Consider the following 52,339-nt stretch of genomic DNA (forward strand, 5'->3'; position numbering starts at 1 on the left):
GTGCCGTTGGGTCCGAGCACGGCAATGAACTCACCGGGCTCAACATCAATGGACAGGTGGTGCCACAGCACCCTTTCGCCGAAGCGAAGCTGGCCGTCTGCAATCGACAGTGCGGGACTGTTAATGGGGGAACACGTCCTTTCGAGGGCTAGAGCTGATCAGCCTTTGAGGGCTTTGTCGACGTCGTCGATGTGCGATCCCATCCAGTCGACGTAGGTTTCGCCCTCGTTGAGAGTTTCGGGTAGTTCTACCACCGGCACTTCGGCGTCGTCAGCGGCCTTGCGCAGGCTTTCAGCCTGCTCGTTCACTGCCTGCGGGTTGAAGCCGAGGACTGCGACCTCCTTTTTCTTGATCTGGTCCTGGGCCTGCTTGAGAACCACGGGGGCCGCGTCCGATCCTGCTTCTACTGCCGACAGGAACTTCTGCGGTGTGGTGGTCTCCAGTCCGAGGTCTTCGAACAGCCACAGTGCAACGGGTTCAGTTGCAGCACTCTTCTTGCCTTTGCCTGCTTTCTTGACTTCGTCAGCCTTCTTCATCAGACCGTCGAGCTCACCCTGAAGCTTATCGGCGTTCTCTTCATAAGCCGCCTTGTTGTCAGGATCTTCTTCAGACAGGGTGTCTTCGATCGAGTCGACGACGTTCTTCATGGCACTAACGGAGTACCAGATGTGTTCGTTGAACGCACCGTGGTCGTGGTGGTCGTGGCCCTCTTCGCCGTGATCATGGTCGTGACCTTCTTCACCGTGGTCATGGTCATGGCCCTCGTCACCGTGGTCGTGGTCGTGACTTTCTTCGCCGTGGTCATGGTCGTGACCTTCTTCACCGTGGTCATGGTCATGGCCCTCGTCACCGTGGTCATGGTCGTGCGGCTCGTTGGCGAAGTTCTCTTCGGCACCGGGCAGCTCTGAGACTTCGACGCCGTTGACCACCTTCGGGTCCTTGTCTGCTGCTTCGAGCATGGTCGTCATGAACGCGTCGTAACCGCCGCCGTTGACGATCACGACATCGGCCTTCGACAGTTTGAGCTGGTCGTTCGACGTCGCTTCGTAGTCGTGGGGGTCTTTCGACGCGTCCGAAATGATGGGTTCGACATCCGCCGCGTCACCGGCTACCTGAGCCGCGAGGTCCGCGTAGACATTCGTCGAGGTGACAACATTGAGCTTGTCGCCGGAGCCTTCCGATTGGGCTTCGCCTGCCCCGCAGCCGGCCAGAACCAGGCCAGCAGCTGCGGTGAAAGCTGCAATCCGTGCAGACTTCATAAGGGTGCAACTCCTTCACATAGGTGCAAACCACCCCAATGTAGGTTTCGCTCACCAGCATCTACCAATAGACATATGCCTACGCGGACATGCAAAAGCGGGTGGCGGCGGTCCAGATGACCGCTCACCACCCGCAGAACATTCAGGCGGCTGGATGCGTCAGCGATCCAGCAGGGCTGCCAGCTGCACCGTGTTCAGCGCAGCGCCCTTGCGCAGGTTGTCGTTCGACACGAACAGCACCAGCCCCTTGCCCGCAGGTGCCGACTGGTCGGCACGGATGCGGCCGACAAGCGACGGGTTGCGGCCTGCGGCTTTCAGCGGGGTGGGAATGTCTGCCAGATCAACACCGGCGGCTTCCGAGAGGACTTCCTCAGCTCGCTGCGGGGTTATGTCGTTTTCGAACTCCGCGTGGATTGCAAGCGAGTGGCCGGAGAAAACAGGAACGCGCACGCATGTGCCCGCAACAAGAAGTTCGGGCAGACCCAGAATCTTGCGGGATTCATTGCGCAGCTTCTGCTCTTCATCGGTTTCGCCCGAACCGTCGTCCACGAGCGAACCGGCCATCGGCAGAACGTTGAACGCGATCGGGTCGGTGTACACGTTCGGCTTCGGGAAGCGCACGGCCGTGCCGTCGCGCACAAGCTGCTTGGAGTCGGGAAGAACGTCTTCAGCCTGACCGTAGAGTTCGTTCACTCCCGCCAGGCCGGAACCTGAGACCGCCTGGTAGGTGGCGACTTTCAGCCGCAGGAGCCCCGCCTCGTCATGGAGGGGTTTGAGGACCGGCATTGCGGCCATCGTCGTGCAGTTGGGGTTCGCAACGATCCCCTTGGGGATCGAGTCGAGCGCTTCCGGGTTGACCTCAGACACCACGAGCGGCACCTGGTCGTCACCGCGGAATGCCGATGAATTGTCGATCACGGTCACACCGGCGGCAGCGAAGCGGGCGGCCTGCGCCCGCGAAGTCGCACCGCCAGCAGAGAAGAGCGCCACGTCCAGCCCCGTGGGGTCTGCTTCGGCGGCGTCTTCGACAACGATCTGCTCGCCGCGAAACGGCAGGGTCTTTCCTGCCGAGCGGGCCGAGGCGAAGAAGCGAACGCTGGCGATTTCAAAGCCGGGTTCGGCTTCGAGAATGTCGCGGATGACTTCGCCGACCTGGCCGGTGGCCCCGACAATGCCGATATTGAGGCTCATCGTCCTGTACCTCCGTAGACAATTGCTTCGCTTTCAGATCCGTCCAGACCGTACGCGGTGTGTGCGGCGCGGACGGCGTCATCAAGGACGTCCGCGCGGGTGACGACGCTGATGCGGATTTCGGACGTCGAAATCATTTCGATGTTGATTTTGGCTTCTTTGAGCGCTTCGAACAGCGAGGCTGTGACTCCGGGGTGCGAGCGCATGCCGGCCCCGACCACGGAGAGTTTGCCGATCTGGTCGTCATACCGCAGCTCTTCAAAGCCCACGTTGTCGCGCTGAGCCTCCAGGGCTCTCATGGCCTTGGCACCGTCAGACATGGGCAGCGTGAAGGAAATATCGGTCCGGTTGTTCTTCGCTGTCGAAATGTTCTGCACGATCATGTCGATGTTGATCTCTTCGCCTGCCACGATCCGGAAGATCTCCGCGGCCTTGCCCGGAACGTCCGGGACGCCGACCACGGTCAGCTTGGCTTCGGAGCGATCGTGCGCAACACCGGAGATGATGGCCTGTTCCATGGCTTCCTTCTTTACGTCGTTTGCGAATTCGCGGGGTACGGGTTCGTCGGTCACCCAGGTGCCCGGGTGGGGGCTGAAGCTGGAGCGCACGTGAATGGGCACTCCGTAGCGGCGCGCGTATTCAACGGCGCGCAGGTGGAGGATTTTGGCTCCGCTGGCGGCCAGTTCGAGCATTTCAGCGTAGGAGATGGTCCCGATCTGGCTGGCGGTGGGAACGATCCGCGGGTCAGCGGTGAACACGCCGTCGACGTCGGAGAAGATTTCGCACACGTCGGCGCCCAGGGCGGCCGCGAGTGCGACTGCCGTGGTGTCGGATCCGCCGCGGCCGAGTGTGGTGATGTTCTTGGTGTTCTGGGAAACGCCCTGGAAACCGGCGACAATCGCTATGCTGCCCTTGGCTACGGCTTCCTGGATGCGGCCTGGGGTGACGTCGATGATGCGGGCGTGGCCGAAGGCTTCGTCTGTGATGACGCCTGCCTGGGAGCCTGTGAACGACTGGGCGGAGTAGCCCAGGTTGGCAATCGCCATGGCGAGCACGGCCATGGAGATGCGCTCTCCCGCTGTCAGCAGCATGTCGAGTTCGCGGGCCGGAGGCAACGGTGAGACTTCCTGAGCGAGGTCGATGAGGTCGTCTGTCGAATCGCCCATTGCGGAAACGACGACAACGACGTCGTGACCGGCCTTTCGGTATTCGACAATCCGTTTGGCAACGCGCTTGACCCCGTCGGCGTCGGCTACGGAGGATCCGCCGAATTTTTGGACGACTAGGCTCACTTCTCACACTTTCTTCCGGCAGCGCTGTTTACCGTTGATCAGTTTAGAGGACGGCGCTCAGCTGACCTTGGTGCGGCCCTGGAACGCTCTTCCCAATGTGACTTCGTCAGCGTATTCGAGATCACCGCCGACTGGCAGACCAGACGCCAGTTTTGAGACGGTGACGCCGATTGAGGACAGCAGGCGGATGAGGTAGGTGGCTGTTGCTTCGCCTTCGAGGTTGGGGTCGGTGGCGAGAATGCATTCCTGGATGTCGTCGCTTTGGAGTCGGGGCAGGAGTTCGCGGATCCGCAGGTCGTCGGGGCCTACGCCTGACATGGGGTCGATGGCGCCGCCGAGCACGTGGTAGAGCCCGCGGTATTCGCGCGTCCGTTCGAGTGCGACGACGTCTTTGGGCTCTTCGACAACGCAGATGAGGCTGCTGTCGCGGCGCGGGTCGGAGCAGATGGAGCACAGCTGCCCCTCTGCTACGTTTCCGCACTGGTCGCAGAAGCGCACGTGGGTTTTGACGCTGGTCAGGGCGCTGATGAGCGAATCGACGTCTTCGCGCGGCGATTGCATGATGTAGAACGCAAGTCGCTGTGCGGATTTGGGGCCGATGCCGGGAAGTTTGCCGAACTCTTCGACAAGGTCGGCAAGCGCGCCTTCGTAAACACTCATTCGGTGATCTCTTCGAGGACGACTCCGCCCAGCAGCCGCTGGACGACGGGAATGCCGACTTCGGGGGATTCGGACACGTCGAGGTCTTCGTCGACGTTGAAGTCGGGGTAGTCGGATTCGGCGGCTGCACCCCATTCGGCAGCTGTTGGGGTGTGCCCGGTTTCCTGCCAGGCTTCCGCGGTTTCGGGTTGGGCGGACTGAGCGCGGCTGCCGGCCTGCCCCATATTGCCAACATAGGCGTAAGGGTTTTCTCGGTGCTGCGGGGTTGGCTCCTGAACCGCCGAGGTGGGTGGTCCGGCAAAGATGTCTTCGTCGGCATACGCGCCTATGAAGTCGTATTCATCATCTGCCGGGCTTTGCTCATGCGCTGAGTTGTCCGGGCCAGCTGTCTGGTTCTTTTCGCCGGGGACGGGCTGTTCTTCCGGGGCGTCGTCGATGTCCGCTGGCGGCGGCACTACGAGCGCCGGGGCTTCAACGGCTCCCTGCCCCCAGGATGTCCCGGTGTCTTCCGACGGGGCTTCCCAGTTGTCTGCCGAGGCGGAGGCGGGTTCCGGTTGAGCCTCACGTTCGGCGGCGGGGGCTGGCTGCGCTTCTTGTTCCCTGTTGTGGGTTGAGGCAGGTTCGGGTTCGGCCCGGTGTTCGTCATGTTCGACGGCCGGCTGGTCACCCTCCTGGTCGTCGTCTTCGGGGGTTTGCTGCCAGTACTGTTCGCGGTCGGAGACTTCTTGGTCCATGGCCTGTTGGCCGACGACTGCCTGAATCTGTGCTTCTGTTGGTCGGCCGCCGGGGCGGGCTGCGCGGTTTTCATTTCCCCGAGGCGCCTGCGGCTGATGCTGTCGGCTGGGGTTTTCGTGAGTCGCGGGTGCTTGGTAGCCCGAGGCGGGTGTGTCCATGCGCAGGTTGACGTGTTCGCCCACCTGGCCTATGTCGACTTTCACTGTCATTCCGAGGACTTCGCTGACGGCGGCTTCGAGGGCCTGTGTGTTTGATCCGCGCGTGAATGCCCCGACGGCACCCTGGTTGTTGAAGGCCAGCAGCAGGCGGCCGTCCTGCAGGTCCTGGGGCACGGCGTTGCCGGCAAGCACCGCGCGGGCGAGCTTGGCGCTGCGTCCGACCACGTCGAGGATCGCCTGCCAGGAGCGGCGGACGGCATCGATGTCGTGTCCGGCGGGACTTGGCTTCGTTTGGGCTTCGCCGGACTGCGGCTGGCTGGGCTGGTTCCGCTGCGGTTGCGGCTGGCTGGGCTCGCTCGGCCGTGGCTCATTCGCCTTCGTCGATTCCCGCTGGGGTTCAGTGCGCTGTTCAACGTGTGACTGTTCAGCGTGCGGCTGCTCAGCCGCCGGTGGGGCAGGCTGTGGGGCGCTGTTTTCTGCGTTGGCGGTCTTCTGACCTTCCTGCCGCGGTTCGCTCTGCCCCGAGGCGAGTGCCTCTGCTTGCGATGCAACATCGGCAAGATCGTCAAGGTCGTCCCAGGAATCGCTCGAATCGGACTGCGGGCTATGCACTGGCTGCGCGGAGTCTTCTCGCCGCGAAGCAGCGCTGCCCGGCTCAGGCACGCCTGCCTGGGCCCCAGAGCGTACGGCGCTGGCCGCAGGCCCTTCAGTGGCCGACTGTTCTTCCGGCGACTGCGGGGCAGCCTGGCCTGCCGGTGTGGTCGGCATCCCAGCAGCGGCCCCGGAAGCCTGCATGCCGACCCGCCGTTCCATGCGCTCGACGCGCGACAGCACGGAGCTGCGGGTGCCGTCCATTGCGGGCAGCAGGATGCGGGCGCAGATGAGTTCAAGCTGCAGACGCGGCGATGTCGCTCCGGTCATTTCTGACAGACCGGCGTTGAGGAGATCGCCCGCGCGGGACAGTTCCGCAGGCCCGAGTGTCTGCGATTGCTGTACGAGCCGTTCCAAGAGGTCTTCGGGAGCCTGCGGAAGGAACGCCCGAGCGTTCTGCGGGGAGGTGCTGATGACAAGCAGGTCGCGAATGCGCTCCAAGAGGTCTTCGACGAAGCGACGGGGGTCCTGACCGGATTCGATGACCCGATCGACTACGCGATAGACAGCCGCGCCATCGCCCGCCGAGAAAGCATCGACGATGTCTCCCAGCAGAGAATCCGGCGTGTAGCCCAGAAGGGCCGTGGCCTTTCCGTAGTCGATTCCCTCCGGCCCCGATCCGGCGATCAGCTGATCGAGAACAGACAGGGAATCGCGCACAGAACCGCCCCCGGCGCGGACCACCAGCGGCAGAACGCCCTTGCCCACCGGCACGCCTTCCTGCTGGCACAGGTGGTCGAGGTACGAGGTCATGGTGTCCGGCGGGACCAGGCGGAACGGGTAGTGGTGAGTGCGGGAGCGAATGGTCCCGATGACCTTTTCCGGTTCGGTCGTCGCAAAGATGAATTTGACGTGCTCCGGTGGTTCTTCCACCAGTTTGAGCAGCGCGTTGAAGCCCTGGGGTGTGACCATGTGGGCTTCGTCGAGTATGAACACCTTGTAGCGGTCGCGGGCCGGAGCGTAGACAGCACGTTCGCGCAGGTCGCGCGCGTCATCAACACCGGAGTTCGATGCGGCGTCGATTTCCACAACGTCGAGGGAACCCGGACCGCCCGTGGCAAGGTCCCGGCAGCTGGCGCACTCACCGCACGGAGTGGGCGTGGGGCCTTCTGAGCAGTTGAGGCAGCGGGCAAGAATGCGCGCGCTGGTGGTTTTGCCGCAGCCGCGGGGACCGGAGAACAGGTAGGCGTGATTGACGCGCCCGCCGGCCAAAGCGGCTTTGAGCGGGTCGGTCACGTGTTCCTGCCCGATCACCTGGTCGAAGGTGTCGGGGCGATAGCGACGGTACAGAGCTGTTGACACGTCTACAGCCTACTGGGAGGCACTGACAGGAAACCTTGACCAGGCCCCATTCAGATTTTCTCCGACCGCACCTCGACCTGCGCCTGTTCCTGTCGGCCAAGCGCGTAGAGCACGATTTCAGACGGCTTGCCGGAGACGACTTTCGACTTCACGTCGGTTCTGCCGAACGAGAACTCCCCAATACCCGGAGCAATGAACTTCACGGCTGTTTCGGGTCGCCACGGCGGAATGCGCACCATGGTCGGCAGCGCCGACCACAGCTGCTGTTCGAGTTCGGGCAGGATGTTGCGCCTCGACCATCCGGGGCGGGCCCGCCGAACGTCTTCTACGTGCACGAAGAACTCGACGGTGTTGGCGAGGATCTCACCTGGACCCCAGCCGACCGGCGACAGCATTCCGGGGCCTTCTGCGACCATTCCGACGAGCTGCTTCCAGTCGAGTTCGCCGAGTTCGCGACGGCGCTGTTCAGCCCGCTTGTGCAGAAACGGAATCTTGGCTGTCATCTCGGTCGCCTCACCGGCCATGGCGGACGGATAGCGGTCGCGAATGACGATGTGGACGGCAAGATCGCGTGTGCTCCAGCCATCACAGAGAGTAGGGGCATCTGGGCCGACTTCGCGGAGAAGAGCCGCGAGCGCGAGCCTCTCGGAACGAGCGAAATTCGTCATACCTCCCAGCCTAGTCATACTGGGCGGATTTGGATACGCCCCAAGCGCTTAGAGTCCCCGCCCAGAAGCTGATCATCGTCCGGAGACTCGGTCTTTCCACGCGCGGAAGAAATCGGCCACGCGGCTGAGCGACCTGTAGTCCGCAAGTTCATCGGCTCGCGTCGGGCCATCGGTGACGATGACCACCGTTCGCCCCTCTTTGGCTGCCTGGCGCACAAGGCGCAGACCGGACATCACAGCCAAAGACGTCCCCGCCGCTATCAGTCCTGGCGCCGCAGCGGCCGCGGCGGCAGCATCCAAAGACCGTTCCCTGGGCACTGTTTCGCCGAAGAACACCACATCGGGCTTGAGCAGACTGCCGCAGGCAGGGCAGTCGATCATCCGAAAGTCCGCTGTGTCCCGCAGAGGGACATCGCCGTCGGGTGCCATTTCGATCATGTCGAGGGCTTCCCTGTGATTCTGCCGAAAGCTCGTGTTGTTTTCATCGAGTCTGCGTTGCACCCATTCGCGGTCGTAGAGTGCTCGACAGTCCAGGCAGATGACACGGTCAAGACGTCCGTGGAGGTCCAGAACCCCGCGCGAACCGGCCTTTTGATGCAGACCGTCGACGTTCTGTGTGATGAGGGACGCCGGATGCAGTTCTGCCAGCGCCCGGTGCGCTTCGTTGGGCTGGGCATCGCGCATGACGGGCCAGCCCATCCAGGAGCGCGCCCAGTAGTGGGTGTGGTTCTCCCGGGATGTTGTCAGCTGTTGGTATGTCATCGGCTGGCGGTTGACCGACGATGGGCCACGGTAGTCCGGCAGCCCTGAATCCGTGCTGAACCCGGCTCCGGTGAGAACGGCCCAGTCGCGGACAGGCCGGGAGCACACTACGTCGAGGATCTGCTCGTCCGTGTGGCTGGGGTTCGGGCGGGTGATCCCGCGCAGCGGATCGCGAATAACGCTCATGGGGCTCCTTGCGGGCGATACAGTTGCCGTATGGCTACCGTACTCTTGGTTCACCACTCCCCCACCGACACGGTCACACCGCTTGCCGAGGCGGCGCGGGCGGGCATATGCATGCCGGAGTTGGACGGCGTTGAACTCATTGAGCGCCAGGCTCTCGAAGCAACCGTCGAGGATGTTCTTGCGGCTGACGCCTACGTGTTGGGCACCACCGCGAACTTCGGCTATATCTCTGGTGCTCTGAAGCACTTCTTCGACACCGTGTACGACGATGTGCGCGAACCCACGCAGGGCCGCCCGTTCACGTATTGGATTCGCGGCGGCTTCGACACAACCGGTGCTGAAAGGGCAATGGAGCAGATCACGACCGGTTTGGGGTGGAGGCTTGCAGCCCCCGCTGTTGTCTTCACCGGTGATGTCACGGACGAACGCAGGGAGCAGCTGACCGAGGCTGCGGCGACCGTCGCGGCGTCAGTCATGGGCTGAGCATGAGCAGGCAGCGGACTCAGCAAACAAAGCGAAGGGCGGCCGCTTAGGAAGCGGCCGCCCAGCTTATCCGGACATGTCCGGACGAAATCACAAGGTCACTTGTTGAACTTGTCCTTGACTTCGTTCACCTTGTCCTTGGCGTTGTTGATGTCGTCCTGGTGTTCGTCCACCTTGTCCTTGGCGTCATTGAACTTGTCTTTAGCGTCGTTGAACTTATCTCCGAGTCCCATGTGTGGGCTCCTTTCGAATCGACTGCACTTCCAGACTTACGCATTCAACCCCCGTCTGTAAAGCTCAGCGAGTGAACTCCCGCTGGGAAAACCCGGATAAACTGTTCTGCAATGCCGCCCCGAAGAAAGGCTTCTGTGTCCACGAATCCCGCGGAGCGTCCGCAGCTGCGCCAGGAGGATCAGCTGTGGATCACCTCTGAAATCAATCAGCCCAGCTGGAATTTCATCAGCGGCTTCGCTTTTTTCTTCTTCTCGGCAGGTCTTGTCTACACGGTTCTGACTTCACCGCTGTCCGTCCCGGCTAAGACTGTGGCAACCCTGGCTTCGCTGCTGATCGTGGTGCCCGGCATTTACTTCATCAGAATCGGGCTGGCGCGCATCGTTCCGCTGCGCCGACTGCGCAAGGCTGTGGCACCTATTGACCATCTGACTGTTGAGGCCGTCTACGGGCACTCCCCGGATGTTCTCATCGTCGAACTGTCCAACGGACATTCGTATCTCGTCACGGGCCCAGCTGTGAATTTTTTGGCGCACACGAATGTGCTGCACGGATCTCAGCGGCCTGACGATCTGTCTTTTGACTTCTTTGGCACACCTCCCACTGCCGAGGATGTTGCCGCCGCCCCTGTTCGCATGCACATTGCCAACCGTGGTGCCGCTGTCGGCAACGCTGAGTGGTACGGGGCTGCCTGACCCCGGCCCACCCCAAATGACGAGGTGCCGCTCACCTTTGCAGGTGAGCGGCACCTCGTTATCTATGCGGTGATGAACACCGCGGCTGCGTCCAGCCGGTCAGTTCTTGAAGTTGTCGGCGACGTCCTTGATGTCGCCCTTAACCTGGTCGAGCTTGGCCTTGCCCTGGTCGCCCTTGCCTTCGGTTTTGAGTTCGCTGTCATCAGATGCAGCGCCGACAGCCTCCTTGGCACGGCCCTTGAGTTCTTCAGCCTTGCTCTTGATGTCGTCTCCGAGACCCATAGTCTTCTCCTTGTGCTGTCAGCGGCGCCGAGGATACGGCACCTGGTGCTTTCCACCCTTTCGCACAAGCGGTTGGCTTTCAAGCGATGTCGCTGGATGCGGCGGTATGCCAAGGCTTTTCCCAGGCTGTGAACGCAGACCTCACGACGGAGCGATGACCCGGGTCACCCGGCGGTGAGCCGGAAGGTGCGAGTCCACCACCGCTTCGGGCACGAAATATTCGCTTGGGCTGCGTCGTTCACCCAAATGTGGACAACACATCTGATGGAAGGAGCACCATGGCTCTGGCCGATAAGAAGGTTGCATTCCTGCTCACGCGCGGCGTCGAGCAGGTCGAACTCACCAGCCCGCGTGCGGCGCTTGACAAGGCCGGCGCCCAGACATTCATCGTGTCCCCCAGCGAGGGCACTCTGCAGGCTATGGAGGGCGACTGGGAACACGCCGATGTTTTCGATGTCGACGTCCCGGTTGCCGATGCTGATGCCGATGACTACGACATGCTCGTGCTGCCCGGTGGCACGCTCAATGCCGACTCGCTGCGCCTTGATGCCGATGCCAGCGCACTCGTCGAGGCATTCTTCGCAGTCGGCAAGCCCGTCGCTGCGATCTGCCACGCCCCTTGGATCCTCGCCCAGACCGGTCTGGCCAAGGGACGCAGACTGACCTCGTACGAATCGATCAAAGTCGATATGCAGAACGCCGGGGCCACCTGGGAGGACTCCGAACTCGTCATCGACGGCAACCTCATCACCTCTCGCAACCCCGGTGATCTGGAGGTCTTCAACAACGCACTCATCGAGACCCTCTCGAAGTGACGTTCAGCTGCTGACCAGCCTGGCCGGCTGCGGCAGTGACTCCGGTGCCCGGGGCAGCGCCTCTGCTTCCCCGGGCACCGTCGTGTGCTGTACACCGGCGCTTGGCGCCTATCCGGGCACAGTGAGTCAGACAGGCAGACAGAAGTGTGCACCCCGATTCTCTGCCGGTGCTCCGGTGGGCGTATGATACCCCGTATCACCGGCGCTGCGGAACGAAACAGCTGATGATTTCTTGACCTACCTACCGCGCAGGCAGTGCCACCCTCTTCTCATTCACATCTCTTCCAAGGATCTGCAATGCCCGCTGTTGTTTCCCGCCGTTCTGCCGCCGCCTCGACTCGCCGCTCACTGGCTGCCGGGCTTGCCGCGCTCGCTCTCATCTCTGGCTCCGTCTTCGCCGATGTCGCACCCGCTTCGGCTGCAACGAAGTCCTGCTCGGCGAAGATGTCGATCAGCAAACCGCGCCAGTACTCGAACACCTGGGTCAAGGTCTCGAAAGTCGGTTCAAAGGCCAAGGTCGAGACCGTCGCGCACTACAAGACGACGAAGACGAAGAAGCGGGCGACCGCTTCGACTCAAGGCAAGGCGAGCCTGAAGTACTACATCTCGGGCGCGTCTCCGAACCGTGCAGTCAAGATCACCGTTACTGCCAAGAAGGGCAAGAAGACGTGGACGTGCTCCACGTCGTTCAAGCCGCGCCGGAAGTGACCATTGTCGCATGGCGGCAAAAACGTGATCACCTCCTACCCAACGAAGAAGTGCTGATGGGAAAACCGATCAAAGACTCAGACCTGCTGCTTGCGGGGCAGCTCGCAGAGCTCCTCGGCGCCGTCGGCGACATCAGAATCGCCGGGCCGATCATGACGGTGCCGATGCGCGATGCCGAGGGGTCTTTGGTGTTCTTCGAGTTCGATGTCCGCGGCTTGGCGGATGCGGTCGAGGCAAAGTCGTCGTCCGCTGTAGCTGCGATGGGCAACAAGCGCGGAGCGCAACACGCCGCACTGGCGCTTATCGCCAACGGGATCCACGAGGACCATGCCGATGAGTGGGACCTGTCGGAATCCGGTGACGTGGTGTACGAGGCTGACGACGATTATCAGCCGGTGGTCATTGACATGGAGAACTTCCCTCCCCGCAGGTGAGGTTTAGACCGCCCCGTTACCATGTCCGCACAAAAATCTCGGGGCACCGAAAGAACGATGCCTCGAGATTTCTCGAGCGGAGGATAGAGGAATCTCAGCTATAACGCCCTGCCCAGGATAAACGTTTCTAATATTTGTTCTCGCTTTGTCCTACTGGCGTCCTAAAAACGGGTACACCCAGGAGCCGGGCAACGGCACAAGAACTAAGTGAAATCTATGGATACTCACTGGCGAGCCGCCGACGTGCACAGCATGAGATCTTCACGTAAGACTCGAGCCTGGCGAGCGCACTCACTTACTGACGAGAGACCAGTCAGTCGGCGGTGCGGTCTGCCTTTCGTGCCAACTCGCGCAGGAACGCCAGCTCTTCTTCACGCTGCGCGCTCTTCCTACGGGTTGCCTGGACGATCGCACGGACTGCCCACAGAATCCCGGCAATGATCGCCACGATAATAGCGAGAATTACCAGCAAACCGATCAGTTGTCCTAATCCTGGTCGCATTTTCTGACTCCTGTCACCCAAAGCCTTTCAACCCATCCTACGAGAAGCGCACGCCATGGCCTCTGCCACCTTCGGGCCGAACTAGACGGCCCTGTGTTAAATCATTGGCTGCCGGCACTCGCCCTTTTGGGCCCTTTTCACATTCCGCGGAAGTCTCACTGTGAGGCGCTGAGGGCGGGCTGTGCCAGCGGGAGACCTCTCCCCTAACACTTTGGACCCCACCCCTTGCGATACGAGAGGACGGGGGCTTGAGAATTATTGTTACTCGCCAGAGTTTTCCGGATCTTGTGCTGACCGATTAATCGCTTGGGCGAACTGGTCGGCTTTGCGAATGTCCTTGGGTTTGACATCGATCATGCCGAGGAGCTGTTCGTCTTTGGTGACAGTGACATCAACCCGATTAGGGTTCTTCTTTGCGAGCACTCCGGCAACTAGACCGATAGGGCCAAACAGTAACGTCCCTCCGACAACGCGGCCCGCACTTATGTATTTGTCGGCCTTTCGGACGTTGTTACTTCGGCGTGAAGATTCTTCGTGTTGGTGGAGAAGCTGTTTGCCTGATCGCCTCCAATGACTGTGAGTTCGTAGCCTTGGAGGATGTTTCCCATACCGAGCATGGCATTGTGTTTCTTCACTGCCGGGTCAACCTTGAACCAGTCTTTATAGCCCATTGTCGCGCCCTTCGTCCAGGTTGCGGATGATGACACAACATCACTATTTGGGGCTCCCCGTGCGGTTGCGCGGAGTTGGGATGTTTTCTGGGGAGAGCTCGCTGAGGCCGCAGAGACGTTATGAGGTCGGACGGGGGGTGTACCCCTATACCCGGTGGAGTGAATAGCCCCGGTCGGCAGACCCCGTCGTCGTGCCCCGTAACGGCCCCAACGATCTAGGTCGAGGGCAAGTTCGGCGTGGCAGGCGCTATCGGCGATCATAAAGTGCTCCCAGGATGTCGGCTGCCGTTTGGGGATTTTCGGTTGAGCATGCTGACCAGCGCTTTACGGCGGTGGCGCCGGCCTGGCGTAGACTGCCGCCATGCGCCCTGTTGCCCTGACTGCCCGGCTCGTCATCCCTGCGATCTGGCTGGGCCTCATCATCGCCATCGACCTCATCGAGGCGCCGCTGAAGTTCCAGGCTCCCGGAATCACGATCCCGCTGGGGCTGGGGATCGGACGGCTTGTGTTCACTGCGATGAACATCGTCGAAGGCGTGCTCGCACTCATCCTCATCGCAGCCGTCGTCACGACCCGGCAGATCCGCCCGGCCTGGACGCTGCTGGCGACGATCGCCGGGCTGCTGATCGTCAAGGTCACAGTCGTGCGCCCGCTGCTGAATGCGCGCACCGGCGCCGTACTCGCCGGCACTGCAGAGGCGGGCAGTTCGGTACATATCATCTACATCGCCCTCGACGCGGCACTGTTCTGTGTGCTCGCCGCCTTCACCTGGGTGCAGGCCCGGGCGCTCGTCGCACCGACTGCCGCAGCCAGTGCGACGAACACCGTTACCGGGTCAAGGCGGAGATGACGACCGAGACGATCATCGCAAGCACGAGCGAGTTGAATCCGAAGGCAACGACGACATTGGTGCGCACCTGCCTCCAGGCAGCCTTCGTGTTGATCTGCGCCGAGATGGCGGCGGCCATCGTCGAGGCAAGCACTGCCAGGGTGAGGTAGTCGTCAAACTCCTCGGGTGGTTCGCTGTGGAAGCGGATGTGGCGCTTCTCGACGCCGAGCACGTTGAGGTGCATATAGGCGGCGGCGAAGGCGAAGACCATGAACACCCAGGAGGCGGCAACGGCGACGACGCCGAGTGCGAGGTAGAGCAGCGACTGGCGCACCACCTCAGTCTGGGCGAGCACGACGGTCAGGAAGATGGCGAAGGCGGCAGCGGTGACGGCGAAGTTCGTCGCACCACTGAACCCTAAAGCCCGCGCCCACCAGCGACTCTGTAACCGGACTTCTCGACGCACCTGGACGATGAGTGCCGGTCCGCGTAGGGGCTTGTAGCTGCGAATCGTCCACGTGACGTAGATGAGGACGAATAGGTTCCAGAACAGCAGGTAGAAGAGAACGAGGAGCTCAGTCTGCAGCGACCCACCCGTCGAGTCGGGGCGCAGCAGGAGGACCCAGGCCGTTTCAATCAGCAGGGCCAGGAGGAACGCCGCAGCGGTCGAAACGGAATAGCGGACGACATCGGTCGCAGTCTTCAACGGCTTGCCCTCACTCGCATCGCAGGTTGGGTGCTGAGGACAGTGTAGCCAGGCAGGAGGGGTGCACGTCGGGGCTCGGCTGTGAGTTTTTGCCTCCGTATGTGCCCTAATCTGCACATGTTCCAGCTTGGGGATGCAGGACCTACAGCCGGGGAATGATGACCCGACACACCACCAGCCCCACACACAAGAAGTCCCGGGACATCGAGTGAACGATGTCCCGGGACTTCACAACGCGGAGGATAGGGGATTTGAACCCCTGAGGGCTATTAACCCAACACGCGTTCCAGGCGTGCGCACTAGGCCGCTATGCGAATCCTCCGCAAGACAGCATACAGAAGAATGTGCCGAAGGACGAATTGGCCGTAAACCGCAGATGAATACGGCTTTCGCTCCTAACGCTGTCGCGCTCCAAGAACGGCGACCCATCATCGACTCCGCCCCAACAACCGCATGAGGCCCCAGCCGCTCCCGCACACAGACTGCGCCCAGATCCGCTCAAAGCCCGCGCCAGCTCAGCCGCAGGGCCCGGCGTTCGCTTTGTCGACCGGTCATGGCCTATACTCGTTTCGGCCCTTCGCGTGGCAGCATCTTGTGAACTCCCCCAGGACCGGAAGGTAGCAAGGGTAAGCAAGCTCTACTGGGTGCGCGGAGGGCCCTTAACGTTTCCCGCTGCGGTCCATCACTTTTCTATAACTTCACCGCACCGCCCCGATCAGCACTTATAGCGAACGCGCGGCGCTTGTAACCCTTTTGCAATCAAGTTGCAATACCCCAACCAAAGCCGAACGGTACAATCGCGGGAGCCCAAAACCGTGCCTCTGGCAGCAGAGAAACACGGCCCGAACACTGCTTGAACAGCGCTCTAAAACCAGCCTTTCCGAAGGGATACCGCGTGAGATTTCACATTCTGCCCGCGGCCGCAGCGGCAACGTCAGCTCTTCTGCTCATCAGCGGATGCGCGGTTGCTGACGGATCGAGCCCAATCGCCAAAAAAGACGTTCCCGAGCCCACCGTGGAAGTCACCGCAGACGCCCCTGGGAAAAAGCTCGCCCTCAAAGTCACGGACGGTTCGTTCGAAGATGTTCGCCTCGTCGACAACGATGCCGAAGGCGCCCTCGTTGACCTCGGCGAGATCAAGAACGACTCCGCCGATTCAACCGAAAAACCCACCGACGGTTCAACGGAAGAATCAGAATCCGCCGCGGAAAGCCCCACACCGTCGACTGAGTCGACAGCCGATGCACCTGGCGATGCTTCGGAATCCGCCGGTGCAGAAGACGACTCCGACACCCAGAAGACCGAATGGGAATCGTCGTACCTGCTGGCAGGCAATTCGACTTACACGTGGACGGCCTCGGCCATTGACGCCAACGGCGAAGAGCACACGCTGACCGGCACTGTCGACACCGACAAACTCAAGCGCGCAGATATCAACGCCCGCACCGTCATCAGCGACAACCAGAAGGTCGGCGTCGGCGCGCCCATCATTGTGAACTTCGGAAGCATCGTGCCAGAGAAGTTCCGCGCAACTGTGGAAAGCCGTCTGGGTCTGACGTTCAAGGACTCTGACGGCAACGACCGCGACGTGGAGGGCTCCTGGGCGTGGCTTCCTGATGTCGACGGGCTTTCGCGCATCCACTACCGCCCGCGTGAATACTGGCCCGAACACACTGACGTCGACCTGCGGATGAACTTGAAGGACGTTCCCATGGGCGACAATCAGAAAGGCGCCAAAGACGTCGAACTGAAGTTCACCGTCGACCGCAATCAGGTGGTTGAGGGCAACACCAAGACTCACCGCATGGTCGTCAAACGCGGCGGAAAGACCAAGTGGGATTTTCCCGCGTCCTTCGGCCGGTCGGGCGCACGCACTGAAACCCACAACGGCACGCACATTGTGATGTCCAAGCACGACTACTACGTCATGCGCAGCCAGCAGTGGGACTACGAAACTCCCACCAGGCACGCGGTGCGCATCCACAACAACGGCGAATTCATCCACGGTGCGCCCTGGTCGGTCGGTTCGCAGGGATCGGCAAATGTATCGCACGGCTGCGTCAACCTCGCACCGGGCAGCGCTCAGAAGTACTTCAACTCCGCACTCTACGGCGACCCGGTTGAAATCAAGGGTTCGAGCGTTTCGCTGAGCCCCTCCTCGGGCGATGTTGCAGACTGGACCTACAAATGGGACGACTGGACGGCACTCGCTGCCATTCCCGCTGACCAGCGGGAAGCCGCGGAAGAAGCCATGAAGGAAGACGCCACAGCGGACTCACAGTCGGCTGATGCGACCGACTCCCCCGATGAGGAAGCCTCTGCTCCCAGCGAATCAGCTGGCGAAGAGAGCACCGACTGACCTTTTCTGTTCCACCACGCACGAGGCGGGGCCCACCATTTCAGGTGAGCCCCGCCTCGTGCGTGTGGTTCAGGACTGATCCATGAGCCGCGATCTGATGAGGAACCGCAGACCCGTGGGGCTTTCAATGCTGAAGCCGCCGCCCCTGCCGGGCACTGCATCAACCAGCAGGTAGGTGTGTTTCCAGTACTCGAACTGCTCCTTTGACATCCAGAAGCCGATCTCCGCAGACTCTGCGGACACATCGGGCAGAGTGAACGTACCCAGCAGCACGTCCGAGTCACCGGTGAGGAACTCACCTTCCGGATAGCACATGGGAGCAGACCCATCACAGCATCCGCCGGACTGGTGGAACATCAGCTGACCGTGCTGCTGTGTCAGCTTCTGCAGCAGCTCCACCGCCGCCGGGCTCAGCCCCACGCGCGAGCGCTGTTCACCTTCGATCTCAGGCCGCGCTTCCACTTGCGCGGTCACCGAGGTGCTTTCCAGGCCTCCGCTGTTGTCGTCAGCCATTGTCAGAAGAATCCCATGGGGTTTTCGTCGTAGCTGACCAGCAGGTTCTTGGTCTGCTGGTAGTGGTCGAGCATCATGAGGTGGTTCTCCCGGCCGATGCCGGACGACTTGTAGCCGCCGAACGCAGCGTGTGCCGGGTAGTTGTGGTAGTTGTTCACCCACACGCGGCCGGCCTGAATGTCACGACCCGCACGGTAGGCGATGCCGCCGTTGCGCGACCACACGCCAGCCCCCAGGCCGTAGAGCGTGTTGTTGGCCTCCTTGATGACCGAGTCGTAGTCGGTGAACGACGTCAGAGCGAGAACGGGTCCGAAGATCTCCTCCTGGAAGATGCGCATGCTGTTGTCGCCCTTGAAGACGGTCGGCTGGACGTAGAAGCCGTCGGCGAGGTCGCCGTCGAGGTGGTTCTGCTCACCGCCGATGAGCACTTCGGCACCTTCGTCCTTGCCGATCTGCAGGTACGACTTGATCTTTTCAAGCTGATCGTTCGAAGCCTGAGCTCCGATCTGCGTGTCCGTGTCCAGCGGGTTGCCCTGCTTGGTGTTGCGGACGCGCTCAAGACCGAGTTCGACGAAGTCATCGAAGATGCTCTCCTGCACGAATGCTCGCGACGGGCAGGTGCAGACTTCACCCTGGTTGAGGCTGAACATCGCGAAGCCCTCAGCGGCCTTCTGCCGGAAAGCGTCGTCAGTGTCCATGATGTCTTCGAAGAACACGTTGGGGCTCTTGCCGCCCAGTTCCAGGGTGATGGGAATGAGGTTCTGCGATGCGTACTGCATGATGAGCCGACCGGTGGTCGTTTCACCGGTGAACGCGATCTTTGCAATGCGCGGGTTCGACGCCAGCGGCTTGCCCGCTTCTACGCCGAAGCCGTTGACGATGTTGACTACGCCGTCGGGCAGCAGATCGCCGATCAGCTCAATGAGAACCATGATCGAGGCCGGGGTCTGTTCGGCTGGTTTGAGGACCACCGCGTTGCCGGCTGCGAGCGCGGGAGCGAGCTTCCATACCGCCATGAGCAGCGGGAAGTTCCACGGAATGATCTGTCCGACCACACCGAGTGGTTCGTGGAAGTGGTAGGCGACGGTGTTGTCGTCAATCTGCGACAGGCGACCTTCCTGAGCGCGGATTACGCTGGCAAAGTAGCGGAAGTGGTCGATGGCCAGGGGGATGTCCGCGGTCAGCGGTTCGCGGATCGCCTTGCCGTTGTCCCATGTTTCGGCAACGGCGAGCATTTCGAGGTTTTCTTCCATCCGGTCGGCAATCCGCTGGAGGATGAGAGCGCGTTCAGCGGGGCTTGTTTTGCCCCATGCGGGTGCGGCCTTATGCGCGGCGTCGAGTGCCGCCTCGATGTCATCAGCGTCTGACTGCGCGACTTCGCAGAAGACTTTTCCGGTGACTGGGCTGGGGTTTTCGAAGTAGCGTCCGGCTTTCGGCGGCGTCCACTGCCCGCCGATCCAGTTGTCGTAGCGGGGCTTGAAGGTCACCTTGCTGTCAGGTGTGTTGGGGGCTGCGTAAACCGTCACGATTCTCTCCTTTGAGACTTCAGGTGCAGTGCTGCAGGACGTCGGTGTCCTGCACCTAAACTACGCACCCACCGGTGAACAGGCAAGCTGTTTCTGCACCCGGTTCTAACGCACGAGGTGGGGCTCACCAATGCAGGTGAGCCCCACCTCGTGCGTGTGGTTCAGCCGTTGAGCTGCTGGTAGATGTCTTTCGGCACCCGGCCAAGGGTGTAGAACTCTTGATTGGGGCGCATGCCCGAAACCGTGGCCATGCGGTTGGACAAGCCGAAGAACCCGGTGATTGCGGCGATGTCCCACACGTCTTCGGCATCGAAACCGTGTTCGGCCAGGCGCGTGAAGTCGTCGTCGCTGATGTCTGCGGGGTTCGTGCAGACCTTCATGGCGAAGTCGAGCATTGCCGTTTCGCGGGGTTCGAGGTCAGCGTGCTTGTAGTTGACGGCTACTTTGTCTGCAATGTCCGGGCTTTTCTTGAACAGACGCAGGAGTGCCCCGTGGGCAACCACGCAGTACAGGCACCCGTTGGCTGAGGATGTGGCCGTGACGATCATTTCGCGGTCGGCTTTGCTGAGGCTGCCGGTGTCTTTGTCCATGAGCGCGTCGTAGTAGGCGAAGAACGCTCGGAACTCAGCAGGTCGGCGGGCCAGCTTGATGAAGACATTGGGAATGAAGCCGGATTTTTCAGCTTCGTCTTCGATTCGCTGTCGGATGTCGTCGGGAAGGTCTGTCAGAACTGCATCTGGAAATCGCTCAGTCATGTGAGACAGGTTACTTCTTTGCGTCTTGGTGCGGAATGACCACTTTCCTGTAGATGATGAGCAGCGACGCAGCAACAGGGACTGAAGCGACCGCCCCGAGCACTCCGCCGAGGGTTGCACCGGCAATCGCGGCAATGATGACGATCGGCCCCGGAACATCGGTAACGGCCTTCATGATGCGCGGATTGAAGACATAGGCCTCAATCTGCATATACACCAGATAGTAGATCGCGGCGATAAGGGCCAGAGTCGGTGAGCTCATCAGGCACGACAGCACGATGACAATCGATGCCGAAATTGTGCCGACCAGTGGGATGAGCGAACCGAGAAAAGCGATGAACGCCAAAAGAGCGGGCAGCGGGGCGCCGATGATCGTAAGGAAAATCGCCGACAGCACGCCGTTCGTGACGGCGAGCGCCCCCTGACCCAGAATGTAGCGGCCGACAGAGCCGGTGATCTCCTCTGTGACGTCTTTGACGTCCTCGCGCTTGCGCGCGGGCATGAGCCGGTAGAAAGCAGATTTGATGCTGGGCAGCCCTGCCGCGAAGTAGAGGGTGAGGATGATGACGATGATGAGAGTCGTGGTGAACGTCAGCACTCCCGCACCGATCGTCAGAACACCGCCGCCGACATTGGCCAGGTTGGCTGGGTCTGAGAACCAGACGCCGGCACTTTCAAGCCCCTCGTTGAGGTCGATGCCGAAAGGCAGGTTCTCTTCTAGCTTTCCAAACCAGGGCCTGCGAATGATGTCGTCGATGATGTGCGGAACATTGCCGATGAACTGCTGTACCTGCCGCACCACGGGCGGCACGACGATGAGCACAACACCGGCAACGGCTATGACCACGGCCAGCGATGTGATGGTGACAGCCCACCCGCGTTTGATCCCCCGTTTGGTCATAAAGCGGATGACCGGTTCAAGCCCCAGAGCTAGGAACAGTGCGCAGGCAATGCAGACTATGACTCCGGCGAGGTCGTCCACCAGGTGAAAGAGACCGTATGCCAGGCCCGCGCCGAGCATGCCGAGGAACCCTATGACAAAAGGATTCGCGTTCCGATCGTTGATCTTGATTGCGCTCACCCGTTCAGTCTAGAGCCCGGGCGGGCTGAGCTCAGGCCTTCTCGACCGCCAGGCCGAGGGCGATCAGCAGGCTTGAACTGATGAGTTTCGTAAACGGGACGGATAGTTTAGGGGTTTGAAGATAAAGCCGCCCACCAGCAAGGCGAAGAATAACCAGGACGGTGACACCCTGTGGACACGGCACGCCCGCTCTACGTCTACGTAGACGAATCTGGGGACATGGAATTCAGCGCCAAGGGATCTGACTATTTCGTCATGTCGGCGGTGATCACACGCAATCCCGTAGATACTGCCGCGAAAGTGCTCGCTCTGAAATACGAACTCATGCAATACGACATGGAGCGGCCATACTTCCACGCGACAGAAGATTCACCCGGCGTGCGGAAACGAATGTTCGACACGATCGAGTCTCTGCCGCAGTTCACCATCCACTCAATCTGGGCAAACAAACATTACGCCTCACCCCGCGTTCACGATCACGGCAAGTTCTACAGCATCTTTGCAGGTGCTCTCGCAAGGTACATCAGAAAAGCGGCGGATGGCAGGGCCTCATCTGTCGTCATGGTCTACGACGCCGCCATCACAAAGAAGAACCAGAAGGCCTTCCATGCGAAGATGAAGCCGGAACTCAAAGCCGACGGCACGAAGATGCGAATCCATTTCGATTCGATCAAACACGACCCGGTGGGTCAGGTCGCCGACTATGTCGCCTGGTCACATTTTCGCAGCCTAGAACGAGCCGACGACCAATACTGGAAGCGCATTAAAGAACTTCAGAGCGCCGATGTCAGCGACCACAACATTTTCCTCGAACGACACACAAGGTACTGGTGAAAAATGACCCCCCCGGCTATCTATAAAGAAGAACCCGGGGGTCCTTGTCGCCAGGGGGGAACCTTTGCACCCATTATCCACCACAAATACGCGGCCTCGCAACCGCATCGCCTTTGACAGGGTTCGCAGTGCGGCCGTTGATCTTGATTGAAGTCATTCGCCCAGTCTAGAGCCCGGGCGGGCTGAGCTCAGGCCTTTTTCGACCTCGCCAAACCGAGGGCAATGAGCAGGCTTGCGCCCATGAAAGCGCCGGTCATCGCCGCCGGTCCGCATGTTCTTGGCATGAACACCCACGATCCTGGGATCGCAAGCATCGAAATCGTTGGCACCACGGCTAAGCTTGATCTTCAAACAGCCCCGCAACGATGGGTATAGAAGCTGTGAACGACTAGGTTCCTGAGCATTTCCGCAAAGTGCTGAAAGACTGACGGTTCGTCAGCATGAAGGTTTGGACGCGCCTACCTGGTCACTCGCAGATAGCCACAGTAAACCCACCCTCCATATCCACAGCGAAGGCGGCTAGAGTGGATACAACGCGACATCCTGAAGGAGACGGATATGACGAACACAGCACAGGCAACAGCCCGTGGAATCCGTCGCGGAATCTATCTGAGCGCAACAGCAGACACCACACGTCTGAGGCAACTTCGCAAGCAGATCGCGCAGACGAACCACATCGCCACAGCATGGGCGCAGACGGGCCAGACAATGCGCTGGAGCATGGACCAGATCCGCAAAGCCCCCTCTACGAAGTAGCCCACTACCGCTCGGGCCCGTAGTCCGCCAGCACAAGAACTAGCGGACTACGGGCAGGTAGATCCAACCTACCCTGACCGGATTCTGGGTATGTCAGAAATGGCTATGCGGGCGAGCATCAGCCACGAAACACGGCTGGTACACGCCGAGTCCACCTCGACGCTCATCTCATCGATCGCGGCACCCCTGGTTGCTCTTGCGAGTTTGGGCGTGACTCTGTGGTTGGGCATTTCAGGCAAAACAACCGCGGCATTGGCGACAAGCGTCCCGTTTCTTGGGCTGACTATTTCCCAGGTGGTCGTCACCTTTAGTTCACGACGATCGCAAGACTAACGCTGTCAACCACTTTGTTCCTGCCAAAAGCTTGCTTCCGCTTCTGTGATACCGCCAACGACCAACCGGCCGTCGCACACGACACCCAGCTCAGGCCTTTTTCGACCTCGCCAGACCGACGGCGATCAGCACGCTCGCACCCATGAAGGCGCCGGTCATCGCCGTGACGCCCCACCAGCCGAAATCCTGCCAAGCAACTGGCGTGAGGTTGCCTGCAGCTGAAGACCCCATGTAGTAGAACAGCATGTACATGCTGGCGGCCTGAGCGGGAAGACCGAGGCGGGCGGCACCTCGGGAGGGGACCCACGCAGATGCGATCGAGTGGGTGATGAAGAACCCCGAGGCGAGCACCAGCAGTCCGAACACGATGACCGGCAGAGGCGAAGCTGCGAGAATCCCCACCCCCACAAGGGCGGTCAGGGGGCCGAACACGATGACCGCGCGGATCGAATAGCTGTTGGCCAGCCGGGCTGCGCGGGCACCGACAAAACCAGCCACCGGATAGGCCAAGTAGAGCAGTCCGACAACGGCAACCGACAGGCCGTAGGGTGCAGCTTCAAGACGGAAGCCCAGAACATTGAAGGTGCCGACAAAAGCGCCCATGCCGAAGAACGCGAGCACGTACAGGCCCACGAGAACCGGATCCGTGAACACTCGGGCGAAGTCCCGCAGAAGCTGCCGCGGCTGCACCGGGTGGGGCGCAAAACCGCGCGACTGCGGCAACAGCAGCCACGCACCCACAGCACAGGCGGTTGCCGCAAGTGCCGACACGAGCAGAGCGAAATGCGCCGCATCGAGCCCCAGCGGCGCGCCCAGACTCAGCCGTTCGTGCAGGCTGACCACACCAGACGTGACGAGGCGGGCACTCAGACCGCCCAGGGTTGTGCCGAAGATGTAGATCCCCGTGGCGGCCGTTGCGTAGTCAGGGTGGATTTCCTCTTTCAGATACACCGCGGCCGTGGCGGGCAGACCTGCCAGCAGAACTCCCATGACAAAGCGCAGAACAAGGAACGTCGGCCAGTCTGTGACAAATGCGCTCATCAGGCCCAGCGCACTGGAAGACAGCAGCGAGAAGCGAATCAGCGCAACCCTGCCGATCCTTTCGGAAACGGGTGCTGCCGCAATGAGGCCTACAGCCAGCCCCGCTGTTGCCACAGAGACCGAAAGGGCCGAATGTGACGGGGAGATCCGCAGGTCTCGGGTGAAGTAGGGCAAAATAGCTTGCGTGTTGTAAAGCAGCACGAAGGTTGCAAGGCCCGCGACGAGCAGACCGATTTCGATCTTCTTCGTCTGGCGGTGCCCGCGCGGATATCCGTCGAAGCTGCTCACGAAGTTCACGATACTCAGCGCTTGGCTGACATCGGCGGCAGGTAGAGTTCGATGCCCGAGCCTGTTAGAGGAGAAGCACGTGCCCACCACCCCAGAACACACCGACGGCGGGGCTTCCGCTGATTCGCTGCTTGACTGGATCACCCGCCCGGCCTCGCTGACGCTGCCGGACTTCCACCTGTCAGCTGAAGAGCTGCACCGCACGCTGGCGGCTGTTCTGGCCGACTTTCAGCAGGATCTCGAAGCAATTGCGGCCGATGAATCTCCGGCCGACTTCTACAACACGGTCGTCGCTTTGGAAAAGGCCACAGAACCGCTGCGCCGCCTGTCTGCTGTTGCCGGGGTTCTCCAAGGCTCGGCGCACACGGAGGACAACAGCGACGCTTTGGCGGAAATCAATGCGGAGCTGTCGTCGGCTTTTCTCGGCATTCGGCTCAATTCCGTCCTGTTCGACAGGCTTGAAGCGATTGGCGACAGTGCCCTTCTGCCGGAGGATCGTCGTCACCTGCAGCTTCTCCTGTCTGATTTCATTCGGGCGGGTGCCCGTTTGGACGATGACGGCAAGCAGCGCGTCGAAGCGGTCTCTGCTGAGCTGACGCGCTTGGAGAATCGCTTTGCCAATACCGTCCTGGCGGAGACCAACGCTTCGGCTTTTGTGATTGAACGCGGCGGCCCGTACTCACCTGATGGGCTGACTGAGGCTCAGCTGGCCGCCGCCGCTTCTCAGGCCCGGGAGCGCGGTGTTGACGGCTGGGTTCTGCCGTTGGAGTCGACAACCGTGCAGCCGCCGGCTGAAGCGCTTACCCACCCGGAGACCCGTTCGGCGCTGTTTGCCGCATCTGCTGATCGCTGCAGTCGCGGCGGTGAGGGTGATACTCGCGGCCTTGTTGCCGACATCACGGCACTGCGTGCCGCTTTGGCCGGTGTGCTGGGCTACAGTTCGTTCAGCGAGTACGCGATTGAGCAGCAGCAGGCGGGCAGCCCGGAACAGGCGTCGAGTCTGCTCATTTCGCTTCTGGAGCCTGCTGATCAGCAGCTGCGGCGTGAACTGGAAACCATTGAACAGACTGCGCAGCCGCAGAGGCTTGCGGCTGAGGACATTCCTTTCTGGCTGCGTCGCGTGGGCTCTCAGCTGTACGGCATCGACCACAGCGAAATCAGCAAGTACTTTGAGTTCAGCCGGGTTCTGCACGACGGTGTTTTCTATGCCGCGAGCGTGTTGTACGGGCTGAGCTTTGAGAATGTCACCGACCGGTTCGCCGGTCGGCTGTGGGACGAAGCCGTCACGGTGTGGGAGATCTCCGAGGGCGGCAAGATCCTGGGGCTGGTCTGCATTGACCCCTACACGCGTCCCAGCAAGCGCGGCGGGGCATGGATGGCGGAGCTTGTGACAGGTGCGCGTCTGACGGGAGAACAGCCCATCATCACCATGACCATGAACGTGCCCCGCCCCGCTCCGGACGAACCTGCCCTGCTGAGCTTGGATGACGTCAACACCCTGTTTCACGAGTTCGGCCACGTGTGGCACGGACTGTTTGCCGATTCCACCTATCCCAGCCGGGCTGGCACCTCGGTCCCTCGGGACTATGTTGAGTTCCCGTCGCAGCTGAACGAAATGTGGATGCTCCACCCGGATGTTCTGCCGAACTACGCCCGTCACATCACAACGGGCGAGCCGATGCCGGAAGGCCTGGTCGAACAGATCAAGCAGGCGCAGAAGTTCGGGCAGGGCTTCGGCACGGTCGAATACCTGGCGGCGGCTCTGCTTGACCTGTCGTGGCACGGCCTGGAACCGGGCGAACAGGTTGAAGCTGTTCTCGAATTCGAGTCGGAGGTGCTCTCGGCCGCTGGGTTTTCGCCCTCTGTGCAGCCGCGCTACCGTTCGCCGTACTTCATGCACGCGTTCAGCTTCGGCTATGCGGCCGGCTACTACTCCTACCTGTGGTCGGAGCAGCTGGCCGCCTACGCTTCTGAATGGTTTGACCGGCAGGGCGGTCTGACGGCCGCTTCGGGGCAGGCTTTCCGCCGCGCGGTGCTGGCTCCGGGCTTCTCTGTCGACCCGGAGCAGGCCATCACCCAGTTCTTCGGGGAACAGCCCACCGTCGATCCTCTGCTGCGCCGCCGCGGCCTGCCAACACGGGCCAAGACCCAGGCCGAGGCGCCAACTGACTCCCCTGCCCACGTTCCTGCGCCCGCGGGCTCCCCTACCGAGGCTCCACCTCCGACCGACGTCCGCCCAGAAGCACCTCGGGAGGTCTGAAGAGTGCACGAACGCAATCAGCGAGTCCAGGCGGACCTCGACAAAGCCGGGATCACCGGTGAGATCACAATCTTCACCGAGCACCTGCCAACGGCCGCCGATGCGGCTGCTCACCTGGGCATTGAGACAGGTGCGATTGCCAACAGCCTCATCTTCCGGCTTGACGGTGAACCGGTGCTCATCATGACGTCCGGTGCGCACCGGGTGGACACGGGCTTTGTCGAAGAGCAGACCGGCGGGAAGATCAGCCGGGCCAACGCGGACGTGGTGAAGGAGGCCACCGGCCAGGTGATCGGCGGGGTTGCCCCAGCTGGGCACACCAAGCCGATTCGCACCTTTATCGACCGCGCACTCGGGGCGTACCCGACGCTGTGGGCTGCCGCGGGCACCGCGGATTCGATGTTCCCGCTGACCTATCCGGAGCTGCTGCGCCTGACCGGCGGAGAGGAAATCGACGTTGAACGCTGAAACCACCCCGGAGTCCCGCGAACCCCGCCTGGCTTCCACACCGTCCGACCAGACGGCGGGTGCCCGACTGGTTGCCTTTGCGTCCTCCCGGGGGCGCTACTATGCCGTTGTTCTGGCGTTCTTCTGCGTGGCGCTGCTCGTGTCGAACATTTCGGCCACGAAGGTCATCGCGTTCTTCCCCATGGGCGACAGCCCGGACAGCTACTGGATTGTGGCTGACGGCGGAGCTTTTCTGTTCCCGTTCGTGTACATCATGGGCGACGTCATTTCCGAGGTGTATGGATTCGCGGCCGCCCGCAAAGCCGTCATCATGGGCTTCATTACCCAGCTGGGGGCTTCGCTTGTCTTTCTGCTGGTCATCGTCGCCCCGCCGGGGCCCGGCTATGACGGCCAGGAGGCTTTTGAAGCCGTTCTGGGCTTCTATCCGCGGATTGTTGCCGCGTCTCTGGCCGGCTACTGCGTGGGCCAGATGCTCAACGCCTTTGTGCTTGTGCGCATTAAGCGCCGCATGGGCGAGCGCGCCCTGTGGGTGCGCCTGCTGGGTTCGACGGGTGTGGGCGAAGCGGCTGACACCGTCATCTTCTGCACTGTTGCCTTTGCCGGGGTGATTCCCGGTGGTGAGTTCTTCAAGTACGTTCTGTTCGGCTTTGCCTACAAGGTCGCTGTTGAAGTGCTGTTCCTGCCTGTCACGCAGGTGGTCATCCGCTGGTTCAAGAAGCGCGAGGGCACATATTCTGTTGAAACCGATGCCGAGCGCATGGCCGAAGGCGCCCGAGTGTGACCGCTTCATTCCGCCTGGATTCGCCGGGCTCACCGAAATCGCCGAGCCTGTCGCCGTGGGGTCGGGCGCTCGGGGCCGCTGCTGGCTTTGCCGCTGGAGCGGCTGCCGGTTGGCTGTCCAGCTCCGCCTGGATGAACGGGGTGCAGGCCCGCACCCGCCGCAGGTGGTGGCAGCACTTTCACGAGGCGGAGCTCGCTTTCTTCCCCGACGGCTCAATTGGTCCGGTGTCAGGCTGGGGTGGTGAGGTTCGTCCCCTCAGAGTCAATGTTCTGGGTGATTCCGCTGCTGCGGGAGTGGGTGCTTCGAGCGCGGACCGAGGCTATGTGGGCATTGTTCTCAGGCGTTTGGCCGCTGACGCCGGCGTCCCCGTTGTGGTGTGCAATGTCGCCCAGCCCGGTGACTCCTCGTGGCTTCTGATGGAGCAGCAGCTGCCGGAACTCAAGGCGGGGCGCATGTTTGCTCATGCGGATGTCACGATGTGCGTCATCGGCGGCAATGACATCGCCGACCGCACGTTTACAGCTGAGGGCTTCGCCTGGACTGCTGAGCGTCTGTATCCGGCTCTGCCTGGAGGGACTGTCGTATCAACCGTGCCGAGTTTCGGTTTGAGCTTCTATGAGCGCAAGTGCCGGGCAGCCAATGAGCTCATTCGCCGTCTGGCGGCCGAAAACGATCTTGAGCTTGCCGAACTGCACGCCGCAACTGCTTCGCTGTGGTCGCGCAGCACCCTTGGGATTCCGCGTCAGTTCTTCACAATGGAATCTGATGTGTTTCATCCCAACGACCACGGGTACACCGTGTGGGCAGAAGCCGTGTGGCCAGCCGTCAGGCGCGCCTGGCTGCGGGACTATTTGCCGTAGAAGCGGCCCAGGGTTTCTTCTTCGTATTCGTCGAAGGTGCCCTCAGCGATTGCTTCGCGCATTTTCTCCACCAGCCGCACCGTGTAGTGCTCATTGTGGATGGTGCACAGGGTGGAGAACAGCATCTCCTTGGCCTTGAACAGGTGGCGAAGGTATGCGCGCGAATAGTTTTGGCACGTGTAGCACTCGCAGCCGGGCTCAATGGGGTCCCAGTTGCGCTGTGAGGCGGCGTTGTTGACGTTGTACCGGCCGTAGGCGGTGTAGACGGCCCCGTTGCGGGCGACACGCGAAGGCTGAACGCAGTCGAACGTATCTGCTCCGGCACGCACGGCGGTGAACATGTCGTTCGGTTCGGAGATTCCCAGCAGGTGGCGGGGGCGGCCTTCGGGAAGTTCGTCATTGCACCAGCCGACGATCGTGCCGAGGTTCTCCTTTTCCAGCGCCCCGCCGATTCCGTAGCCGTCGAAGTCCATAGCACCCAAGTCGCGGCAGGCTTTGCGCCGCAGATCTTCGTACTGCGCACCCTGAATGACGCCGAAGAGCGCCTGGTAGGGCTTGCCGCCCGGCAGTCCCGCAAAGCCGGGGGTGCTGCGCTGTACGGTGAGCTTCTTGTGCTCTTCAATGCAGCGGATTGCCCACAGGCGTGTCCGCTCTAGGGACTCTTCCTGGTAGGCGCGTGAGTTCATGAGGGTGGTCAGCTCGTCAAAGGCGAACATGATGTCCGCCCCCAGCTGGTGTTGGACCCGCATCGAGATTTCGGGAGTGAAGCGGTGCAGGGAACCGTCCAGGTGAGATTTGAAGTTCACCCCGTCGTCGTCGACAAAGCTCAGCCGCTCTTTGCCTTCGGCTATCGCTCCGTCGTCGAGCCCGGCGTTGTCAGCAGCCGCCTCCATCGAGATGACCTTTTTGAATCCCGAGCCCAGACTCATCACCTGAAAACCGCCGGAGTCGGTGAAGGTCGGCCCGTGCCAGTTCATGAACGCGGCCAGTCCCCCGGCTTCGTCCACCAGGTCCGCCCCCGGCTGCAGGTACAGGTGGTAGGCATTGGCCAGCAGGGCCTGTGCCCCGAGGTCCCGCATTTCCTCGGGCCGCACGGCCTTTACGGTGGCTTTTGTGCCCACCGGGATGAAGGCGGGCGTCTGGATGTTCCCGTGCGGGGTGCGGATCACTCCGGTGCGGCCGTGCACGCTCCCCTGCCCCAGAGAATAGGGACTGCGGGTGCGCGATCCGGGGTCGAGGCGGGACTCGATTGTGAAACCGAAGCCCGCTTCGGGGCGGTCAGGGCTCACTGCGGGTTCTGGGGGAGCAGGTTCTTCAGGGTGCGTGGGCATGGTTCAGGTTTCGCCGAGGAACTCCAGCATCTTGCCCGGGTTCATGATGTTCTGCGGGTCAAGGGCCTTTTTGATTGCCATGTGCATTGCCCGGCTGCCCTCATCGAGTTCGCGGCGCAGCCAGGGGGCCTTGAGTGAGCCCACTCCGTGTTCGCCCGTGATGGTTCCTCCGCAGTCAATGCCTGCCTGCATGATTTCGCCGAAAGCCTCTTCGGCCAGGCGAACCTGCTGGTCATCAAGGGCGTTGAACGTGACGGTCGGGTGCAGATTGCCGTCACCGGCGTGAGCACAGCAGGAGAAGATGAGCTGCGGGTACTTTTCGGCAATAGCATCGAGCCTGGCGAAGATGTCGGGCAGCCGCCCGCGCGGAACGCAGACATCGTCAACCAATTCACCGCCGCCGAGTTCGTGCGCAACCTTCTGCGTGGCGGGCGAAACCGCACGCCGGGCGGCAACCAGCAGTTCGGAATCAGCCGGGTCGTCTGAATAGAAGACGTCATCTGCGCCGACGGCTTTTGCCACCGCCGTGAACCGTTCGAGTTCGGCGGCTGCCGCTTCGGTCGAACCGTCGCCATCAGCCTGGACCAGCAGGATCGCACCGGCGCCATCCGGCAGACCGAAATCGCCGTAGGCGTTGACGAACTCGATGACCTGCCTGTCCATGTACTCCATGAACGAAGGCCGACCTCCGGCGCCCATATAGTCCGTGACAGCGCCTGCCGCAGTGACAGAGCTTGGGAAAATCGCCACCGCGGTCAGCGGAGCCGGAAGTTTCGGCACCAGTTCGAGCGTCACCTCGACAACCACCCCGAGAGTGCCTTCGGCGCCGATGATGAGCGAGTGCAGGTTGTAGCCGGCCACGCCCTTCCGTGTGGGTCGGCCGACAGTGGTGAGTGTTCCGTCGGGCAGCACCACTTTGAGGCTGCGCACGTAGTCGGCGGTCACGCCGTACTTCACACAGCACATACCGCCGGCGTTGGTCGACACATTGCCGCCGATCGACGAGATCGCCACCGAGCCCGGGTCGGGTGGGTAGGACATGTCAAAGCTGTCGAGGTGCCTCTTGAGGTCGCCGTTGATGATGCCGGGCTCAACGGTGCAGGTCTGTTCGACAGTATTGACGTCCAGCACGCGGTTCATCCGCTCAAGGCTGAGCAGAATGCAGCCGTCGACGGCGTTTGCGGCTCCTGCCAGGCCGGTTCGCGCTCCCTGCGGCACGATCGGCACGCCGTGTTCGTGGGCGAAGCGGACCGTGGTCTGCACGTCTTCAACTGTCTGGGCGCGCACGAGCGCCAAGGGCTTGCCCGCATCGCTGAACTGCGCATGATCGCAGCTGTAGGTCTGCAGGACGTCAGGGTCGTCCGTGAAAGCGCGGCCCAGTGTTTCTTTCAGACCGGCGAGATCGGCGGTGCTCATAGCAGGCGGCTTCACTTGCCCAGAAATTCGCGAGTGACGGCGATGAAGCGCTCCATGGCTTCGTCCGGGCCGATGCTCACGCGGATGCCGGTGTGCAGATTGCGCACTGCCAGTCCGTTGGCCATGCACACCTTTTCGAAGTCTGCGGAACGTTCGCCCAGCGGCAGCCACACGTAGTTGGCGTCCGAAGTCGGCACCTCGATGCCCAGTGCCCGCAGCTCTTCTGTCAGTTTGTCGCGCGCGGCGGCGATTTCCTTGGCCCGCACATCGACTTCGGACGATGCGCGCAGGGATGCGAGCGCTGCTGCCTGGCCTATGCTCTGCACCGAAAACGGGGCAATCGACTTGCGCATTTCGAGGATGACGTCCGGGTGGGCGATTCCGTAGCCCACGCGCAGACCGGCAAGACCGTGGGCCTTGGAGAATGTGCGCATGATGATGAGGTTGGGGTAGTCGCCAAGTGCGGCGACGGCGTCGACGGTGTCTTCTGAGGTGATGAACTCCAGGTACGCCTGGTCGAGAACCACCAGCAGGTCCGCTGGTACGCGGTCCATGAACGCACGGAATTCGGCTTCCCCGATTGCCGGTCCGGTGGGGTTGTTCGGACTGCACAGCACGACCAGCGTCGTGTCGTCGTCAATTGCGTCCAGCAGCGCATCGAAGTCGTGGCGACCGTCTGCCGTCAGCGGGATCTGGCGGTTCTCCGCCCCGCTCATAACGCCCACCTGGCGGTACATTTCAAACGACGGCCACGGGTAGACGATGTTCGCACCGGGGCCGGCCGTAATGGCAAAGGCGGCCGACAGGATTTCCGAACCACCTGCCCCGAACACAATGTTCTCGGGTGCAACACCCAGGAAGTCGGCCATGGCGTCGGTCAGTTCGAAAACGCCCGGGTCAGGGTAGATATTGGGATTTTCAGATGCTTTCGCAATGGCTTCGCGCACCTGCGGCAGCGGCTCCATGTGGTGCTCGTTGGCTGACAGTTTGTACGCTGTCATGCCTTCGATCGGGGCGGCGGGTTTGCCGGGAACATATGCCGCGGCATCGCGCACGGCAGGGCGCAGGCGGTACTGAAAAGTCATGGGCTCATCGTACCGCCGCCCCAGGCTCACCCGGGCGGCACCTCGGGCCACAGCCCGGTGCCAAAGACAGCCGAGCCGAACCCGAGAACCAGCGCGGCACCTCGGCCTTTCACTGTGGGGTTAAGTAAAGAAAAGTGTGTCCGCATGCCACCATAACCCCAGACCACACACCACAAATCACCAAAGAATAGCTCCCCGAAAGCTATTACCCACACCATCCCGCACCTCCGGCCACATTTGTGCTAACCGCACACCGGTTGGATTAAAGGATGACCACCAACCGCCCCAGCTGCCCACTATGCGGCAACAACACAAAGAAAAACGGCACCACCAGCAAATCAACCACCCGTTGGCGCTGCACCCACTGCGGACACTCCTTTACCCGCAACACCCAAACCCACAACAAAAATACCGCCACCATGGCTTTGTTCATCCAATGGGCCACCGGCACCCAATCTCTAACCACCTTCGCCGCACACCATGGCGTAACCAGGCAAACCATGCACCACCGATTCCGATGGTGCTGGTGGATCATCCCCACACCCACCATCGACTCATTCCGCATCCATGACCAAATCTTCCTCGACGCGACCTATCTAAAGTCCGGATGCCTCCTGATCGCAGCCAGTAAAACCCACGTCATCAACTGGACCTGGGCCAGACACGAAACCACCGCCGCCTACACCGAACTCCTACGCCCCATTGCCGCACCACTAATCGCAGTCACAGACGGCGGACAAGGTGCCCAATCAGCCATCCACCACTGCTGGCCAACAACACGCATCCAACGCTGCCTCGTCCACGCCCAACGAACAGTCCGCCGCCACACCACCAGCAACCCCCGCACCGATGCCGGCAAAACCCTCTACCGCCTAGCCCTGAAACTCACTCGCATCACCGACCTTGACCAAGCATCCACATGGGTCGCCCACCTGCACGAATTCGACCACACCTACCGGGAATGGATGAACGAGAAAACCACCATCAAAGACCCTGCTACCGGCGCCTACACCAAGGTCTACACCCACCAACGCGTCCGAGCGGCCTATCAATCATTGCTATCTCTGCACCGCAGAGACCTGCTGTTTACCTACCTGCAACCCCCACCAACAACCATCGACCCCGACAACCTTGCAGCAACAACAAACAGCCTCGAAGGTGGCATCAACGCCCCCATAAAAGAACTAGCCCGCAGACACCGCGGACTATCACTACCGCATCAACGCACAGTGATGGATTGGTGGCTGTATCTACATACAGAAGTCCCTGACGATCCGGTCAAGATCGCCAGGGACCAACGATGGGGTCAAGACGCACTTTCCACAGCAACAGACCTGATCACCCACAACACCACAGCCACTACCAATGACATCGGTGCACCAGCAGAATACGACACCGCCATCGACACCAGCTACCAACACAACCTCGGCATCCAAAAAGGCTGGATCAAATAACCGCAACACGCCCGGAAAAGACACACTTTTCTTTACTTAACCCCCGCTGTGCCTCGGGAACATGCCTGCGTCCTCAGAACATGAAAAAGCTCCGAGGCAAGAACCCCGGAGCTTCATCTGGCGGTAGCGGTGGGATTTGAACCCACGGTAGGGGGTTGCCCTACACAACATTTCGAGTGTTGCACCTTCGGCCGCTCGGACACGCTACCGCGGATAACTCTACGGCCTCAGCCGCCACGGCACAAACCGAAGTACTGTCATTCTGGTCACTCCGGTCTGTCGCGCAGCCGCAGATCAGCGAAAAAATCATCCAGCACAGCCCGACATTCATCGGCCCGCACACCAGGATACACCTGGGGAATCGGGTGAGCCGCGCGGTCCCGCGGGAGGTCCCACACGGATCCCACCGCGCCGGTTTTGGGTTCGTGCACACCGAAGACGATCGTGCCTACGCGGGCGTTCATTGCCGCTCCGGCGCACATGGCACACGGTTCAACCGTGACGACGAGGACCGCCCCGTCCAGCCGCCACGTGCCCAGAGTCTGCCCGGCTTGGCGCAGAGCGAGGATTTCGGCGTGGGCGGTCGGATCGGCATCGGCTTCGCGCCGGTTGCAGGCAGCTCCGACCACTTTCCCGTCGACAATGACAACAGCGCCGATCGGCACATCGGATTCGGGGCACTGGTGCGCCTGCTCAAGCGCTACACCCATCCATTCCGCGTGCTGTTCGCGGACTGCCAGCACCATGTCAGCCCACTGCTTTTCCGCCGGCGGCGCCAATGGCTGCACTACCGCAGTCAGGCCCGCGCTCAGGAGCACTACCACCGCCCCCGTGGGCTTTGGGCGCACACATTGAAGTCATGCGTCTATTGTCTCTGCCCGCACCGCGCACACAAAGCAGGACTGCAGCCGCGGTCGGCGCTAGGCTTAAACCATGAAGCTCCACGTGGCGGACCACCCGCTCATTGCCCACAAGCTCACCGTTCTGCGTGACGAGCGCACTGACTCAGCTCGCTTCCGCCAGCTGACCGACGAACTCGTCACACTGCTTGCCTACGAGGCCACGCGCAATGTTCGCGTGCAGCTCAAGCAGATCAACACCCCGGTGTGTGCAACCACCGGCATCCAGATCGCCCAGCCGCGCCCGCTGGTAGTGCCTATCCTGCGCGCCGGCCTCGGCATGCTCGAAGGCATGACCCGCATGCTGCCGACCGCCGAAGTCGGCTTCCTCGGCATGGTCCGCGATGACGACACCCTCGAAGTCGAGGCCTACGCTCAGCGCCTGCCGGTCGACCTCGAAGACCGCCAGGTGTTCGTCATCGACCCCATGTTGGCCACCGGCCACACTCTGGAAATGGCCATTGATTTCCTGCTGGAGCGCGGTGTTTCGCACATCTCTGCCGTCTGCCTTGTGGCCGCCCCGGAGGGCGTCGACTACATCACGCAGCGCTTCGGAACACGGGCTGACATCGATGTGTTCACTGCGGCTCTCGATGAAGGGCTCGACGAAAACAACTACATCGTTCCCGGCCTTGGCGATGCCGGCGACCGCATGTACGGAACAGCCTGACCACTCACCTGAGTCCCGCGGGACTGCAGCTCAACAGCACGAGGCGCCTGGCACCTCGTGCTGTTCTTCTTCTGTCATCTTGACTCCCCTGAATACGGGCAAAACCGCTTATCGAGTCACAAAAACACCTTTTGTTGCGTCATATGTCGTCACAAACGTCCCAAAAGCTGATTTCGGCTTGGTTTTCAGTCAAGCCGTGACAAATAATGACGTCATGTTCTTCCTGCAGCGAATGCCGATGCTCTGCGTTCGCGACCTCACGTGCTGACACGGTCGCGAACGAGTTCTTCAGCAGCATCCACACAGTCCCATCGCTAAGAGAAGAGAAAACCATGGCGCAGCCCGCATCTGCACCCCAGAACATCCACCCCCGCAGCGCAGCAGCAACCCGCAGGCGAGGAGCCCGATTGACCCCGGTAGACCCGCAGTCCGCCCCTCGCACATACGGCCCCGCCGGAGTGCAGGCTCAGCCTGGTTCAGCCCGCGGAATCATCCTCTACATAGGTCTGAGCGAAGAAGAGGCTGCCGCCTCCGGCACCAACCTCACGGAAATCGCCGAGTCGCTGCGGGACTACACGCAGGAACTCGCCCCGTCGTCAGAAACCCAGGCGATCATCGCACTGGCGCCTTCCGGCCCCGAACGCGACCTCGAAGCAGTGCGCGCAGTTGCGACCGGGTCCCCCGCCGCCCGCGGTGCTGCCGCCCGCACGCACGGTCCCGTCCGCTCCCGCATTCCCAGCCGAATTCAGCCGCCCCAGCCCGCCGAAGTCCAGAAGCCCACACCTGGCCTCAAGGTCGACCTTCCGCGGCGCGAAGTGCACATCGACGGCAGGCTGGAAACCGTGACGGTCAAAGAGTTCGACCTTCTGGCAACGCTCGTCAGCAGCGAAGGCCGCACCCTGTCGCGCACCGAGCTTGTGGACAAAGTGTGGGGCGATGACGCTGACCGCCCTGACGAACGCACTGTCGATGTCCACGTGCGCAGGCTCCGCAAGCGCTTGGGTGCCTACTCTTCTGTTGTGCGCACCATCCGCGGCCAGGGATACCGCTTCGATACGCACCCTGATGTCGAAGTCTGGAGAGCATCAGCTCTGCGCTGATCCGCTGGCGCTGCGCTGACGCAATCGGTGTGGGCCCGCGATCCGGTGGATAGAGGAGCAGCCCCGTCCAGCGGATATAGGCGTGCGCTGAGGGACGCCCCAGAAAGCGGTCAGGTTGGACTCGTAGACTGAAGCCCTGATGTCTCGCACGAAGAACCCAGCCAAGGGCGTTATCGTAGCCCTCCTCGGCGCGCTGTTGGCCGCGCTTCTGCTCATCCACGAACTGATTCCGACTACCAACGGCATTGCCCTCGTTGTCGAATCGACGCTGCCCTGGACGTGGGTGCTGCTTGTTCTGCTTCTGCTTTTCGCGTTCATCCGCTTGTCGCCGCTGTCGATCATCGGCGTTCTCATTCCAGCTCTGGTGTGGGGCGTGATGTTCGGCCCCTATCTCAAACCGGCTTCAGATGACCGCAATGCGGACCTTATTGTCGCCACGCACAATGTCGGTGCGCGTCTGCCGCAGCCGACTGCCACGGCGCGCTCCATCATCGACCAGAATCCGGATGTCGTTGTCGTCCAAGAGATCGAATCCCTGTCGGGCAAGATCATCAAAAAGGAACTCGACAAGTCGTTCGAGTACACCCAGGTTGCCGACACGGTCGGCGTGTGGTCGCGCTGGCCGCTGTCGAAGAAGCGGAACATCGACCTTGGTCTGCAGTGGCCGCGGGCTTTCGAAACCACGGTGCAAAGCGATCATGGCGATGTCACGCTCTACGCGGTGCACGTTCCGTCGGTGCGTCCCGGGGTGGAAACTCTGCGCAATTCTGCGCTGCAGAAACTTTCGTCCGCCGTTAAGCAGGAAGACTCCGAACACCTGATTGTGGCTGGCGACTTCAACGCGGTGCAGACTGACCGCTATTTCAAAGACCTCGACGATCAGCTGCTTGACAGCCGCAAGGCCGTCGGCGGCGGCTTCGGCTTCACGTGGCCGGCAAGGTTCCCCGCGGTGCGGCTGGATCACATCATGGTCCGTGGGCTCGATCCGGTCTACGACACCGTCATGGACCGCGGAACCTCCGACCACCGTGCCGTCATCGCAGGGCTGAACTTGACCAAGTAGCGGCTGGCACGTCAGTTCTTGGCGGTGCACTTGCCCGTGGGCACAAGCCCGCGCGTGCCCTCTGCCGCCTTGAGCGTCGGCATGATCTCCTTGAGCGTGAGCGCATAGCCGGTGGAATCGTCATTCTGCGATTTCGCGAAGACCATTCCCGACACTCGACCGTCGGCAGCGATAAGCGGACCTCCGGAATTGCCCGGGCGGACATCCGCGCGCAGCGAATACACCTGGCGGACGGCTTTGTTCTGCCCGTAGATGTCTTTGCCTTCAGCAGTGATCCTTTCGCGGACCCTCGAAGGTGAAATCGTGTACGGGCCGTGTTCCGGGAAGCCGACGACTACGGAGTCAGCCCCTACCTCAAGATCTTTCCCGCGCTGCATAGCCGGGGTTTTGAGACTGGGCACGTAGAGAACAGCGACGTCTGTCTTGGGGTTGAAGCCCACGACCTGCGCGGGAAGAGCCTGCCCCTTACCGGTGACCTGCACTGATATCTGCTGCGCCGCGGCGACAACGTGCGCGTTGGTGGCCACATAGTGGTCGGCATACACCCAACCGGTGCCTTCTGAGGCCGAATTGCACGCCGGTGCTTGAGCGTTGACCTTCACAACCGATTCGGAAGCTTCTTTGCCGACTTCCACCATTTCCGGGTTCGGCGGCCCGACTTCGCGAATCTGCTCTTTCTGCCCGCTGAAGACATCGGGAAACCCGTTGAAGCGAAGGGCGTCGCCCAAAGCACCGAGCGCCTGCGAAGACGGCACGGGTGCCGCCCGGTCAAGTGCTCGCACAATGTTCGACTCTGCAGCCCACTGGTTTGGTTCGATGAGTGAAGTGGTGCGCACCCACCCTGCGGTGACCCACACCAGCAGGCAGAAGATAACAAGGCCGCTGATGGCACCGCCAATGGAGTCAACGAGTTTGCCCGAAACCGAGCGCATTCGCTCTCGCAGCCCCCGACCCAGCGAAGCTCCGATGGTCGCGCCGATCAGACCCAGCACAAAGGGTACGGCGAAAACGCCTGTCGGGCCGATCGCTTCGACGAGTTCGGCAGCGTCGACTGCTTTGAGTCCGGCGAGTGCACCTCGACCGGCGAGCAGTCCGGCCGTGAACCCGAGCAGCGCACCGACGGTGGGGCTGAGACCGCGGATCCACCCCGTTGCCATTGACGACAGCGCAATGATCGCCAGCACTAGGTCAATCATCTGAATCCACCGTGGTAGTGAGGCTGGTAGCTGCGCACGCTGTTCATGCTGTTGATCAGCTGTGTGCGCTGCGTGGTGAAGGCGGTGAGAAGCTTCATTTCGCGTTCTCGTTCCACCTGACCGCCTGCGTGGACATTGATGCGCTGGCGGGCATTTGCCAGGTCGATCGTGGTGCGGACCATCTTCTTGAAAGTGGCTGACGCACCGGGGTATCCGGCGGCCCAGCGTTTGGCCTGTCTGCGCCCTCGCCACGACCCGAAGGTGTCGACTTCAGCAGGTGTCAACCATCCCGCCGCCCGGTATTCGTCGAGCATCGCGCGGTCTTTGCGCACTTCGAGCCAGCGCAGAACGAAGGCCAGGCTGTACCAGATGACGGTGTTGACCAGCGCCAGCGCAACAATGACGAGCAGCGCGAAGACTCCCAGCCCGGAGACGATCCCGGCCATGAAGTTCCAGAGGGCATGCAGGAAGGTTCCCACGGACCAGCCCAGCGGCCATGCCAGAACGGCGGCCCACCACTTCCAGCGGGAGGCCGCGAAGCCGATGGCAATACCTGCCACGGCGGTGAAGAGCGAATGGCTGAGCGGGGACACAATTCCGCGCAGGACAAAGGTGATGGCCAGACCGGCGAACTGTCCTTCGTCAAAGGAAGCCGAAAGATACTGCAGGTTTTCGGTGAAGGCGAAGCCCGCTCCGACGAGCGAACCGTAGATGAAGCCGTCAAGCGGGCCGGTGAAATGACGGCGTGCCGCAATGGCGAAAACCGCGAGGAAAATGCCCTTGGCACCCTCTTCGATGGGCGGAGCGCCCAGGACTGGATACAGAAGCTCGTACAGACCCATGGAGTTGTCAAAGCCGATGAGCACAGATGAAACCGAGAATCCCACCAGCTGCACCACGAGGGTGAAGAGGATCGCCATGACAGCTCCCCACAGCAGAGGCAGCACCAGCCAGACAGGATTTCGCCTCTTCCAGCGATTGAACCACAGAACAACCAGGAAGATGAACGCCATGGGCACCAGCGACAGCAGGACTATGAGGACGCCCAGGCCGTTGAAGGTCAGCGACTGCAGCAGAATGATGATCAGAAGTCCGAAGCCCAACAGCCCTACGGCGAGTGACCCCAGAATAATGCGGACCAGCTCTCCGGTTGAGCCGTCCGGGCGCGAAACCGTCGGGTAGGCAATCCCGGACGCACCGGCCAACTGCCCCGATGGTGCCTGCCTGACGGGCCCCGCGGGACGGGCGTACCACGTGGGGCGGACAGGACCGCCGTGCGGGTAGTGCTGGCCGTAGTTGCTGTTGTAGTGCTGCGTCATAGTCGCCGTTCGTATGGTCTTGCCGAGCGTTTCGCATACATAATTCCACACCCCGATGTCACAGCGGACGTCCTACGCTGTGAAACCGTGACGACAGCTGCTGGTAGATGCTGAAGCCCCCGCTTTTTCCGCGGGGGCTTCGGCGTGCAGGGCTTCGGACTGCGCGGGCTTCAGGCTGTCGCGCTTCAGTCGACCGCGATCTGCAGAGTCCGGTTGGTGTACTCGGAGAGTTCGTCCAGCAGGGTTTCGTCTTCGTGCAGCTTGCGGCCGAAGGACGGAACCATCTTCTCAAGCTTGGGCTTCCAGCCTTCGAACTGGCGCGGGAAGCAGCGTTCGAACAGTTTGATCATGATTGACGGGGCGGTCGATGCTCCGGGCGAAGCACCCAGCAGTGCGGCGACCGAACCGTCTGCCGAGGAAACGGTCTCCGTGCCGAAGCCGAGCATGCCCTTGCCCTGGGCGTCCTTCTTCATGACCTGAACGCGCTGGCCGGCATGGATGAGCTCCCACTGGCTCGGGTCGACTTCCGGGGTGAATTCGCCGAGAGCTTCGAAGCGGTCCTTTTTCGTGGACGCCAACTGGCTCATGAGGTAGGTCACGAGGTCGAAGTTGTCCTTGGCCACGTTGAGCATGACCGGGAGGTTGCCTGCCCGAACCGAGAACGGCAGGTCGAGGAACGAACCGGTCTTGAGGAACTTCGGTGAGAAACCGGCGTAGGGGCCGAACATCAGGTATTCCTTGCCGGAGATCACACGGGTGTCCAGGTGCGGAACCGACATGGGCGGGGCACCGGTTGCTGCCTGGCCATACACCTTGGCGTGGTGGCGGGCCACCAGTTCGGGGTTCGAGCTGCGCAGGAACAGACCGGAGATGGGGAAACCGCCGTAGCCGTTGGCCTCTGGGATCCCGGTTTTCTGCAGCAGCGGAAGCGCGTGGCCGCCCGCGCCGATGAACACGAACTTGGCATCGACGTCGAACGATTCGGCCGCTGCCGTGTTCTTCACCGACACCCGCCAGCCGTTTCCGCTGCGGTTGAGGTCGGTGACTTCGTGGCCGGTGCGGACCTCAACGCCGTTGTCGGCGAGGTTGGCCAGCATCTGGCGGGTGAGCGAACCGAAGTCCACGTCAGTTCCGCTGGTCACGCGCGACAGGCCGTTGATCTGTCCCGGACCGCGGTTTTCGAACATGAGGGGCAGCCATTCAGCCTGCGTGGCCGGGTCGTCGGTGAACTCCATGTCCTTGAACAGGGGATTTTTGACCATGGCTTCGCGGCGAGCGCGAATGTAGTCGCGGCCGGACTCACCGCGGCCGTAGGACACGTGCGGAACCTGGTTGATGAAGGTGCTGGGCTCACCGACAATGCCTTCGTCGACAAGGTAGCTCCAGAACTGGCGTGAGACCTGGAACTGTTCGTTGATGTTGACGGCCTTCGTGATGTCAATGCTGCCGTTCTTGTCAGCCGGCGAATAGTTGAGCTCACACAGGGCGGAGTGGCCGGTGCCCGCGTTGTTCCAGGCGTCAGAGCTTTCGCGAGCAACGTAGTCAATGCGCTCGTAGACGCGGATTGTCCAGTCGGGCTGAAGTTCGTGCAGCAGGGTGCCGAGCGTCGCGCTCATGATGCCCCCGCCGATCAGGACGACGTCAGCGTTTTCCTTGATACTCAAAGTCAGCATCCCCGTTCAGCTGTTCGATAGATAGTCGACTCAAACTCTACTCCTGTGCACACCGTGCTGATTCCCAGGGTCAGGGACACAAGCGGGTTAAAACATCCCGGCGACTTGTGCGCTCACGCCTGTGGAAGAAGCCGTCGCTTTCCACAGCCTTTGCCGACCGTAGAGATCATGCCAGCACCGCCTGTCTGATGGGGGCTATGAACAGACTATTGACAGCGCTGAAGACAAGCGCACTCATTATTCTCAGCGCCATAATGGCGCTCGCGCTCATGGGGCCGGCGGCCGCGAACGATGACTTCCACGGCCCGGGGCTGTGGCACAAAGAGGGGGCGCACAGAACCTTCTACGGCGCCTACCTCACTATCGACGGAAAGCCCTCCTACTGTCTGGATGCGGGACTGCCGTCCCCGCGGCCACACCACTTCAAGGGCGCTGAGCCGACATCGGTGCGAACTCCGCAGACGGCATGGCTGCTTGCCGAATACGCTGAGTCGAAGAACAGCAGCAGGCAGGCCGCCCTATCGGCAATCGTAAAGCTCGACACAGCACTGCCCCACCGACACAGCATGAAGGTCCGCGCGCCTAAAGAGCTCGGCAAGAAGTTCGCGAAGGCGGCAGACATGTTCACCCAGATGCGCAAAGACGCTGCAGACTACGCTGGCCCGTACACACTGACCCTGGAACCTGAACACCGCGACGGAAAGGTGTTCACAACCCCGGTTCTCGCCTCGGCCGCGGGCAAACAGCTGGACTGGCCCGTCGATGTTGTCGTGACCGGCGCGGCCACAAGCCTGCGCAAGCAGGTCCGGTCAGGCACAGAAGTGTCAGTCCCAGCAGCACCCGGGGCTTTGGTCTCGATCGAAGCCACGGCTTCAGGACTGCCGAGCACCGATGTTCTGGTCTACACACCCACTGACGGCAAGCGAGTTCAGAACGTAACAACCGGTGCTCCCGCAGAAGTCACTGCCAAGGCAACGGCCAACACGCAGCTGCCGTTTGCACCACAAGCCAAAACCAGGGCTGACATCGCTGCCGATGGAAGCACGACTGACACGATCACCATCAGCGGGGCACCGCCGAACTCGACGCTGTCGGTGATCGCGCGGGCCTATCATTCGAAATCTGAACCCGTCCAGAAGGCCGAAGCGCAGGGAACGCTGGTCGGCGAACAGGAGCTCACCGCGCGCATCGACGGCGACGGAAGGGCTCAGCTGACAACCGAACCGATGACAAGCCGACCAGGCTGGACCACGTGGACCGTCGAAATCCGTGAAAGCGAAAAGTCAGACGGTTGGGTATCCGACTGGGGCATCCCGGAAGAAACCGTCTATTGGGAACAACCGCAGGACCCGACTGCCCCGCCGGAAAAGCCCACGCCGTCAGGAGAGCCGACACCGTCTGACTTACCAGCACCGGAAGAAACTCCGACGCCTGCGGAAACTCCATCGGTCCCACCGCAGCAGCCAACGCCGGAACCTATACCTGAGTCCACACCGGAAGCCGGAGGCGAGGGAACGCCCACACCACAGCAGCCGAAGCAAACTGAAGCGCTCCCCCGCACTGGTGCGGACTGGCGGGTTGGTGCCGGAATGGGACTGGTCCTGCTGGGAATCGGCGCGGCAGCGCTGGGCTTCACCCGAAAACGAGGCTGACTGCTCAGCGCGTTCAACCCGGACGCACCGCAGTCTTGGGTGAACAGCACGAGGGGTGGACAGCATCAGCTGTCCCCCCCCGGGGCCTAATGTCAGTACCAAATCTCAAGAGCCGAACCTCAAGTGTCGAACATCAGCCCTTGCTGTCTGTTTCCTGGTCAGCCGCCCCCTCGGCAAAGCGGCTGGCAAAGTTGAGATACCAGTCGAGGATCTCGCTGTCGGCAGCAGTTGAGCGATTGACAACATCCGGCGACTGTCCCTGGAAGACCTTCTTCAGCGGCACCTCGAGAAGTTTGCCGGTGCGTGTCATGGGAACACCCGGTGCGGCAATGATTTCGTCGGGCACGTGCCTCGGAGACACCTCGGAGCGGATCGTCTGCACAATCTGGGAGCGCAGCTGCTCATCGAGCTCCACACCCGGAACGGTGACAACAAACAGCGGAAGATAGTAATCGCCATCGCCCAGTTCAGCGCCGATCACCATGGACGCCTGCACGCCCTCGACCCGGTTGACCGCGTTGGTGATGTCCGAAGAGCCCATGCGGATGCCGCCTCGGTTGATGGTCGAATCCGAACGCCCGTGGATCACCCAGCGGTCGTCAGCCGAGCGCGTCACCCAGTCGCCGTGACGCCATACGCCGGGGTACACATCGAAATACGCATCTCTGTACCGGCTGCCGTCGGGGTCGTTCCAGAACTTCACCGGCATCGACGGCATCGGCTTGGTCACCACGAACTCAGCCAGTTCGTCTACAACCGAATTGCCGTGCGCGTCAAAGGCATCGGCTGCGACACCCAGGTACGGTCCCTGCAGCTGGCCCAGCACCACCGGGTTCAGCGGGTTCGATCCGATGAAGGCGGTGCAGATATCAGTTCCACCAGAATCTGAACCCACGCGAATGTTCGGTGCCACGAACTCGTACGTCCACTTCCACGTTGAACCGGGCAGCGGCGAACCCGTCGAGAGGATTGTTCGAAGCGACGACAGATCGTACTCGGCCCTTGGCTTGGCCCCGGCTTTCTCCATCATCTGAAGGATCGCTGCACCGGTGGCGAAATGGTTGGCTTTCTCGCGGCTGACGATCTCGAAATGGCGGGAGGCCGAACCTGCCACGGGGGAACCGTCATAGACGACGATGCCCACACCCGCACCGAGGGAATTGACCAGTATGTTCCACATGATCCACGTGGGCGAAACCGCCGTGTAGGCCAAGAGCCCCGGCTTGAGTTCGCTGTGCAGAACAGTTTTTGCCGCCTCCAGGACAATGCCCCCGTGGCCGTGCACAATGCCCTTCGGCTTGCCGGTTATGCCAGACGAAAAGACAACCCACAGCGGGTGCGAGAACTCCACCCGGGTGAACTCCGGTTTCTGCGGCGCGGCGACGATGTCGGAGAAGACGACGCTTGGCACTCTCAGGTCGACCGGATCAGCAGCGGGAAGCCGATCACCAAGATTGTCGACCAGCACGTGGGTCTGAACACTGGGCATCTGCTCCAGGAGCGAAGCGGCGGATGGGCGCAGATCAATCTGCTTGCCGTTGAACCTGTAGCCGTCCGCGGTCAGCAGAACCTTAGGCTCAAGCTGAACGAACCGGTCCAACACTCCCGCCGAACCGAACTCAGCACCGACAACCGACCAGATCGCGCCAACGGATGCGCTGGCCAACAGGCCGACGACAGCTTGGGGAATGTTCGGGAGCACGGCACAGACAACGTCGCCTTCACCCACCCCGGATGAGCGCAGCCACTGAGCAAGCGCGCCCACCTGCCCCGCAAGCTCCGCCCAACTCAAGGCACGCCTGTCCAGATCCTCGTCCAGGCCGATGAGTGCTTCGTCATCCGGCATGTGGTCAGCCCAGCGCAGCATGTTTTCGGCGTAGTTGATCTGTGCTCCCGCATACCAGCGCGCATGCGGCATAGATCCCACAACGGCGGGGCTGTCTGCGCGATCGCCTATGACGTCGAAGAATTCCCACACCGCATCCCAGAAGTCGCCCAGATTTTCAACCGACCAGGCGTGCAGCGAAGCGAAGTCTCCTACCGGCACGCCTCGTGTCTCAGCCAGCCACTCCTGAAATTCCCGCATTTTCGATGCTGCGACCCGCTCTGGTGAGGGTGTCCACAGAACGTCACCGGTCTGAGCTTGTTCAAAGTTCTCCGCGAGTGCCATAGCTTTCCTTTCTGCCGCGCTTCATGGCGACAGTCTACGAAAAGTGACGCAGGTCTCATCTGCTTTCCTTGGCAGAGTTCACCTTGTCGTTGCCTGTTTGAGCTTCGCGCGCTCTAGTCTGATCTGGACAGTGCGCATCCCTGTGCGCCCACGCCGCTTGTTAGGACTCACATGAAGCGTCAAGCTCTGCTCGCCGGCGCCGTTGCCGTCGGACTCGCCTTCGGTTCCGCAGTGCCCGTTTCGGCCGCACCGGCCGATGCTCACATCTCGGAAATCTCCTACCCGTCGAACGATGCCGACTTCGTTGAGATCGCCGCCCCGGCTGGCACCGACCTGTCCGGTTGGACAGTCGGCTCGGTCACCCGAGGTGGGGCGCTCAACAGCGACGAATCGATTGTCACCCTGCCGAAGGGCACTGTTGTCGGTGAGTCCGGCGTTCACGTTGTCGAACTGCCGCTGACGAACTCCGTCAACACCGGCAAGGCAGCCGATGGCGCTTATGGCGCTTCGGTTTTCGTGGTCAGCGCCGAAGGCAAGCTGATTGACTTCAAGCAGATCGGCGGTGTTGTCGGCGGCACGGGCGTCACGGCTTCCAAGAGCAGCAAACTGCCGGCGGCGGTGCGCGGCCAGCAGGCAGAACCAACAGGAGCAAAGGCATCCGGCAGGGACCAGTCGATTCAGCTGAAGTGCTCATCGTGGAAATCCGGCACCCCCACCCCGGGATCCGCTCCCGATCCCAGCACGTGCGATTCACCAGACAGCCCCGAACCGACTGAAACCAGCTCGCCCGACCCAACAGACCCCTCGGACCCGGAGAATCCGGCCAACCTCCTGCCGATCAACACCATCCAGGGCAATGGTGAGAAGAGCCCGTATGCGGGCAAGACTGTCACCACGACCGGTGTCGTCACAGCTGCGTACCCGACCGGCGGGCTCGGCGGCTACTACATTCAGACCGAGGGCACCGGCGGCGACAACCACGACTTCGCAAAGGGATCACACGGGGTCTTCGTCTATTCAAAAGACACCGTGGGCCAGGTCAAGACCGGCGACAACGTCGAAGTGACCGGCAGCGTCAGCGAGTACTACGGACAGACGCAGATCATTGTCGACGATAGGGGGCTGAAGAAGCTCGATGCTGCGGCTGCTGCTCCGAAGCCGTACGAAGGCGCATTCCCCGAAGACCCTGCCGAACGCGAAGCCCTCGAGGGCATGCTCGTACAGCCCAGCGGCGACATCACGGTCACGGACAACTACTCCACTAACGTCTACGGTGAAATCGGCCTGGCCAACGGAACTGACACTCTGCACCAGCCCACGGATGTGGCACGCCCCGGCTCAGAAGAAGCTCAGCGGATCGATGCTGAGAACAAGCGGAAGGCCTACACCCTTGATGACGGCGGTACCGCGGACTTCTTCAAGACCGCCAAGGACACTCCGCTGCCGTACTTGAGCAACGACAAGCCGGTTCGGGTTGGTGCGAAAGTCACATTCACCAAGCCCACCGTGGTCGGCTACAGCCACGACAAGTACCGCCTGCAGCCCACGGGGTTCCTGCCGGACAACGACGAGCTGACACCCGCCTCGTTTGAAAACACCCGTGCAGGTGTTCCCGATGTCGGCGGTGACATGACGCTCGCAAGCTTCAACGTGCTCAACTACTTCCCCACGACCGGCGACACAGAACCCGGGTGCCGGGCCTACACCGACCGTGAAGGCAACCCCGTCGGCGCCAACCGCTGCAAGCCGCGGGGCGCGTACAACCAGGAGAATTTTGAACGCCAGCAGACGAAGATCGTCGCTGCGATAAACAAGCTCGATGCATCTGTGGTTGCGCTGGAAGAGGTTGAAAGCTCCGACAAGTTCGGCAAGGAGCGCGACTGGGCGCTGTCGCAGCTGGTCAAGGCGCTGAATGCCGCGGCAGGCGAAGACCGGTGGGCTTTTGTCCCCTCCCCACAGACGATTCCTGAAACCGGTGACGATGTCATCCGCACCGCGTTCATCTATCAGAGGGCCGAAGCCAAGCCCGTCGGCGATTCGGCAATCCTGGACAGTCCGGCGTTCCACAACGCTCGCGCTCCCCTGGCGCAGAAGTTCCAGGCCGTCGGCGTCAAGAATCCGGGGGCTTCAGAGTTCATTGCGGTTATGAACCACTTCAAGTCGAAGGGATCCGGCAAGGGTCCGGGCAATGAGGACACCGGTGATGGTCAGGGCAACTCGAATGCTGACCGCGTGGCGCAGGCTAAGGCCGTTGATGCCTTTGCGGAGGAACAGAAGAAGTCCATGGGCACCAAGCGCGTGTTCATTCTGGGTGATCTGAACTCATACACGAAAGAAGACCCGATGCAGGTCTTCTACGATGCCGGATACACCGAGGTGGGCGATCACTTCGGCGCCACACCCACCTACCTTTTCGGTGGGCTGACCGGCAGCTTGGACCACGTGCTCGCCTCGAAAGAAGCGATGGGGACGACAACACGGGCCCAGTCGGCTGTCCCGGCTGCACCGGCAGGTGCCGTGACTGGTGCGGCCACGTGGAACATCAACTCGGTTGAGTCAATTGCGCTGGAATACAGCCGCCACAACTACAACGTGACCAACCTGTACCAGCCGGATGAGTTCCGCTCCTCGGACCACGATCCGCTCATAGTGGGCATCAGCACAGGTGAAACGCCGGCTGACGAACCCAGCCAGGAACCATCGGAAGAGCCCAGTGATCAGCCCTCCGAGGACCCCAGCGAGCAACCTTCCGACGAACCCGGCCAGGAACCATCGGAAGAGCCAAGCGATAAACCCACTGCAGGCGGATCGGCTGCACCGTCCGAGGCGCCCGCTGATGACGGCGCCGATTCCTCACCTGTCGCTGAAGCTGAGGACAACGACGGTGCTCCAGGTTCAAGTGGTTCCGATTCGCAGGCCTCCGCTGCCGGAGACACCGGCAGCCCTTCTTCCGGGGGTCCGGGATCGGCGATGCCGCGGACTGGTACGGAGCTCACCGCGCTTGGTGTTGGTCTGGCGCTGCTGGCGGCCGGAGCAGCAACTGTGCTGATCAGCCGTAGGCGGTCACAGGCACAGCGCTGACAATCGGGTCACTGCCGGAACTTCGGCGGGATGTACTGCTCTTCCAGGGGGATCTTCCGCCCGGTGGGAGTCTCGACAGGTGCTTGTGAAGGCTCCCGGACCATCCACCTGACAACACCAGCCCCGCTCATCACGTTCTTAGTCGCAAGGCAGGCACCGGCTTTCGGGATGAACTCTACGTATTCAGACATATTCTCTCCCTTTGTCCTCACTCACAGAGGCTTGCCGTTTGACCTTGCGGTGTGAGGGTCGACTGTTTGGTCAGTGGGGCAGCTGTGTGATGCCGTGGCGCTGGTAGACGGTGTGGAACTGTGCGCCGATCTGTTCGGAGTCGGTTCCTGTTCTTGCAAAGAGGATGGTGCCGTCTGTTGCGGCGAAGCTGAGCAGATCGGTGCCTTCGAGGTTGAGCTGTTCGGGTTCCAGTGGCAGCCATACTGCGTGTCCGACCGGGGTGTCCCAGGGGTCTTGCGGGTTGGTGAAGGCTGTGTGTGCGCTGGTGAGCACGACAGTGGCTACGGGTCCGAAGGCGTAGACCATCATCTGCATCAGGGTGTGCAGCGGAGTTGATTCGAGCACGTTGTTGCTTCCGGTGATCAGCCGCAAAGACACCTGGTTTAAGGGACTGTTCTCACCGACGATGGGGGCGGCTGTGATCATCAGCATTGCTTCAGCACCGAGGGTGGAAGACACGAGTGCTGGTGCCAGTCCGTGTTCGAAGCACGGGCCGAAAGCGTCTTCCGGGGCCCGCAGCAGCAGTCGCGCATTGGCCTGGGCGTCTTTCCCCCAGGTGCCTCCGGTGACTGAAACCCATGGCTCGCTGCCGAAGACACGGCGAATCTCGCTGATGAAGGTCTCAACTGCCGAGGTGATCTCGGCAAGGTCGGGCAAGGGGCGGTTGAAGATCGCCCGAATTGTCACATCAGTGCCTTGGGGGTTCATGCTAGTGCTCCTGGCTGGGTGGTGGTGTTGGGGGTGAGGATGATGTTGATGCGTGTGGCCAGTCCGTGTTGTGCCAGAAGGTTGCGGATGGCGGTAGCACCGGCAACGGTGCTGATGTGCCACTCGATGGCTGATGTTGGGGGTACGGATTCGGCCTGCCAGGAAGCGAGGCTGACGAGGTCGGCCATGATTGCCAGCACGGGTGGTTCCCAGGGTTCGCGCCAGAGCTGTTCGTGATCGTCAAAGGCCATCAGGAACACTTCACGTGTGTCGTTATCGCGCAGCGTACGTCCGTGGAATCGCACAGGGATGACATGATCACCTACCTCATAGGCTCGCGTCCACGTCGGCAGCTGGCCCTCATCATTTGGCCGCAGACCCGTAATCTGCTGTCGATACACAAACTGGGCCCTACCCGAATCCCCCACACCAGAACCAGAACCATCAGATGCTGGTTCGACTGGTGGTGGGCCCGTGGGTGTTGGCTCGGCTGGGGGTGGGGTTTCTGTCACTTCGTCACTTTCTTCTTCGTCGGACCATTCAGGTGCAATGATGCGTACCTGGTCGGGTACTGGCAGGTAGTCGGGAACGTCCATGTTCTGGACGGTGTCGCGCGGTATTTCATCCAGCCCGCTGCGTTCAACGACGGCTTTCCAGGCATCAACAACCTGCTGACTGGTCCAATCAGCAGGACAGGAATACACCGTACCGCTGCCCATACGCTGAGAGGTCATTCCATCAGCAAGCCATGAAAACTCACCAACCACATCATTAAGCCAGATCCGATAACCAGGCCGGATATGCCAACTGAGCCGATGCCACATCAACAGCTCATTAAGGGTGACCATCTCCACATACAGAGGATCAAAGGCAAGGACGAACCCCTCAAAAAGACTCTCACTCAAAGCCTTCGTACGCTCCGGCGACAACCGCTCAACAGAGGCCGAAACCTTATGCAACGGTATCCTGCGGCCTACCGACGGCGCGCCGATCGACAGACTAACCCTAACTGGCTCTTCGTACCCCGTAATCAAAGGACCCGGGTCGGCGTATCCCCACGCGGTTGTCGGTCTGCCGTGGTCATCCACGACAGGCAGTTCTTCAAACAAACGCTGCAGTTCCGCACGCGAGCCATCCCAGGGAACATTCAGCAGACTCGAACCCAAAGAGGCATCACGAGCTTGCACAAACCCCAATAACGCCATCACCCGATCAGCAGCCCACCCAGGACTCTCACCAGGCCGAGCCCAAAACGCACGAACAAAACAATCCTGCCGCGACCACATGGTCTCAGCCATCACACACCCCTCCTAGGCGTATAAACAATTTTGATCTCCGGATAATCTTTCCCAAGAAGATTTCGGAGCGCTGTGGCACCCTTTTGAGTCGAGCAGTGCCACTCCAAAGTCGCACCGTCTGGAAGCGCATCCACCTGCCGTTTTGCCTGCTTTTCAAGGTTCTCAGCCATACTTTCAGCGACTGTGCCTCTAGGGTCGTTGTACAGCACCTCGTAGCCGTCTTTTGCTTCGAGGAAGACTTCTTGGCCGTTTCGTTCGGTGCGCCCGTCAAATGACACTGTGGATCCGTCATCCATATTGACGGTGTATTCGACCAGCCTGCCGTCCCCGGGTGAGGTGTGCCCGGTGATCTGTTCCTGGTATTTCATCCAGTCTTTTTCTTCAACGCTGCGGTTCTTGTATTCGTAGCCGTCGGTTTTTGTTGCCCGATCGAACGTTTCCGGCGGGGTCCGTGGAGGGTGGTCCCCTGGAAGTGTGACATCGCCAGATGCATATTCCTTGGCTTTTGCAACATCCAAAGGAACTGGATCTTCTAAGGGCTCATTACCAGCACCCCAGCCGGCCCCTTTGTTCCGTCCCACCCACAGAGATCCACAATGATATAAAGGCCATCACCGCGGCAAGGGGTATTACGCCGCCCGACTGCATTGTTCGCAGCCCACAATGTTCAGGCCGAGAGGCTCATCAGTCATAACAGATCGTGTTACCGATCAACACTGCGGCAGCGCACGTGCACTGAACTCGGAATCACTCCAAAATGGACACCACCATGCTGGCCTCTCTCTGCGCGCAGAGAGAGGCCAGCCACCAATCACGCGATTAACTAACCTCCCCGATCAGTACGCCTAGTCGCCTGGTTCAGCAGATCGGTGGTGTGGTCATTAGCGGAATTGTGGTGGGATGTACTGCTCTTCTAGG

General features: G+C 61.4%; 50 protein-coding genes, 2 tRNA genes and 1 other RNA gene (1 of these 53 running past the window's edge). 20 read left to right on the forward strand and 33 right to left on the reverse strand.

Annotated elements, in window-relative coordinates; translation table 11 throughout:
- The 8 genes from HMPREF3162_RS10315 to HMPREF3162_RS10350 form a co-directional block, all read right to left on the reverse strand.
- Nucleotides 1–71, reverse strand: partial view of a metal ABC transporter ATP-binding protein gene (locus HMPREF3162_RS10315; protein ID WP_083304054.1) — the 5' portion only. It extends 673 nt beyond the left edge of the window; only the first 71 of its 744 coding nucleotides appear in the window; the start codon lies at nt 69–71; the stop codon falls past the left edge of the window.
- An 87-nt stretch (nt 72–158) separates the two neighbouring features.
- Nucleotides 159–1,259, reverse strand: coding sequence for a metal ABC transporter solute-binding protein, Zn/Mn family (locus HMPREF3162_RS10320; RefSeq protein ID WP_070777756.1), 1,101 nt, complete (start codon nt 1,257–1,259; stop codon nt 159–161).
- Between the two features lie 159 nt (nt 1,260–1,418).
- Nucleotides 1,419–2,450 (reverse strand): aspartate-semialdehyde dehydrogenase, encoded by a 1,032-nt coding sequence (locus HMPREF3162_RS10325; RefSeq protein ID WP_070573117.1) that lies wholly within the window; start codon nt 2,448–2,450, stop codon nt 1,419–1,421.
- Nucleotides 2,447–3,742 (reverse strand): aspartate kinase, encoded by a 1,296-nt coding sequence (locus tag HMPREF3162_RS10330; protein WP_070777757.1) that lies wholly within the window; start codon nt 3,740–3,742, stop codon nt 2,447–2,449. Before HMPREF3162_RS10330 ends, HMPREF3162_RS10325 begins: the two co-directional genes overlap by 4 nt.
- A gap of 57 nt (nt 3,743–3,799) precedes the next feature.
- A complete protein-coding gene (gene recR / locus HMPREF3162_RS10335) occupies nt 3,800–4,402 on the reverse strand; it encodes a recombination mediator RecR (protein ID WP_070573112.1) in 603 nt (200 codons plus the stop codon).
- Nucleotides 4,399–7,248, reverse strand: a complete 2,850-nt coding sequence (locus HMPREF3162_RS10340; protein WP_070777758.1) for a DNA polymerase III subunit gamma and tau — start codon at nt 7,246–7,248, stop codon at nt 4,399–4,401. Before HMPREF3162_RS10340 ends, recR begins: the two co-directional genes overlap by 4 nt.
- A 50-nt stretch (nt 7,249–7,298) precedes the next feature.
- A complete protein-coding gene (locus tag HMPREF3162_RS10345) occupies nt 7,299–7,916 on the reverse strand; it encodes a TIGR03085 family metal-binding protein (protein WP_070777759.1) in 618 nt (205 codons plus the stop codon).
- Between the two features lie 72 nt (nt 7,917–7,988).
- Entirely contained in the window at nt 7,989–8,864 is an 876-nt protein-coding gene (locus HMPREF3162_RS10350; RefSeq protein ID WP_070777760.1) for a Sir2 family NAD-dependent protein deacetylase, read from the reverse strand.
- Between the two features lie 30 nt (nt 8,865–8,894).
- On the opposite strand from HMPREF3162_RS10350, the gene HMPREF3162_RS10355 reads away from it, so the two are divergent.
- On the forward strand, nt 8,895–9,347 hold the full coding sequence (locus HMPREF3162_RS10355; protein WP_070573102.1) for a flavodoxin family protein: 453 nt from the start codon (nt 8,895–8,897) through the stop codon (nt 9,345–9,347).
- A gap of 98 nt (nt 9,348–9,445) precedes the next feature.
- Here HMPREF3162_RS10355 and HMPREF3162_RS12070 read toward each other — a convergent pair whose 3' ends face one another.
- Nucleotides 9,446–9,580: a hypothetical protein gene (locus HMPREF3162_RS12070; protein WP_256278250.1), complete on the reverse strand. Its 135-nt coding sequence runs from the start codon at nt 9,578–9,580 to the stop codon at nt 9,446–9,448.
- Nucleotides 9,581–9,715: 135 nt separating this feature from the next.
- Between HMPREF3162_RS12070 and HMPREF3162_RS10360 the strand changes: the two genes are divergently transcribed.
- Nucleotides 9,716–10,273 carry a hypothetical protein gene (locus HMPREF3162_RS10360; protein ID WP_070573101.1) on the forward strand — a complete coding sequence of 186 codons (558 nt, stop codon included), beginning with the start codon at nt 9,716–9,718 and terminating at the stop codon, nt 10,271–10,273.
- 99 nt (nt 10,274–10,372) lie between these two features.
- Here HMPREF3162_RS10360 and HMPREF3162_RS10365 read toward each other — a convergent pair whose 3' ends face one another.
- Nucleotides 10,373–10,555 carry a CsbD family protein gene (locus HMPREF3162_RS10365; RefSeq protein ID WP_070424012.1) on the reverse strand — a complete coding sequence of 61 codons (183 nt, stop codon included), beginning with the start codon at nt 10,553–10,555 and terminating at the stop codon, nt 10,373–10,375.
- A gap of 278 nt (nt 10,556–10,833) precedes the next feature.
- Here HMPREF3162_RS10365 and HMPREF3162_RS10370 point away from each other — a divergent pair, with 278 nt between their 5' ends.
- From HMPREF3162_RS10370 to HMPREF3162_RS10380, 3 genes are all read left to right on the forward strand, one after another.
- Complete coding sequence (locus tag HMPREF3162_RS10370) at nt 10,834–11,370, forward strand: type 1 glutamine amidotransferase domain-containing protein (RefSeq protein WP_070573099.1); 537 nt, start codon at nt 10,834–10,836, stop codon at nt 11,368–11,370.
- Nucleotides 11,371–11,667: 297 nt separating this feature from the next.
- Nucleotides 11,668–12,078, forward strand: a complete 411-nt coding sequence (locus HMPREF3162_RS10375) for a hypothetical protein (protein WP_070777761.1) — start codon at nt 11,668–11,670, stop codon at nt 12,076–12,078.
- A gap of 56 nt (nt 12,079–12,134) precedes the next feature.
- Nucleotides 12,135–12,512 carry a hypothetical protein gene (locus tag HMPREF3162_RS10380; protein ID WP_070777762.1) on the forward strand — a complete coding sequence of 126 codons (378 nt, stop codon included), beginning with the start codon at nt 12,135–12,137 and terminating at the stop codon, nt 12,510–12,512.
- Between the two features lie 313 nt (nt 12,513–12,825).
- On the opposite strand, the gene HMPREF3162_RS11835 is transcribed toward HMPREF3162_RS10380, so the two are convergent.
- From HMPREF3162_RS11835 to HMPREF3162_RS10390, 3 genes are all read right to left on the reverse strand, one after another.
- Nucleotides 12,826–12,984, reverse strand: a complete 159-nt coding sequence (locus HMPREF3162_RS11835) for a hypothetical protein (RefSeq protein WP_176747351.1) — start codon at nt 12,982–12,984, stop codon at nt 12,826–12,828.
- Nucleotides 12,985–13,275: 291 nt separating this feature from the next.
- Complete coding sequence (locus tag HMPREF3162_RS11840) at nt 13,276–13,437, reverse strand: hypothetical protein (RefSeq protein WP_176747352.1); 162 nt, start codon at nt 13,435–13,437, stop codon at nt 13,276–13,278.
- Nucleotides 13,438–13,496: 59 nt separating this feature from the next.
- Nucleotides 13,497–13,721: a hypothetical protein gene (locus tag HMPREF3162_RS10390; protein ID WP_141759594.1), complete on the reverse strand. Its 225-nt coding sequence runs from the start codon at nt 13,719–13,721 to the stop codon at nt 13,497–13,499.
- 325 nt (nt 13,722–14,046) lie between these two features.
- On the opposite strand from HMPREF3162_RS10390, the gene HMPREF3162_RS10395 reads away from it, so the two are divergent.
- Nucleotides 14,047–14,535, forward strand: coding sequence for a hypothetical protein (locus tag HMPREF3162_RS10395; RefSeq protein ID WP_070777765.1), 489 nt, complete (start codon nt 14,047–14,049; stop codon nt 14,533–14,535).
- Here HMPREF3162_RS10395 and HMPREF3162_RS10400 read toward each other — a convergent pair.
- Together HMPREF3162_RS10400 and HMPREF3162_RS10405 are read right to left on the reverse strand one after the other, a co-directional pair.
- Nucleotides 14,513–15,220, reverse strand: coding sequence for a DUF1345 domain-containing protein (locus HMPREF3162_RS10400; protein WP_070777766.1), 708 nt, complete (start codon nt 15,218–15,220; stop codon nt 14,513–14,515). The genes HMPREF3162_RS10395 and HMPREF3162_RS10400 overlap by 23 nt on opposite strands.
- A gap of 236 nt (nt 15,221–15,456) precedes the next feature.
- Nucleotides 15,457–15,542, reverse strand: a tRNA-Ser gene (locus tag HMPREF3162_RS10405).
- 246 nt (nt 15,543–15,788) lie between these two features.
- Between HMPREF3162_RS10405 and ffs the strand changes: the two genes are divergently transcribed.
- Nucleotides 15,789–15,884: signal recognition particle sRNA small type (gene ffs / locus HMPREF3162_RS10410), an RNA gene on the forward strand.
- Between the two features lie 231 nt (nt 15,885–16,115).
- Nucleotides 16,116–17,579, forward strand: a complete 1,464-nt coding sequence (locus HMPREF3162_RS10415) for a L,D-transpeptidase (protein WP_070777767.1) — start codon at nt 16,116–16,118, stop codon at nt 17,577–17,579.
- A gap of 69 nt (nt 17,580–17,648) precedes the next feature.
- Here HMPREF3162_RS10415 and HMPREF3162_RS10420 read toward each other — a convergent pair whose 3' ends face one another.
- The 4 genes from HMPREF3162_RS10420 to HMPREF3162_RS10435 form a co-directional block, all read right to left on the reverse strand.
- Complete coding sequence (locus tag HMPREF3162_RS10420) at nt 17,649–18,092, reverse strand: DUF779 domain-containing protein (RefSeq protein WP_070777768.1); 444 nt, start codon at nt 18,090–18,092, stop codon at nt 17,649–17,651.
- A 2-nt stretch (nt 18,093–18,094) separates the two neighbouring features.
- Nucleotides 18,095–19,618 (reverse strand): acetaldehyde dehydrogenase ExaC, encoded by a 1,524-nt coding sequence (locus tag HMPREF3162_RS10425; RefSeq protein ID WP_070777769.1) that lies wholly within the window; start codon nt 19,616–19,618, stop codon nt 18,095–18,097.
- 161 nt (nt 19,619–19,779) lie between these two features.
- Nucleotides 19,780–20,373, reverse strand: coding sequence for a peroxidase-related enzyme (locus HMPREF3162_RS10430; protein WP_070573075.1), 594 nt, complete (start codon nt 20,371–20,373; stop codon nt 19,780–19,782).
- A 10-nt stretch (nt 20,374–20,383) separates the two neighbouring features.
- Nucleotides 20,384–21,454, reverse strand: a complete 1,071-nt coding sequence (locus tag HMPREF3162_RS10435) for an AI-2E family transporter (protein ID WP_083318990.1) — start codon at nt 21,452–21,454, stop codon at nt 20,384–20,386.
- A gap of 171 nt (nt 21,455–21,625) precedes the next feature.
- Here HMPREF3162_RS10435 and HMPREF3162_RS10440 point away from each other — a divergent pair, with 171 nt between their 5' ends.
- Together HMPREF3162_RS10440 and HMPREF3162_RS10445 are read left to right on the forward strand one after the other, a co-directional pair.
- Entirely contained in the window at nt 21,626–22,288 is a 663-nt protein-coding gene (locus HMPREF3162_RS10440; protein WP_083318991.1) for a DUF3800 domain-containing protein, read from the forward strand.
- A gap of 558 nt (nt 22,289–22,846) precedes the next feature.
- Nucleotides 22,847–23,044, forward strand: a complete 198-nt coding sequence (locus tag HMPREF3162_RS10445) for a hypothetical protein (RefSeq protein WP_070573074.1) — start codon at nt 22,847–22,849, stop codon at nt 23,042–23,044.
- A gap of 423 nt (nt 23,045–23,467) precedes the next feature.
- Here the strand turns inward: HMPREF3162_RS10445 and HMPREF3162_RS10455 are convergent, their stop codons facing one another.
- The gene (locus tag HMPREF3162_RS10455) at nt 23,468–24,706 is read right to left on the reverse strand and encodes an MFS transporter (RefSeq protein WP_070777787.1); all 1,239 of its coding nucleotides are present in this window, start codon (nt 24,704–24,706) and stop codon (nt 23,468–23,470) included.
- A gap of 79 nt (nt 24,707–24,785) precedes the next feature.
- Here HMPREF3162_RS10455 and HMPREF3162_RS10460 point away from each other — a divergent pair, with 79 nt between their 5' ends.
- From HMPREF3162_RS10460 to HMPREF3162_RS10475, 4 genes are read left to right on the forward strand one after another with little or no spacing between them, the layout of a single operon-like run.
- Nucleotides 24,786–26,966, forward strand: a complete 2,181-nt coding sequence (locus HMPREF3162_RS10460; RefSeq protein ID WP_070777771.1) for a M3 family metallopeptidase — start codon at nt 24,786–24,788, stop codon at nt 26,964–26,966.
- Nucleotides 26,967–26,969: 3 nt separating this feature from the next.
- A complete protein-coding gene (locus HMPREF3162_RS10465) occupies nt 26,970–27,434 on the forward strand; it encodes a YbaK/EbsC family protein (protein ID WP_070573069.1) in 465 nt (154 codons plus the stop codon).
- Nucleotides 27,424–28,215, forward strand: coding sequence for a queuosine precursor transporter (locus tag HMPREF3162_RS10470; protein WP_371089274.1), 792 nt, complete (start codon nt 27,424–27,426; stop codon nt 28,213–28,215). The genes HMPREF3162_RS10465 and HMPREF3162_RS10470 overlap by 11 nt, the downstream gene beginning before the upstream one ends.
- Nucleotides 28,212–29,075: an SGNH/GDSL hydrolase family protein gene (locus tag HMPREF3162_RS10475; protein WP_070573067.1), complete on the forward strand. Its 864-nt coding sequence runs from the start codon at nt 28,212–28,214 to the stop codon at nt 29,073–29,075. Before HMPREF3162_RS10470 ends, HMPREF3162_RS10475 begins: the two co-directional genes overlap by 4 nt.
- Here the strand turns inward: HMPREF3162_RS10475 and tgt are convergent.
- From tgt to hisC, 3 genes are read right to left on the reverse strand one after another with little or no spacing between them, the layout of a single operon-like run.
- Nucleotides 29,063–30,406 (reverse strand): tRNA guanosine(34) transglycosylase Tgt, encoded by a 1,344-nt coding sequence (gene tgt, locus HMPREF3162_RS10480; RefSeq protein WP_083304050.1) that lies wholly within the window; start codon nt 30,404–30,406, stop codon nt 29,063–29,065. The two genes, HMPREF3162_RS10475 and tgt, sit on opposite strands and share 13 nt — an antisense overlap.
- A gap of 3 nt (nt 30,407–30,409) precedes the next feature.
- Complete coding sequence (locus HMPREF3162_RS10485) at nt 30,410–31,822, reverse strand: FAD-binding oxidoreductase (RefSeq protein WP_070777772.1); 1,413 nt, start codon at nt 31,820–31,822, stop codon at nt 30,410–30,412.
- Nucleotides 31,823–31,833: 11 nt separating this feature from the next.
- Nucleotides 31,834–32,907, reverse strand: coding sequence for a histidinol-phosphate transaminase (gene hisC / locus HMPREF3162_RS10490; protein WP_070573061.1), 1,074 nt, complete (start codon nt 32,905–32,907; stop codon nt 31,834–31,836).
- A 269-nt stretch (nt 32,908–33,176) separates the two neighbouring features.
- On the opposite strand from hisC, the gene HMPREF3162_RS10495 reads away from it, so the two are divergent.
- Complete coding sequence (locus HMPREF3162_RS10495; RefSeq protein ID WP_011018353.1) at nt 33,177–34,361, forward strand: IS256-like element IS3503 family transposase; 1,185 nt, start codon at nt 33,177–33,179, stop codon at nt 34,359–34,361.
- A gap of 118 nt (nt 34,362–34,479) precedes the next feature.
- Here the strand turns inward: HMPREF3162_RS10495 and HMPREF3162_RS10500 are convergent.
- Both HMPREF3162_RS10500 and HMPREF3162_RS10505 read right to left on the reverse strand, forming a co-directional pair.
- A tRNA-Ser gene (locus HMPREF3162_RS10500) sits at nt 34,480–34,570 on the reverse strand.
- A gap of 57 nt (nt 34,571–34,627) precedes the next feature.
- Complete coding sequence (locus HMPREF3162_RS10505) at nt 34,628–35,209, reverse strand: nucleoside deaminase (protein WP_370919379.1); 582 nt, start codon at nt 35,207–35,209, stop codon at nt 34,628–34,630.
- 85 nt (nt 35,210–35,294) lie between these two features.
- Between HMPREF3162_RS10505 and upp the strand changes: the two genes are divergently transcribed.
- The 3 genes from upp (at nt 35,295) to HMPREF3162_RS10525 (ending at nt 38,093) form a co-directional block, all read left to right on the forward strand.
- Entirely contained in the window at nt 35,295–35,930 is a 636-nt protein-coding gene (gene upp / locus HMPREF3162_RS10510; RefSeq protein WP_070573515.1) for a uracil phosphoribosyltransferase, read from the forward strand.
- Between the two features lie 332 nt (nt 35,931–36,262).
- A complete protein-coding gene (locus tag HMPREF3162_RS10520; RefSeq protein WP_070573519.1) occupies nt 36,263–37,030 on the forward strand; it encodes a winged helix-turn-helix domain-containing protein in 768 nt (255 codons plus the stop codon).
- A gap of 139 nt (nt 37,031–37,169) precedes the next feature.
- Nucleotides 37,170–38,093, forward strand: a complete 924-nt coding sequence (locus HMPREF3162_RS10525; protein ID WP_070573521.1) for an endonuclease/exonuclease/phosphatase family protein — start codon at nt 37,170–37,172, stop codon at nt 38,091–38,093.
- Nucleotides 38,094–38,104: 11 nt separating this feature from the next.
- Here the strand turns inward: HMPREF3162_RS10525 and HMPREF3162_RS10530 are convergent, their stop codons facing one another.
- The 3 genes from HMPREF3162_RS10530 to HMPREF3162_RS10540 form a co-directional block, all read right to left on the reverse strand.
- Nucleotides 38,105–39,289 (reverse strand): MarP family serine protease, encoded by a 1,185-nt coding sequence (locus HMPREF3162_RS10530; protein ID WP_083304084.1) that lies wholly within the window; start codon nt 39,287–39,289, stop codon nt 38,105–38,107.
- Complete coding sequence (locus HMPREF3162_RS10535; protein WP_070573523.1) at nt 39,286–40,608, reverse strand: PrsW family intramembrane metalloprotease; 1,323 nt, start codon at nt 40,606–40,608, stop codon at nt 39,286–39,288. Before HMPREF3162_RS10535 ends, HMPREF3162_RS10530 begins: the two co-directional genes overlap by 4 nt.
- Nucleotides 40,609–40,793: 185 nt before the next feature.
- Nucleotides 40,794–42,281: a malate:quinone oxidoreductase gene (locus HMPREF3162_RS10540; RefSeq protein ID WP_070777773.1), complete on the reverse strand. Its 1,488-nt coding sequence runs from the start codon at nt 42,279–42,281 to the stop codon at nt 40,794–40,796.
- Between the two features lie 197 nt (nt 42,282–42,478).
- Between HMPREF3162_RS10540 and HMPREF3162_RS10545 the strand changes: the two genes are divergently transcribed.
- Nucleotides 42,479–43,933: a hypothetical protein gene (locus tag HMPREF3162_RS10545; protein ID WP_141759596.1), complete on the forward strand. Its 1,455-nt coding sequence runs from the start codon at nt 42,479–42,481 to the stop codon at nt 43,931–43,933.
- 133 nt (nt 43,934–44,066) lie between these two features.
- Here the strand turns inward: HMPREF3162_RS10545 and HMPREF3162_RS10550 are convergent, their stop codons facing one another.
- Nucleotides 44,067–46,103, reverse strand: coding sequence for an acetoacetate--CoA ligase (locus HMPREF3162_RS10550; protein WP_070777775.1), 2,037 nt, complete (start codon nt 46,101–46,103; stop codon nt 44,067–44,069).
- A 171-nt stretch (nt 46,104–46,274) separates the two neighbouring features.
- Between HMPREF3162_RS10550 and HMPREF3162_RS10555 the strand changes: the two genes are divergently transcribed.
- Nucleotides 46,275–49,184, forward strand: a complete 2,910-nt coding sequence (locus HMPREF3162_RS10555) for an ExeM/NucH family extracellular endonuclease (protein ID WP_070777776.1) — start codon at nt 46,275–46,277, stop codon at nt 49,182–49,184.
- 8 nt (nt 49,185–49,192) lie between these two features.
- Here the strand turns inward: HMPREF3162_RS10555 and HMPREF3162_RS10560 are convergent, their stop codons facing one another.
- From HMPREF3162_RS10560 to HMPREF3162_RS10575, 4 genes are all read right to left on the reverse strand, one after another.
- Nucleotides 49,193–49,375 carry a hypothetical protein gene (locus HMPREF3162_RS10560; RefSeq protein WP_070777777.1) on the reverse strand — a complete coding sequence of 61 codons (183 nt, stop codon included), beginning with the start codon at nt 49,373–49,375 and terminating at the stop codon, nt 49,193–49,195.
- A 70-nt stretch (nt 49,376–49,445) separates the two neighbouring features.
- Nucleotides 49,446–50,123, reverse strand: coding sequence for a hypothetical protein (locus HMPREF3162_RS10565; RefSeq protein WP_070777778.1), 678 nt, complete (start codon nt 50,121–50,123; stop codon nt 49,446–49,448).
- Complete coding sequence (locus HMPREF3162_RS11720) at nt 50,120–51,421, reverse strand: hypothetical protein (protein WP_141759597.1); 1,302 nt, start codon at nt 51,419–51,421, stop codon at nt 50,120–50,122. The genes HMPREF3162_RS10565 and HMPREF3162_RS11720 overlap by 4 nt, the downstream gene beginning before the upstream one ends.
- Complete coding sequence (locus HMPREF3162_RS10575) at nt 51,421–52,002, reverse strand: Tox-REase-5 domain-containing protein (protein ID WP_176747353.1); 582 nt, start codon at nt 52,000–52,002, stop codon at nt 51,421–51,423. The genes HMPREF3162_RS11720 and HMPREF3162_RS10575 overlap by 1 nt, the downstream gene beginning before the upstream one ends.
- Nucleotides 52,003–52,339: the final 337 nt, after the last annotated feature.

This window comes from Brevibacterium sp. HMSC07C04, assembly GCF_001815905.1.
In the GTDB taxonomy this organism is placed as follows: domain Bacteria; phylum Actinomycetota; class Actinomycetes; order Actinomycetales; family Brevibacteriaceae; genus Brevibacterium.

Coding starts and splice junctions, on each gene's coding strand:
- HMPREF3162_RS10320 (WP_070777756.1), bottom strand. CDS start 1,259: ATGAAGTCTGCACGGATTGCAGCTTTCACCGCAGCTGCTGGCCTGGTT.
- HMPREF3162_RS10325 (WP_070573117.1), bottom strand. CDS start 2,450: ATGAGCCTCAATATCGGCATTGTCGGGGCCACCGGCCAGGTCGGCGAA.
- recR (WP_070573112.1), bottom strand. CDS start 4,402: ATGAGTGTTTACGAAGGCGCGCTTGCCGACCTTGTCGAAGAGTTCGGC.
- HMPREF3162_RS10345 (WP_070777759.1), bottom strand. CDS start 7,916: ATGACGAATTTCGCTCGTTCCGAGAGGCTCGCGCTCGCGGCTCTTCTC.
- HMPREF3162_RS10350 (WP_070777760.1), bottom strand. CDS start 8,864: ATGAGCGTTATTCGCGATCCGCTGCGCGGGATCACCCGCCCGAACCCC.
- HMPREF3162_RS10355 (WP_070573102.1), top strand. CDS start 8,895: ATGGCTACCGTACTCTTGGTTCACCACTCCCCCACCGACACGGTCACA.
- HMPREF3162_RS12070 (WP_256278250.1), bottom strand. CDS start 9,580: ATGGGACTCGGAGATAAGTTCAACGACGCTAAAGACAAGTTCAATGAC.
- HMPREF3162_RS10365 (WP_070424012.1), bottom strand. CDS start 10,555: ATGGGTCTCGGAGACGACATCAAGAGCAAGGCTGAAGAACTCAAGGGC.
- HMPREF3162_RS10370 (WP_070573099.1), top strand. CDS start 10,834: ATGGCTCTGGCCGATAAGAAGGTTGCATTCCTGCTCACGCGCGGCGTC.
- HMPREF3162_RS10375 (WP_070777761.1), top strand. CDS start 11,668: ATGCCCGCTGTTGTTTCCCGCCGTTCTGCCGCCGCCTCGACTCGCCGC.
- HMPREF3162_RS10380 (WP_070777762.1), top strand. CDS start 12,135: ATGGGAAAACCGATCAAAGACTCAGACCTGCTGCTTGCGGGGCAGCTC.
- HMPREF3162_RS10395 (WP_070777765.1), top strand. CDS start 14,047: ATGCGCCCTGTTGCCCTGACTGCCCGGCTCGTCATCCCTGCGATCTGG.
- HMPREF3162_RS10420 (WP_070777768.1), bottom strand. CDS start 18,092: ATGGCTGACGACAACAGCGGAGGCCTGGAAAGCACCTCGGTGACCGCG.
- HMPREF3162_RS10430 (WP_070573075.1), bottom strand. CDS start 20,373: ATGACTGAGCGATTTCCAGATGCAGTTCTGACAGACCTTCCCGACGAC.
- HMPREF3162_RS10445 (WP_070573074.1), top strand. CDS start 22,847: ATGACGAACACAGCACAGGCAACAGCCCGTGGAATCCGTCGCGGAATC.
- tgt (WP_083304050.1), bottom strand. CDS start 30,406: ATGCCCACGCACCCTGAAGAACCTGCTCCCCCAGAACCCGCAGTGAGC.
- HMPREF3162_RS10485 (WP_070777772.1), bottom strand. CDS start 31,822: ATGAGCACCGCCGATCTCGCCGGTCTGAAAGAAACACTGGGCCGCGCT.
- hisC (WP_070573061.1), bottom strand. CDS start 32,907: ATGACTTTTCAGTACCGCCTGCGCCCTGCCGTGCGCGATGCCGCGGCA.
- HMPREF3162_RS10495 (WP_011018353.1), top strand. CDS start 33,177: ATGACCACCAACCGCCCCAGCTGCCCACTATGCGGCAACAACACAAAG.
- upp (WP_070573515.1), top strand. CDS start 35,295: ATGAAGCTCCACGTGGCGGACCACCCGCTCATTGCCCACAAGCTCACC.
- HMPREF3162_RS10520 (WP_070573519.1), top strand. CDS start 36,263: ATGGCGCAGCCCGCATCTGCACCCCAGAACATCCACCCCCGCAGCGCA.
- HMPREF3162_RS10525 (WP_070573521.1), top strand. CDS start 37,170: ATGTCTCGCACGAAGAACCCAGCCAAGGGCGTTATCGTAGCCCTCCTC.
- HMPREF3162_RS10530 (WP_083304084.1), bottom strand. CDS start 39,289: ATGATTGACCTAGTGCTGGCGATCATTGCGCTGTCGTCAATGGCAACG.
- HMPREF3162_RS10535 (WP_070573523.1), bottom strand. CDS start 40,608: ATGACGCAGCACTACAACAGCAACTACGGCCAGCACTACCCGCACGGC.
- HMPREF3162_RS10540 (WP_070777773.1), bottom strand. CDS start 42,281: ATGCTGACTTTGAGTATCAAGGAAAACGCTGACGTCGTCCTGATCGGC.
- HMPREF3162_RS10545 (WP_141759596.1), top strand. CDS start 42,479: ATGAACAGACTATTGACAGCGCTGAAGACAAGCGCACTCATTATTCTC.
- HMPREF3162_RS10550 (WP_070777775.1), bottom strand. CDS start 46,103: ATGGCACTCGCGGAGAACTTTGAACAAGCTCAGACCGGTGACGTTCTG.
- HMPREF3162_RS10555 (WP_070777776.1), top strand. CDS start 46,275: ATGAAGCGTCAAGCTCTGCTCGCCGGCGCCGTTGCCGTCGGACTCGCC.
- HMPREF3162_RS10560 (WP_070777777.1), bottom strand. CDS start 49,375: ATGTCTGAATACGTAGAGTTCATCCCGAAAGCCGGTGCCTGCCTTGCG.
- HMPREF3162_RS10565 (WP_070777778.1), bottom strand. CDS start 50,123: ATGAACCCCCAAGGCACTGATGTGACAATTCGGGCGATCTTCAACCGC.
- HMPREF3162_RS11720 (WP_141759597.1), bottom strand. CDS start 51,421: ATGGCTGAGACCATGTGGTCGCGGCAGGATTGTTTTGTTCGTGCGTTT.